54 protein-coding genes, 1 tRNA gene and 3 pseudogenes are annotated in these 53,924 nt (G+C 57.5%); 29 read left to right on the forward strand and 29 right to left on the reverse strand.

Annotation, left to right across the window (positions count from 1 at the left end; translation table 11 throughout):
* The first annotated feature begins 83 nt into the window (after nucleotides 1-83).
* Both C8024_RS02665 and C8024_RS02670 read left to right on the forward strand, forming a co-directional pair.
* A complete protein-coding gene (locus tag C8024_RS02665) occupies nucleotides 84-494 on the forward strand; it encodes a hypothetical protein (RefSeq protein ID WP_173202849.1) in 411 nt (136 codons plus the stop codon).
* 32 nt (nucleotides 495-526) lie between these two features.
* The gene (locus tag C8024_RS02670) at nucleotides 527-1,819 is read left to right on the forward strand and encodes an ABC transporter ATP-binding protein (RefSeq protein ID WP_254305491.1); all 1,293 of its coding nucleotides are present in this window, start codon (nucleotides 527-529) and stop codon (nucleotides 1,817-1,819) included.
* 45 nt (nucleotides 1,820-1,864) lie between these two features.
* Here C8024_RS02670 and C8024_RS20780 read toward each other — a convergent pair whose 3' ends face one another.
* The 10 genes and pseudogenes from C8024_RS20780 to C8024_RS02720 form a co-directional block, all read right to left on the reverse strand.
* Nucleotides 1,865-2,926, reverse strand: a complete 1,062-nt coding sequence (locus tag C8024_RS20780; RefSeq protein WP_367947110.1) for a carbon-nitrogen hydrolase family protein — start codon at nucleotides 2,924-2,926, stop codon at nucleotides 1,865-1,867.
* Nucleotides 2,896-3,405: a GNAT family N-acetyltransferase gene (locus tag C8024_RS20785; RefSeq protein ID WP_254305485.1), complete on the reverse strand. Its 510-nt coding sequence runs from the start codon at nucleotides 3,403-3,405 to the stop codon at nucleotides 2,896-2,898. The genes C8024_RS20780 and C8024_RS20785 overlap by 31 nt, the downstream gene beginning before the upstream one ends.
* Nucleotides 3,406-3,484: 79 nt before the next feature.
* On the reverse strand, nucleotides 3,485-4,258 hold the full coding sequence (locus tag C8024_RS02680; protein ID WP_173202851.1) for an SDR family oxidoreductase: 774 nt from the start codon (nucleotides 4,256-4,258) through the stop codon (nucleotides 3,485-3,487).
* A gap of 197 nt (nucleotides 4,259-4,455) precedes the next feature.
* On the reverse strand, nucleotides 4,456-5,067 hold the full coding sequence (locus C8024_RS02685; protein WP_173202852.1) for a phage tail protein: 612 nt from the start codon (nucleotides 5,065-5,067) through the stop codon (nucleotides 4,456-4,458).
* 54 nt (nucleotides 5,068-5,121) lie between these two features.
* Nucleotides 5,122-5,733 (reverse strand): phage tail protein, encoded by a 612-nt coding sequence (locus C8024_RS02690; protein ID WP_173202853.1) that lies wholly within the window; start codon nucleotides 5,731-5,733, stop codon nucleotides 5,122-5,124.
* Between the two features lie 353 nt (nucleotides 5,734-6,086).
* Nucleotides 6,087-6,611 (reverse strand): hypothetical protein, encoded by a 525-nt coding sequence (locus C8024_RS02695; protein ID WP_173202854.1) that lies wholly within the window; start codon nucleotides 6,609-6,611, stop codon nucleotides 6,087-6,089.
* A 325-nt stretch (nucleotides 6,612-6,936) separates the two neighbouring features.
* Nucleotides 6,937-7,494 (reverse strand): response regulator, encoded by a 558-nt coding sequence (locus tag C8024_RS20790; RefSeq protein WP_367947117.1) that lies wholly within the window; start codon nucleotides 7,492-7,494, stop codon nucleotides 6,937-6,939.
* Nucleotides 7,486-7,688, reverse strand: a pseudogene (locus tag C8024_RS02710) (ATP-binding protein); the annotation flags it as partial. The pseudogene C8024_RS02710 and the gene C8024_RS20790, both read right to left, overlap by 9 nt.
* 288 nt (nucleotides 7,689-7,976) lie before the next feature.
* The gene (locus C8024_RS02715) at nucleotides 7,977-9,410 is read right to left on the reverse strand and encodes an MASE1 domain-containing protein (RefSeq protein WP_173202856.1); all 1,434 of its coding nucleotides are present in this window, start codon (nucleotides 9,408-9,410) and stop codon (nucleotides 7,977-7,979) included.
* 285 nt (nucleotides 9,411-9,695) lie between these two features.
* Nucleotides 9,696-10,139 (reverse strand): biopolymer transporter ExbD, encoded by a 444-nt coding sequence (locus tag C8024_RS02720; protein WP_173202857.1) that lies wholly within the window; start codon nucleotides 10,137-10,139, stop codon nucleotides 9,696-9,698.
* A 125-nt stretch (nucleotides 10,140-10,264) separates the two neighbouring features.
* Here C8024_RS02720 and C8024_RS02725 point away from each other — a divergent pair, with 125 nt between their 5' ends.
* From C8024_RS02725 to C8024_RS02730, 3 genes are read left to right on the forward strand one after another with little or no spacing between them, the layout of a single operon-like run.
* Nucleotides 10,265-11,431, forward strand: coding sequence for a DUF3667 domain-containing protein (locus C8024_RS02725; RefSeq protein WP_254305496.1), 1,167 nt, complete (start codon nucleotides 10,265-10,267; stop codon nucleotides 11,429-11,431).
* Between the two features lie 4 nt (nucleotides 11,432-11,435).
* Entirely contained in the window at nucleotides 11,436-11,921 is a 486-nt protein-coding gene (locus tag C8024_RS22765; protein WP_367947111.1) for a PhoD-like phosphatase N-terminal domain-containing protein, read from the forward strand.
* Nucleotides 11,861-13,069, forward strand: coding sequence for an alkaline phosphatase D family protein (locus C8024_RS02730; protein ID WP_367947112.1), 1,209 nt, complete (start codon nucleotides 11,861-11,863; stop codon nucleotides 13,067-13,069). The genes C8024_RS22765 and C8024_RS02730 overlap by 61 nt, the downstream gene beginning before the upstream one ends.
* 8 nt (nucleotides 13,070-13,077) lie before the next feature.
* Here C8024_RS02730 and C8024_RS02735 read toward each other — a convergent pair whose 3' ends face one another.
* The gene (locus C8024_RS02735; RefSeq protein ID WP_173202859.1) at nucleotides 13,078-13,839 is read right to left on the reverse strand and encodes a prolyl oligopeptidase family serine peptidase; all 762 of its coding nucleotides are present in this window, start codon (nucleotides 13,837-13,839) and stop codon (nucleotides 13,078-13,080) included.
* 211 nt (nucleotides 13,840-14,050) lie between these two features.
* On the opposite strand from C8024_RS02735, the gene C8024_RS02740 reads away from it, so the two are divergent.
* Complete coding sequence (locus C8024_RS02740) at nucleotides 14,051-14,455, forward strand: hypothetical protein (protein ID WP_173202860.1); 405 nt, start codon at nucleotides 14,051-14,053, stop codon at nucleotides 14,453-14,455.
* A gap of 182 nt (nucleotides 14,456-14,637) precedes the next feature.
* Here C8024_RS02740 and C8024_RS02745 read toward each other — a convergent pair whose 3' ends face one another.
* Nucleotides 14,638-14,937 (reverse strand): hypothetical protein, encoded by a 300-nt coding sequence (locus tag C8024_RS02745; RefSeq protein WP_173202861.1) that lies wholly within the window; start codon nucleotides 14,935-14,937, stop codon nucleotides 14,638-14,640.
* Nucleotides 14,938-15,326: 389 nt separating this feature from the next.
* Here C8024_RS02745 and C8024_RS02750 point away from each other — a divergent pair, with 389 nt between their 5' ends.
* The 4 genes from C8024_RS02750 (at nucleotide 15,327) to C8024_RS02765 (ending at nucleotide 18,939) form a co-directional block, all read left to right on the forward strand.
* On the forward strand, nucleotides 15,327-16,538 hold the full coding sequence (locus tag C8024_RS02750; protein ID WP_100093917.1) for an LL-diaminopimelate aminotransferase: 1,212 nt from the start codon (nucleotides 15,327-15,329) through the stop codon (nucleotides 16,536-16,538).
* Between the two features lie 49 nt (nucleotides 16,539-16,587).
* Nucleotides 16,588-17,277 (forward strand): glutathione binding-like protein, encoded by a 690-nt coding sequence (locus tag C8024_RS02755; protein ID WP_173202862.1) that lies wholly within the window; start codon nucleotides 16,588-16,590, stop codon nucleotides 17,275-17,277.
* A 107-nt stretch (nucleotides 17,278-17,384) separates the two neighbouring features.
* Entirely contained in the window at nucleotides 17,385-18,008 is a 624-nt protein-coding gene (locus C8024_RS02760; protein ID WP_173202863.1) for a 2-hydroxychromene-2-carboxylate isomerase, read from the forward strand.
* Nucleotides 18,009-18,114: 106 nt separating this feature from the next.
* Complete coding sequence (locus C8024_RS02765; RefSeq protein WP_173202864.1) at nucleotides 18,115-18,939, forward strand: crotonase/enoyl-CoA hydratase family protein; 825 nt, start codon at nucleotides 18,115-18,117, stop codon at nucleotides 18,937-18,939.
* A gap of 99 nt (nucleotides 18,940-19,038) precedes the next feature.
* On the opposite strand, the gene C8024_RS02770 is transcribed toward C8024_RS02765, so the two are convergent.
* Genes C8024_RS02770 through C8024_RS02785 form a run of 4 tightly spaced genes read right to left on the reverse strand, consistent with a single transcriptional unit; the run spans nucleotide 19,039 to nucleotide 20,950 of the window.
* On the reverse strand, nucleotides 19,039-19,473 hold the full coding sequence (locus C8024_RS02770; protein WP_173202865.1) for a thioesterase family protein: 435 nt from the start codon (nucleotides 19,471-19,473) through the stop codon (nucleotides 19,039-19,041).
* Nucleotides 19,474-19,479: 6 nt separating this feature from the next.
* Complete coding sequence (locus tag C8024_RS02775; protein WP_173202866.1) at nucleotides 19,480-20,244, reverse strand: MFS transporter; 765 nt, start codon at nucleotides 20,242-20,244, stop codon at nucleotides 19,480-19,482.
* Nucleotides 20,184-20,672 (reverse strand): MFS transporter, encoded by a 489-nt coding sequence (locus C8024_RS02780; protein WP_173202867.1) that lies wholly within the window; start codon nucleotides 20,670-20,672, stop codon nucleotides 20,184-20,186. The genes C8024_RS02775 and C8024_RS02780 overlap by 61 nt, the downstream gene beginning before the upstream one ends.
* 11 nt (nucleotides 20,673-20,683) lie before the next feature.
* On the reverse strand, nucleotides 20,684-20,950 hold the full coding sequence (locus C8024_RS02785) for a hypothetical protein (protein ID WP_173202868.1): 267 nt from the start codon (nucleotides 20,948-20,950) through the stop codon (nucleotides 20,684-20,686).
* Between the two features lie 289 nt (nucleotides 20,951-21,239).
* Here C8024_RS02785 and C8024_RS20795 point away from each other — a divergent pair, with 289 nt between their 5' ends.
* The 8 genes and pseudogenes from C8024_RS20795 (at nucleotide 21,240) to C8024_RS02825 (ending at nucleotide 29,511) form a co-directional block, all read left to right on the forward strand.
* A complete protein-coding gene (locus tag C8024_RS20795; protein ID WP_254305486.1) occupies nucleotides 21,240-21,788 on the forward strand; it encodes a helix-turn-helix transcriptional regulator in 549 nt (182 codons plus the stop codon).
* Nucleotides 21,789-21,837: 49 nt separating this feature from the next.
* Nucleotides 21,838-22,200, forward strand: coding sequence for a hypothetical protein (locus tag C8024_RS02795; RefSeq protein WP_217271952.1), 363 nt, complete (start codon nucleotides 21,838-21,840; stop codon nucleotides 22,198-22,200).
* A 62-nt stretch (nucleotides 22,201-22,262) separates the two neighbouring features.
* Nucleotides 22,263-22,706, forward strand: coding sequence for a hypothetical protein (locus C8024_RS02800; RefSeq protein WP_173202869.1), 444 nt, complete (start codon nucleotides 22,263-22,265; stop codon nucleotides 22,704-22,706).
* Between the two features lie 89 nt (nucleotides 22,707-22,795).
* Entirely contained in the window at nucleotides 22,796-25,348 is a 2,553-nt protein-coding gene (locus tag C8024_RS02805; protein ID WP_173202870.1) for a glycosyl transferase family protein, read from the forward strand.
* Between the two features lie 103 nt (nucleotides 25,349-25,451).
* Nucleotides 25,452-26,366: a sulfite exporter TauE/SafE family protein gene (locus tag C8024_RS02810; RefSeq protein WP_173202871.1), complete on the forward strand. Its 915-nt coding sequence runs from the start codon at nucleotides 25,452-25,454 to the stop codon at nucleotides 26,364-26,366.
* A 198-nt stretch (nucleotides 26,367-26,564) separates the two neighbouring features.
* Nucleotides 26,565-27,134: a TIGR02186 family protein gene (locus C8024_RS02815; protein WP_367947113.1), complete on the forward strand. Its 570-nt coding sequence runs from the start codon at nucleotides 26,565-26,567 to the stop codon at nucleotides 27,132-27,134.
* Nucleotides 27,135-27,246: 112 nt separating this feature from the next.
* Nucleotides 27,247-28,949: pseudogene (locus C8024_RS02820) on the forward strand (ATP-binding protein).
* A gap of 169 nt (nucleotides 28,950-29,118) precedes the next feature.
* Nucleotides 29,119-29,511, forward strand: coding sequence for a hypothetical protein (locus C8024_RS02825; RefSeq protein ID WP_173202872.1), 393 nt, complete (start codon nucleotides 29,119-29,121; stop codon nucleotides 29,509-29,511).
* Nucleotides 29,512-29,613: 102 nt separating this feature from the next.
* Here C8024_RS02825 and C8024_RS02830 read toward each other — a convergent pair.
* The 6 genes and pseudogenes from C8024_RS02830 to C8024_RS02855 form a co-directional block, all read right to left on the reverse strand.
* Nucleotides 29,614-32,333: pseudogene (locus tag C8024_RS02830) on the reverse strand (valine--tRNA ligase).
* A gap of 135 nt (nucleotides 32,334-32,468) precedes the next feature.
* Nucleotides 32,469-33,140 (reverse strand): enoyl-CoA hydratase/isomerase family protein, encoded by a 672-nt coding sequence (locus C8024_RS02835; RefSeq protein ID WP_173202873.1) that lies wholly within the window; start codon nucleotides 33,138-33,140, stop codon nucleotides 32,469-32,471.
* A complete protein-coding gene (locus C8024_RS02840) occupies nucleotides 33,137-35,167 on the reverse strand; it encodes a S9 family peptidase (RefSeq protein ID WP_173202874.1) in 2,031 nt (676 codons plus the stop codon). The genes C8024_RS02835 and C8024_RS02840 overlap by 4 nt, the downstream gene beginning before the upstream one ends.
* 117 nt (nucleotides 35,168-35,284) lie before the next feature.
* Nucleotides 35,285-35,770, reverse strand: coding sequence for a DUF2497 domain-containing protein (locus C8024_RS02845; RefSeq protein ID WP_173202875.1), 486 nt, complete (start codon nucleotides 35,768-35,770; stop codon nucleotides 35,285-35,287).
* An 87-nt stretch (nucleotides 35,771-35,857) separates the two neighbouring features.
* The gene (locus C8024_RS02850) at nucleotides 35,858-37,288 is read right to left on the reverse strand and encodes a TolC family outer membrane protein (RefSeq protein ID WP_173202876.1); all 1,431 of its coding nucleotides are present in this window, start codon (nucleotides 37,286-37,288) and stop codon (nucleotides 35,858-35,860) included.
* Nucleotides 37,289-37,309: 21 nt separating this feature from the next.
* Nucleotides 37,310-37,963: a protein-L-isoaspartate O-methyltransferase gene (locus C8024_RS02855; protein ID WP_254305487.1), complete on the reverse strand. Its 654-nt coding sequence runs from the start codon at nucleotides 37,961-37,963 to the stop codon at nucleotides 37,310-37,312.
* 252 nt (nucleotides 37,964-38,215) lie between these two features.
* On the opposite strand from C8024_RS02855, the gene C8024_RS02860 reads away from it, so the two are divergent.
* The 11 genes from C8024_RS02860 (at nucleotide 38,216) to C8024_RS02895 (ending at nucleotide 48,088) form a co-directional block, all read left to right on the forward strand.
* Nucleotides 38,216-38,289 (forward strand) — tRNA-Cys (locus tag C8024_RS02860).
* A gap of 277 nt (nucleotides 38,290-38,566) precedes the next feature.
* Nucleotides 38,567-38,902: a tetratricopeptide repeat protein gene (locus C8024_RS02865; protein ID WP_173202877.1), complete on the forward strand. Its 336-nt coding sequence runs from the start codon at nucleotides 38,567-38,569 to the stop codon at nucleotides 38,900-38,902.
* Between the two features lie 312 nt (nucleotides 38,903-39,214).
* Nucleotides 39,215-40,492, forward strand: a complete 1,278-nt coding sequence (locus tag C8024_RS02870; protein WP_254305488.1) for a hypothetical protein — start codon at nucleotides 39,215-39,217, stop codon at nucleotides 40,490-40,492.
* Entirely contained in the window at nucleotides 40,489-40,743 is a 255-nt protein-coding gene (locus C8024_RS20800; RefSeq protein WP_254305489.1) for a hypothetical protein, read from the forward strand. Before C8024_RS02870 ends, C8024_RS20800 begins: the two co-directional genes overlap by 4 nt.
* Before the next feature lie 136 nt (nucleotides 40,744-40,879).
* Complete coding sequence (locus tag C8024_RS22770) at nucleotides 40,880-41,335, forward strand: TonB-dependent receptor plug domain-containing protein (RefSeq protein WP_367947114.1); 456 nt, start codon at nucleotides 40,880-40,882, stop codon at nucleotides 41,333-41,335.
* Nucleotides 41,284-43,008 carry a TonB-dependent receptor gene (locus tag C8024_RS22775; protein WP_367947115.1) on the forward strand — a complete coding sequence of 575 codons (1,725 nt, stop codon included), beginning with the start codon at nucleotides 41,284-41,286 and terminating at the stop codon, nucleotides 43,006-43,008. Before C8024_RS22770 ends, C8024_RS22775 begins: the two co-directional genes overlap by 52 nt.
* A gap of 97 nt (nucleotides 43,009-43,105) precedes the next feature.
* Complete coding sequence (locus C8024_RS22780; RefSeq protein WP_367947116.1) at nucleotides 43,106-43,537, forward strand: hypothetical protein; 432 nt, start codon at nucleotides 43,106-43,108, stop codon at nucleotides 43,535-43,537.
* A 184-nt stretch (nucleotides 43,538-43,721) separates the two neighbouring features.
* Entirely contained in the window at nucleotides 43,722-45,278 is a 1,557-nt protein-coding gene (gene gspE / locus C8024_RS02880) for a type II secretion system ATPase GspE (protein ID WP_173202878.1), read from the forward strand.
* Nucleotides 45,279-45,343: 65 nt separating this feature from the next.
* Nucleotides 45,344-46,141, forward strand: a complete 798-nt coding sequence (locus C8024_RS02885) for a tryptophan 2,3-dioxygenase (protein ID WP_173202879.1) — start codon at nucleotides 45,344-45,346, stop codon at nucleotides 46,139-46,141.
* Nucleotides 46,138-47,259, forward strand: coding sequence for a class V aminotransferase (locus C8024_RS02890; RefSeq protein ID WP_173202880.1), 1,122 nt, complete (start codon nucleotides 46,138-46,140; stop codon nucleotides 47,257-47,259). The genes C8024_RS02885 and C8024_RS02890 overlap by 4 nt, the downstream gene beginning before the upstream one ends.
* Before the next feature lie 142 nt (nucleotides 47,260-47,401).
* Complete coding sequence (locus C8024_RS02895) at nucleotides 47,402-48,088, forward strand: crotonase/enoyl-CoA hydratase family protein (protein ID WP_173202881.1); 687 nt, start codon at nucleotides 47,402-47,404, stop codon at nucleotides 48,086-48,088.
* A 17-nt stretch (nucleotides 48,089-48,105) separates the two neighbouring features.
* Here C8024_RS02895 and C8024_RS02900 read toward each other — a convergent pair whose 3' ends face one another.
* From C8024_RS02900 to C8024_RS02925, 7 genes are all read right to left on the reverse strand, one after another.
* Nucleotides 48,106-48,474 carry a VOC family protein gene (locus C8024_RS02900; protein WP_100093942.1) on the reverse strand — a complete coding sequence of 123 codons (369 nt, stop codon included), beginning with the start codon at nucleotides 48,472-48,474 and terminating at the stop codon, nucleotides 48,106-48,108.
* Nucleotides 48,475-48,587: 113 nt separating this feature from the next.
* Nucleotides 48,588-49,025 (reverse strand): DUF4199 domain-containing protein, encoded by a 438-nt coding sequence (locus tag C8024_RS02905; RefSeq protein WP_173202882.1) that lies wholly within the window; start codon nucleotides 49,023-49,025, stop codon nucleotides 48,588-48,590.
* A gap of 93 nt (nucleotides 49,026-49,118) precedes the next feature.
* Nucleotides 49,119-49,544: a response regulator transcription factor gene (locus C8024_RS02910; protein ID WP_217271955.1), complete on the reverse strand. Its 426-nt coding sequence runs from the start codon at nucleotides 49,542-49,544 to the stop codon at nucleotides 49,119-49,121.
* Between the two features lie 2 nt (nucleotides 49,545-49,546).
* Nucleotides 49,547-51,652: a DUF2339 domain-containing protein gene (locus C8024_RS02915; RefSeq protein WP_173202883.1), complete on the reverse strand. Its 2,106-nt coding sequence runs from the start codon at nucleotides 51,650-51,652 to the stop codon at nucleotides 49,547-49,549.
* Nucleotides 51,598-51,837: a DUF2339 domain-containing protein gene (locus C8024_RS22785; protein ID WP_367947118.1), complete on the reverse strand. Its 240-nt coding sequence runs from the start codon at nucleotides 51,835-51,837 to the stop codon at nucleotides 51,598-51,600. Before C8024_RS22785 ends, C8024_RS02915 begins: the two co-directional genes overlap by 55 nt.
* Nucleotides 51,750-52,235, reverse strand: coding sequence for a hypothetical protein (locus C8024_RS20805; protein ID WP_254305490.1), 486 nt, complete (start codon nucleotides 52,233-52,235; stop codon nucleotides 51,750-51,752). The genes C8024_RS22785 and C8024_RS20805 overlap by 88 nt, the downstream gene beginning before the upstream one ends.
* A gap of 6 nt (nucleotides 52,236-52,241) precedes the next feature.
* On the reverse strand, nucleotides 52,242-53,924 hold a 1,683-nt coding region (locus C8024_RS02925), incomplete at its 5' end, for a prolyl oligopeptidase family serine peptidase (RefSeq protein WP_173202884.1).

Consider the following 53,924-nt stretch of genomic DNA (forward strand, 5'->3'; position numbering starts at 1 on the left):
TTAACGGGCAGCGATCACCAAAGCCGACAAGGCGGGAGACGCCTTTCGATTGATTAGTTTAGGACATCTACTAAACGATCAATATGCTGATTCTGACCTATCTGAAAATGATGTGGCGATTTTCGCCAGCCCGCTCGCTGCTCTTTGCCACTTTATTGTTATTGTCGAGCGTGACCCAGGGCATCGGGCTGGTCCTTCTTGTCCCCCTTTTGGCGGCGCTGCAGAAATCCCAGACCGAGACGTCCGGTGTCGTCGCCATGATCGTCGAGGGGCTGAGCTTTGTCGGCGTTCCGATCACGCTCGTCGGACTTCTGAGTACCTTTCTGGCGCTGAACATTTTGCGCGCATTCATAAGTTACAGCCAGACAATTGTGTCCGAGCGCTTTCGACTGGAACTGCTGGACGACCTGCGCACGCAAAGTTTCAATGCGATGCTTGAAGCACGCTGGGAATGGCTGACCACCCAGAAAAATCCGACATGTCGAATTTGCTGATAACCGAGATCAATCGGATGGGAACCGCCTTGATGTTTTCCGTTCGCTTCATTGTCTCTGCCTTTTCGATCACGGCCTATATCATTGTTGCTGTCAGCCTTTCCCTGCCGCTCACGCTGGCTGCGATGATCTTGGGTGGATGCCTGTTCTTTGCCATGCGGCGCCAGCACAAGCTTGCCCATGATCAGGGAAAGCTGCTGAGCGTTGCCAACCGGCGGGTCCAGCAAACGGTCGAGGAAGGTCTGTCCGGAATCAAGCTGATCAAGATTCTCAGGAGCGAGAGCCGTCAGAGTCAGCTGATGCTGGAAATACGCACCCTGTTGCGCAAACGGTCCTTGCAATTCACCCATTTGAACGCAGCGATGACCGTCATCTTCCAGATATTGGTCGCGCTGGCCATGGTGTTGCTGCTCTATGTCGGAGTTACGTCGTTCGAACTAAGCTTGCCCACGCTGCTCATTCTGGTTCTGATATTTTCGCGGCTCTCTCCGCAGATTCGGGAGATACAAAACCAGATCAACAACATCCTGCATTCCGATTCCGTATTGTCCAACTACACGAATTTGATGCGCGACGCCGGTGCGGCGCACGAAGAAACGCTATCGGAAAATCTGGGCGACAAAATCAAGTTCACCAGGTCCATCAAATTGTCCGGTGTGTCCTTCAGTTACCGCACTCGCGGGATACCGTCGCTGCGTGACATCGACATCGAGATTCCATGCCGGAAAACCACTGCGATAATGGGGACGTCGGGATCGGGCAAATCGACGCTGGCCGATCTGATCATGGGGCTCCTGACTCCCGACGCGGGGACGATCGAAATCGACGGTGTTCTGCTCGATGAAGAAAACCGGCTGAACTGGCGTAAATCCATCGCCTACATGCCGCAGGATGTTTTTCTGTTTCATGACACGATCCGCAACAATCTTCTGTGGGCTGACGAGAATGCCACGGACCAGGAACTGGAAATGGCTTTGAAATTTGCATCCGCGGAGTTCGTTTTCAATCTGCCCGACAAACTCGATACCGTGGTTGGCGATGCCGGGCAGCGCCTGTCAGGTGGTGAAAAACAAAGAATTGCCCTGGCGAGGGCGATCATCCAGAAGCCGGAACTGATCATATTGGACGAGGCCACCAGCGCTCTCGACCTGGAAAATGAAGCCCGTATCCGTGATACGATCGACAAGCTGCATGACGATATCACGGTGATTGTAATCGGTCACCGCCTGCCGACGCTGGAAAATTCCGACCAGTTGATCGTATTGGAAGACGGGCGCGTCAAGGAGTCCGGAAAATGGTCCGAGATCATGGACAGCAGCGGCTAGAAGTCAGGCGAAAATTGCACCGGTGAACTGCGCTTCGGAAGGATATTATCCCTTCCACAACACCCGATAGAGATCGAAGCGCCGGTCCTTGAGATTCTGTACCGCGCCGGATTGCCGGCTGGTCAGCAGGCTGGTCATCGACAGATCGGCAATCGCGATGGTCTCGGTGTTCGGCGCCGTATCTGCCGCGACGCCGTCCCGCGCGAACGGAAAGTCGGATGGCGTCAGGATCGCGCTTTCGGCATAATGAATGTCCATATTCTCGACATTGGGCAGATTGCCGACCACGCCCGACATCACGACATAGCACTGGTTTTCCACCGCGCGCGCCTGACAGCAGTAACGCACGCGCAAATAGCCGCGCCGTTCGTCGGTGCAGAAGGGCACGAACAGGATCATCGCGCCCTGGTCGACCAAATGGCGGGCCAGTTCCGGAAATTCGCTGTCATAGCAAATCATCACGCCGATCGGGCCGCAGTCGGTGGGAATGGCTTCGGCGCCATAGCCGCCCTTGATGTTCCACCAGCGCACTTCGCTGGGCGTCGGATGGAGCTTGTCCTGCGTGTAGACCGCGCCGTTGCGCAGAAACACGTAAGAGATATTGCGGATATCGCCATTTTCCATGCGCGTCGGGTGCGAGCCGCCGATGATGTTGATATGATAGGAAACCGCCAGCTTCTCCATCACTTCCTTGAACCGCTCGGTATATTCGGCGATCTTCTCGATCGCTTGTGCTGGCTCCAGTTTTTCGCCTTCGAGGGAAAGCAATTGCAGCGTGAACAATTCGGGGAATGTCACAAAGTCCGCGCCATAATCGGCGGCGACATCGACGAAATATTCAACCTGCTCTTCAAAATCGGTCTGCGAGGCAATCTTGCGCATCTGGAACTGGACGGTCGCTACGCGCACCGACTGGGGCAGGCGGTCATGCGGGGTCTGAGTCACCAGCTTGGCCTCGGCGGCCAGCGGATTTTCCCAGAACATATGCACCGCGTTGCCGGCGGATGCCTTGTCGCTCGGCATATAGTCCTTCAATATCCCCAGCGGAACAAAGCCCTGATTAAGCTGGAAATTGATCACCGGATCGCGGAACTGTTTGTCAACCACGGCCGCCAGATAGTCCGCCGGATCGGGATATTTGCGTTTGCGCCGCGCATAGCCGGGCAGCGTCCGCCAAAGATGATGCCCTTCAGCCCCAAATGCTGGCAGAGTTCCCGGCGCACCTTGTAGAAGCGCAGTCCGATGCGCAGCCGCCGGTAATCCGGGTCGACGCTGACCTCCATGCCGTAGAGGATCTCGCCATTCGGATCATGCCGGGCAGCAAAACCGCCGCCGGTAATTTCCGCCCAGCTATGCGCTGCACGCGCTGTCTTTTCGGAAATCTGGAATGTCGCGCAATGGCCGACAATCTTGCCTTCATATTCCGCGACCAGCTGGCCGTCGGCGAAATTGTTGATCTGGCCGCGGACTTCCTCGGCGGTGTAGCCTTCGCCCTTGCCGTAAACCTTGCGGGACAGGGCAGAGATCTTGCGGGCATCTTCCAGTTCCGCCATGCGGATGATGAGCTTGGGTTTTTCTGCGGTCATCAGCGCCCATTAGCGGGCTTTTAAATGTTGGGAAACAACTGTTGTACGGGTCTCGCTGAATAGTGCGGTGCGGCGGGCCTCAAAAACCTTGAACCGATCCACCGTCGACCTGAATAGCGGTTCCGGTCATATAGCTTGACGCTTCAGATCCCAGAAAGACCGCCAGATTGGCGATCTCTTCAGGCCGTCCAATCCGCTGCATGGGAATTTGCGCAGCGAGGGCTGCGGAAATTTCCTCTATGCTCTTGCCGGACGCTGCGGATTGCTGTTCGAAAATCTGCGCGATGCGATCCGTCTGGGTGAAGCCCGGGCAAACGGTGTTGACCAGCACATTGTCGGCTGCAACCTGGTTTGCGAGCGTCTTGGCCCAGCCCAATACGGCCATACGAATGCTGTTGGACAGAGTGAGTCCCGGAACAGGCTGCTTCACTCCGGTCGATGAGATATTGATGATCCGCCCCCACTTCTGTGCCTGCATATGGGGCAGCACCAGCCGGGTTGCGCGGATCACGGATTTCAGCGTCAGCTCGACGGCCTTGTCCCAGTCCTCGTCACCCAGATCGACAAACAGTCCGGGCGGTGGGCCACCGGCATTGTTCACCAATATATCGATGCCGCCGAATTCTTGCGTTGCTGCGGCAACGACCCGCTCGATATCGTCCGCTCTGGAGACATCCCCGGTTAGCGTCAGGCAGCCCGGCATCTTTGTCGCAGCAGCGTCGAGCGCTTCCTGTGATCTCCCGCAAATGGTTACATTTGCGCCGCATTTGTGAAATCCGGACGCGGTCGCCAGTCCAATTCCCTTGCTGCCGGCCGTAACCAGCACATTCTTGTTGTCGAGGTTCAGTTCCATGGCAGGAAAGGTGCCGGAAAGAGATGCCGCTGTATACTATCATTGCAGCTAAAGAGGTTGGGCTATCGCGCTCTCGCCAATCGCGATTAGCCGGCCCCGGCACCAGGGCATGCCCTTTTGGTGCTTGCCAGAATTCGCTTCAATCAGGTGTGAAGTGAATTCTGGCATCATCATGGTTGTCTTGACGTTGAGCCAAGCTAGTTGCGCGACGGATATATCCCGACCGTTGCGATGCACCAGCGGATCACCTGGTAGGGTGACTGCTTCTGAACCGTTTGATTTCCTCCCGCATTATTGGTGATAACGGTTCCGGTATCCATGTTCACCGCTGGAGCGCCGGTATGATATATTGTCGCGCTCCCCGTCGTTGCCAGACTGTTGCTGTTGGGGTTCGCGGTGTCGCCCGGCAAATTGCTGGCTCTCATCGTGCCGATATGGTTGTGACTGGGCAAGTTGCCGACATTCAGCGTAAACGTGGTAGCGCCTGCACGACTTCCGAGGGGATAGGTACCGAGCCCTGGCGCATTGCCGTCGCTGATTGGACGTCTTCCGCGCAGATCGGGCAACGCAAATGTTGTTCTTCCATCGCCCCCATAGATGGTGCCCAACAGCGAAAACAGGGCGGTATGTTGGCTGATAGGCAGCAAAGTGCCATTCGCTCCCAGCCAGCCTCGCGGACAAAAATTTCCGGCAAAAGCCGATACCTGTGCAATATATTGGGTGCCAGCCTGAGCGTGAGCCGGCGCGGCGGTTGCCAACGAAATGCCGCCCAGTGCGAACGTGATTGAAATGGTTCTAGTCAATTTCATGAGGAATTTCCTTTCACTCGATAACTGTAAATGAGGGTGTAAAAACCCTCTCTATTAGTTGCGTGAAGGGAATGTGCCTTGCATGGCTACGCACCAGCGCATGACCAGATAGGGAGACACCTTGTTAACCGGGAGACTGCCTCCGCTATTATTGATAACAACGGTTCCGGTGTCCATGTTTACCGCTGGAGCGCCGGTGTGATAGATTGTCGCACTCCCCGTCGTCGCCAGACTATTGTCGTTAGGATTTGCAGTATCGCCTGGCAAATTGCTGGCTCTCATCATGCCGACATGATTGTGGCTCGGCATGGTTGCTGTTGTCAGAGTGAATTGGGTGGAGCCACCTTTTGCACCCTGCACGGGATAGGGTGGCAACCCTGGTCCGTCTCCGAGACTGATCGGTGCGCGGCCACGCAGATCGGGCAACGCGAATGTGGTTCGTCCATCGCCACCATACATCGTGCCCAGTAATGAGAATAATGCAGAATATTGGCTGATGGCAAGCAAAGTGCCGGACGCTTCTCCCCAACCGCGTGGACAGAAATTTCCGCCAAAAAGCATCATTTGGCCGAGTAATGGATCCGCTTGTGCTTGAGCCGGTGTCGAAATTGTAAATGTGGCTGCAATGGCGGCTGCGCTTGCTGCAAATAGTTTCAATCTTTTCATGATTAACCCCTCCGATAGTCTGTTGACAACTGCGCGACCCCCTTTGATGTCACTATAGTAAGTCGGAAGATTCTCCAAATATAGGACATGTATATTTACACTGTGATATATCAGTTTACATAGATATCCAGGAGGTAGCAGAAAAATTTTACTGATTTTTGCGATGTAAATGAGTGTAAATAAAGGGGCTATACTGGGGTGTGTGATTGCCTGAGCGTAAAGGCCTGACGATGATATCCGATTTCCGGTAAACGCGCCCAACAGTGGGCACGCTGACCCCCGCCTGGTGCGTTGCGCGGACAGGATTGAATCAAGGGACGCCGTGTCATCCGGCCATTCACGGCCGGCAATATTTACTCGGTCGCCGCGCTCAACTGACCGCTAAAATAAGTGGCCGCGCTGATGAAATTGCGAACTTCTGCCGCCAGATTGCCCTGGGCCAGACCTTGGTCGGCAATGATGATCCTGGTCAGATAGGGTCGCCCGTCTTCCAGTATTCCACTATTCACGAAGAGATGAGAGCGCTGAAACGGCGGCACAATATTCTGCAAGTCGACCTTCTGGCCATCCAGACTCCAGCTGGTTAGCAATTGCAACGCCCTGCACTGCAAGGGTTCCTGTTGGTCACATTGACGAAAGTGCAGGGTGAACTGCAGGCCATTTGGCGCAAAGGCAGTGATGATCATCTCGCCCGTGGGCGTTATGCTGGCCATATGATTGCCGGTGACGGTTTTCAGCGTAGGATCAATCGTATCCGCATTGAAATGAGGGATGATTTTCGCGGGATCGATGGTTTCGTCCGGCAACGGTTGTGCGGCTAGCGGGCTCATATTGGCAATGCCGAATGCCAATATTGTCGAAATAAGGATTTTCCGCATGCAAATTTCCATTCTTCCTTGCCAACCGATATAGTGGTTCAAGGCGGATCCTAGTGCGTCGATCGCACGAAGGGAATAGGGCTGGTGAACTGTTTCCAGTTGCCGGAAGGGATCTACTATAGGGCCCTATAATATATGTTGGCTGGAGTGGGCGTCGGGGCAGCTATATTGCCAATATATAAATGTTTCACAAAACAGGCCGCGCTTGTGCCTGAAAAAGGGCGTTGCGCACCATGGCCGGCGCAGCGGAGACGGCAGTCTTTGTCTTCAGACACCGCAGTTGTTTGTGCCGATCAAGCCAAGTCGCCGGTTCCGGTTGAAGTGCTCAACCGGTCAGGGTCCAGTCGCGCAGTGAAGATTTTAGAGTGTCGAACATGACCGGCTTGGCGATATGGCCCTGCATGCCGGCCTGCATGCAGCGTGCGATATCTTCAGGATATGCGTTTGCCGTTATCGCCAAAATCGGCAATTCCTCTTTCGGATAGCCTTTCTGGCGAATGGATTCGGTTGCTTCATATCCGTCCATAACGGGCATTTGCACATCCATGAGCACGAGATTAAATGGCCTGTTTTCTTCTGCGGCGGCTTCCACCTTCGCTATGGCATCCGCGCCATTGACCGCCAGCACCGGCTGATATCCGAGCTTCTTGATCATTTCTGCGATCAGGATCTGGTTGATATCATGGTCTTCGGCGATGAGAATCTTTCCGTTGCCAACTGGAGCAACGGGGGAGTCGTCCGGATCATTTGTAGCGGTCATCGGTTGTTTTCCTTTTGATTTTCCCGTCCCGGCAGAGGAGGCTGCCTCTGTTCCCGCGGGAAACTGGACGGTAAAGGTCGTGCCTGCTCCTTCGTTACTGTCGACAGTAATCGTGCCCCCCATGATCGAAGCCAATTGTCTGCTGATCGTCAGGCCTAGGCCGCTCCCGCCAAATATCGACGATGTTTGAGGAGACGCCTGTTCGAACGGCGAGAAATAGCCTCGAGGCGATTGGATGGGATACCGATTCCGGTATCCCTGACCATGACCTGCATTTCCATCTTGTCGGCGGCGGCCTGTTTGGCCGTGGCGGACACCGAGACCGAACCGCTGCTGGTGAATTTGACGGCGTTGCGAGAATATTCAATATGATCTGACGCAAATGATTGGCGTCCGCCAACACCATTTCCGGTACATGATCATCAATTTCCAGCTTGAGATCGAGCTTCTTCTGGTCGGCAATCGGGGCCATCAGATGGACACAGCTCTGCAGCACATGCTGTGTCGACATTGGCGCAATATTGCTTTTTCCCGACCAGCCTCGACTTTCGAGATGTCGAGAATATCATTCAGCAGCCGCATCATGGCGTTGCCGGAATCCAAGATCATCTGCGCGTGATTTTTTCTTCTTCAGGGAGGTCGGCGTCGAGCAGCAGCTGGGTAAATCCCAGGACACCATTCATCGGGGTCCGGATTTCGTGGCTCATATTGGCAAGAAAGCGGGTTTTGGCATCGGCCGCTTCCTCGGCACCGACACGGGCGGCGATCAGTTTCTGTTCCATCTGCTTGCGAGCGGTTATGTCCCGGATGCTTCCGACGATGCCAAGGAAGCTGCCATCCTTTTCAGCCAGCCTGGAAAAGCTCAACTCTACGGCCAGGACGTCGCCGCTTGCATTGGCGATGGAGCCTTCGAAGCGGGCTCGCTGGATAGCTCCGCACCGGACCGGCCCGAGCTGCGTTTTCAAAGCCTCGAAATCCTCGGCTGCGAAGATCTCTCCCATGTCCCGTCCCAGACACTCTTCGGTCGGCAGACCCGTCAGCTTCTGCCACGCGGGATTGAGAAACAGCCATTGCAGGTCGCTGTTCGTCCGGAAAAGAACCTCGTTCATATTTTCCAGCATGGAATTGGAAACTTCGCGGTGGATACTGAGCGAGCGTCGGATGGACGCCTTCTCGGTCAGCATCGCCGCCGTGGGCATGCCAACTGCAAAGCAGCTCAGCAGAAAAAATTGCAGGATGAACAGTTTTGCGGTCAGGGAAAGATCGACCGAGTAAAAGGGGCCGGTCTCGAACGCCGCACCGATCACCACCACGATGGCGATCAGGACTATGGAAACCGAGGTGCCGGGTGTCCCCAGTCTGAAGGCATTGAGCAGTACCAGCGGCGCGACAAGAAAAAAGACGGGAAAACTGAGAACCCAGAAAATCGTCGCTGCGGCAATCAATGTGAATGACTGAATTGCGAGCCACTCCCATCGGTTGGCGCTGAACACCCAAATGTTTCGCGAACCATTGGACCGGTCCGCTCGCTTGAACGCGTCTATGGCCACCATGATCGCCGGGCTAAGCAAGATCATGCCGAGACCGTCGGTCGTGGTCCATTGGAGCCAGGACATAAGAAAACTTTGCCAAGTTCCCGAGGCAAACATCAGCCCGGCAAGGAAGCCGGAGGCGAGCGGGGCGACAAGTCCGCCAATCAGGCAGAATTTGCCCAGATCCCAGATCCGTTGCATGTTCGGTCTGGTCGCCCCCAGCTTTTGCATGAGAAACCAGATCAGGATGATTTCGAACTGGTTGATCGCGGCCAGTGCTGTTGCGTTCAAAACTGTATCGCCGGCTAGCAGATTGGCTGCAATATTCGCCAGAAACGCGCCCGCGAGATAATAGGGAACATGCCGTTTTGCCGACCGCAATATGACGGCTACCAGAACGGCATTGGCCAGCCAGACGACCGCAATGCGGCCTTCGTCCTGTGTCAGCATGATGCCACCCCAGGCCAGAAGACCGAACATCGCCGAGACCAGGATGATCGTTGCCACTGACGGGAAGCGTCGGAGTTGGGCTAGCCGGCCTGTCATCGGCAGCCGCGAGATATTTGTTTGTCCATCTTTGCGTAAACGGAGCAAAACCCGATTAACTAAGAAAAAACTCGAAGGTGGCCCGAATTCTTGCTCTGCCAGCCGTGAAGGCGAGGTCTCTAGAGCATGGGCCGGCCGTTATGGGCGAGGTCGACTCACCTGTCTGTCCCGTCGCCGCGCTGACGGATGGGTGGGGGTGATCCGTTCGATGGCTGTCTTCGCGAGATCATCCCGCAGCCTCCAGATTTAGCGGTTGTCCCAGTTTGCGAATTGCTGATTGCCGACAAAAGCGACTTCCTGAACACCGGCTCGCTTGATCATGGCCACCAGCTGGTCAAACCGTTCGTACCGGGCCCGGGCATCACTTTCGAAATGTAGCTGCGGCCCTGCCGGATTCTTTGCCATCATTTCCAGCCGGCCGCGCAACCGGTCACTGTCCATCGGTATGCCGTTCCATATGGCCGTGCCGGCAGAGTCGAGAAATAATTTGTTGGCCTCGGAAGTGCTGGATCCCGCAGTCCCGCCCGGCAAGTCTACAGCTACATGGTGGGTGACTGCCGGGATTGATAGCATCATCATCACCAGTAAAACGAGCAATACATCGATCAACGGCGTGATGTTGAGCTCGGCGAACGGCCTGTCCGCAGCGGTGGCTGATTTTTGGCGAAGAAAGTGCTTCCTGCTGCTCATTAGTTCTCTCCTGATTAATGATACGATATAACATATAGCATAACGTCGGGCAGATTTCAAAAAGCCGCTTGCCTTATTGGCCGAATGGGCCAAAAATGGCCAGCATGTCAGGGGAATTGGAAGCCATGGGAACCGCCATCGAAGGCGGCTTGATCGCCAAGGCGGTGGAGGATGAAAAAACCGGTGCATCGGGGGGCAAGGGCGGAACATGCCTTAACTGCAACGCGCTTGTAACCAGTCATTATTGCCCGGATTGTGGCCAGCCCCTGCATGTCCACCGTTCGATCGGTGCCTTTTGGCACGATATATTGCACGGCGTGCTGCATTTTGAGGGGAAATTCTGGCGGACATTGCCGTTGCTGGTCTGGAAGCCGGGTGATCTGACGCGTCGCTACGTACAAGGCGAACGCGCCAAATTCATCTCTCCGATGGCCCTGTTCCTCTTTTCCGTTTTCATGATGTTTGCGGTGTTTTCATTTATAGAAAATCCATTTTCCACTGAAGGCGATGGTAGCGAGAATGTCGGATTCAACAGTACGGTTACTGCCGAGTCTCAAGAACTTGAAGAGCGTTTGCAGGACAAGATCAAAGAGCTGGAAACGACAGCAGAAGAAGACAAGGCTGAAGTGCGGGAACAAATTCTCGACTTGAAACGCGACCGCAATGTCCTGGCGACCATGACGATGAGCGAGCTTCCCTATCCGGAAGCCGGAATGGGTGAGAATGGCGTGGGGATCGGTAATTTTGGCCTCGACGATGCACCAGTTGCAGACAGCCAAGCCGGTGCGGATGGAGAGGACATGGCTAGCGGCAATGGCAACCAGGTTGAGATCTGGGACGATTTCAAGGATAGTTCGATTGGCAAGATGCTGAAGGGAGGTCTCGAACGTGCTACCGAAAACCCCTCCCTGCTTCTCTACAAACTGAAAGCCAATGGCTATAAATTTGCCTGGCTCCTAATTCCGATTTCAATCCCTTTCGTGTGGCTGACACTGATCGGACGACGCGGTCTTCACTTTTATGACCACGCGGTTTTCGCGACCTATTCCATCGCCTTCATGTCTCTGTTGTTCGTGACCTGCGCCATATTGGCCGCCATCGGGGCTCCCGCGTCCGTCTGGGGGACCTTGCTGATATTCTATCCGCCTTTCCACATCTATCGGCAACTCAGGCATGCGTACAAGATGTCCCGCCCTGAAGCTCTGTTCCGGGTGTCGTTCCTGCTGATTTTCACTGTCATCAGTCTGACGCTATTTTTCGTTATTTTGCTGGCTCTAGGCATTTTGGGATAAAATCATGACCATGAATATCGATCGCCGCCAGTTGATGGCGCTGGGAACTTTTGGCCTTGGGGCGCTCAGCGTGCCGGCCTCGGCATCGCTGATAGGCGGAAAGGGATTTACACATGGCGTCGCCAGCGGTGAACCGGGACAGGATTCCGTGCTGCTATGGACGCGCTATGTCGGCAACGGAGACGCAAGGCTGACCGCGGAGATATCCGACAATGCCGATTTCACCGGCGCAAAAATGGTCGGCGAAGTGCAGGCAAAAGCCGAAAGGGACTTTACCGCCAAGATCACGGTGCAGGGATTGACCCCCGATAAATGGTATTTTTCCGCTTCGTCGGGCCGGACGGCTCCAAATCGGTCATCGGCCGGACCCGCACCTTGCCGCAGGGACCGGTCAAGAATTTCAATTTCGGCGTTGTCGGATGTTCCAACATGCCGTTCGGCTATTTCAACGCCTATGCCCATGCCGCGCAAAATAAAGATCTCGACCTGATCATTCACACCGGCGATTATCTTTACGAATATCCGATCGGCACCTATCCTTCCACGGAGGAGGCGCTGGCCGGCCGGAAAATCGATCCCGCCCACGAGATGGTCCAGCTCGCCGATTACCGGCTCCGCTATGCCGCCTATCGCAGCGATCCCGACCTGCAGCGCATCCATCAGGTTTTGCCGATGATACCGTCATGGGATGACCATGAATTTGCCAACGACGCCTATAAGGATGGCGCGCAGAACCATGATCCGAGCGAAGGGGACTGGGAAGTACGCAAGCGCGTTGCCGAGCGAGTCTATCGGGAGTGGATGCCGGTTCGAGATATGGAGTTCGGTAGCCCTCGCTGGCGCGAATATCAGATCGGCGATCTGGCGACCCTGTTCTTTACAGAGAGCCGGATTGGCGGACGCGACGAGCCGGTGGACCTGGCCGAAGCAATCAAGGGGCAGAAAGATGTCGCCGCGGCGCTCAAGGCGTTTCGCGACGATGTCTGGCAGGACCCGGACCGCTCGATGCTGGGCGATGTCCAAGAACAATGGTTCGCGGATGCGCTGCTAAAATCCAAGGCCTCTGGTACGAAGTGGCAAGTCTGGTCGCAGCAATGCGTCATGGGCGAACTGGTGCTGCCGCAAGATGCCAAAAACTGGGTGCCGGAAGATGCGCCGCCGATCGCGCAGGCACGCGTCGCGGTGGGCGCACTAGCCGCCCAGATTGGACTGCCGATCAATTTCGACAGCTGGGACGGCTATCCGCAGGCCCGCACCCGCTCGTTGGTCGCCGCGCAACAGGCCGATGCCGACTTGATCGTCCTGTCGGGCGACAGTCACAATGCCTGGGCTTTTGACCTGGGGACACAAGATGGCGCTGCGGGCGTGGAATTCGCCGGACATAGTGTCAGTTCACCGGGCTTCGAAGCCTATACCAAAGGCGTCAATCCTGACCTGGTGGCCAAGGCTGTGGTGGGGGCAAACAAGCAGCTGCAATGGGCCGACACCGAGCATCGCGGCTATATGAGCGTGGCGCTCACCCCCGACAAAGCAACTTCGACCTGGCATTTCCTCGATACGATCCGGAAGAAGTCCATCGCGCTGAGGGGAAGCAGAAGCCAGACGGTGCTCCGCGGGGCTCGCACGATAGCGTCCTGAAGCCCGTTCTAGTAGGCCGGATTGTGCCGGTTCAGAAATGCTTCGAGCTTATCCAGCCAATCCTTCTCGTTTTCGGAATCCGAAAAGCCGTGTCCTTCGCTTTCGTAAATAATATATTCTGCGTCCTTTCCGGCCTTCTCGAGTTCTGACCGGTAAAATTTGAACTGGCTGAAAGGGACGGTACTGTCTTTCTTTCCGTGGGCGAGCAGGATCGGGCGCTCCAGTTGCGCAGCAAGCCGGGCAGGGGAAACCGTGTCGAGATCAAATTCTTCATCTCCCCGTATTTCGTCTTGCCATTCCCTTTTATACCGGCTTCTCAAAAAGCGACCGTCATAACTGAGCTGTTTGTCCCAGTCAGTAACCCCGGCGAAGCTGGCAGCGCAGCGATAGCGCTCGGGATTTCGTGTGACGCCCCATATGGCCGCGTAACCGCCATAGGAGCCCCCGACGATGCAGACCCGGTCCGGATCAACAATGCCGCGGCCAACCAGCCAATCCATCCCGTCGTCGAGATCGTCCTGCATCGCGCGGCCGATTTCCCCCGAGCCTTTTTTGTAGAAAGCCTCCCCATAGCTGTCGGAACCCCGATAATTGGGTTGCAACACGGCATATCCGCGATTGGCAAGAAACTGTACTTCGGTGTTGTAGTCCAGCGTGTCCCGAACGCGAAAGGACCACCGTGCGGAAGGATGACGAGCGGCAAATTTTCGGCGGGACGGTTTTGGGCAGCGTGAGATAGGCCGGAATCGTGGTGCCGTCACGGGCATCATATTTTACATATTCCGTTCTGGACAGTTTCTCGGTGTCCAGCTTGTCGTTCAGGCTGGCAAACCATGCGAGTTTTTTGAGCTCGGGTTCGTAGAGATAATAGCTGCCCGGATCGGTAGAGGACGTCACATAGACGATCATGCGTTTGCCGTCGCGGCTTTTGGACTGGATCCACGCTTCCTGTCCCGGCAGGGCGGCATCCAGCTTCTGCTGATGTTCTGCAAGTTCGTCGTCAAACCATTTTACCCGGTCCCGGGAATCGGTAAAATAGACCGATTCCAGTGCGGTCCCGCTATCGTTGAGGTTGAACCCGGTAATGTCATTCTCGTCATGGCCAAATACCATTTCTCCAACTTCGCGGGTCAGATAGTTGAACTTGTAAAGCGCGAAGCGTCCCGTTTTCTCGTTGGACAGGATGTAACCTTCATCGGCTTCGGAAACGATATCTGTGATATCCAGCAGGGCTTCTTCCAGATCGTCCTTTTCCCTTATTTTCCCGATTTGCCTGAATTTCTCTCCGGCCGTCTTGCGATAGTAGATTTTCAAGGTGCCGCCGATCTGGCTCAGCCCCATTCTCACAACGCCGCTATTGTCGGCAATCCAGGTCCAAATCTGTGATTGCCTGCGGACCACACGCGTGGTTTCATTATTGGCGAGTTCGACACGATATACGGCGGGATAATCGAAAATGGACCGCTGCATGGAAAGCAGGATATATGTGCCGGTGGGATCGACATAGAGAACATTGTCCCCATCATATCCCTGCGTTTTCCGGCCCAGTGTAATGGAAACGCCGCTGCTCACATCCGTGACATACAGCCCCGTGTGCCTGCGCTGGCACGTGACGTGTCGACGACGGCAGACACGCCGAACAATATCTTGTTGTTGCCGGCCCACCGATACCAGCGAAGATCGACATTTTCGGGAATGGCTATGCGTTTCTTGGCATCACCATATAATACCGCAACGGTGAGATAGGATTTGCCGCCCAGTTGCTGCCGGTATACGACGCGCTCGCCGTCAGGAGATATTTTTGGATTACCGAAATGGCCCGGTTTCGCGAAAATTTTTGTCTCGATAATATCGGCGGATTGGGGCATTTTATTCGCCTGGTCTACAGTGGCAGTATCGTCCCGAGCCTGGGCCGCTGTAGTAAAAAGGCTGAAAATTACGATTGCTCTGACCACCTTAACAATAGGCAGTCCAGTTACACCCATTCTATTCATTCATCCCCCGCCCCGCAATATTCTCTGGCTCTCTTGAATAATCACCGGGGGCGCAGAAATAAACCCGCAAACTGAAAGTCTTGATGGATAAACAATTGTTGGGAACCTGGGTGGGGAGGGATGCTCCATTCCCGTGACGCGATTTTGTCTTTATCCAACGCCATGTCCGTTGCGCACAATTCCCACCGACTAGCACTCGACATTCGCGTGAAAATTACGCAAAGCGGGGGCCCTGTAATATTTAACGCAAGAAACGATCAATAATGTCCGAAGAGTTTTACCGCATCAAGCGACTGCCACCCTATGTGATTGCCGAAGTCAATAACATGCGGGCAGCGGCGCGAGCGGCCGGTGAGGATATTATCGATCTCGGCATGGGCAATCCCGACCTGCCGCCACCGCAGCATGTCATCGACAAGCTTTGCGAAGTTGCGCAAAAGCCCGACGCGCACGGCTATTCGGCCTCGAAGGGTATTCCGGGTTTGCGCAAGGCACAGGCCAATTATTATGGCCGCCGCTTTGGCGTGGATCTCGATCCCGAAACCGAAGTCGTGGTGACGCTGGGGTCGAAGGAGGGCCTGGCCAGTCTGGCAACGGCGATAACCGCGCCGGGCGACTGTATCCTTGCTCCCAACCCGAGCTACCCGATCCATACATTCGGCTTTATCATCGCCGGTGCGACCATTCGCAGCGTGCCGACCACGCCCGACGAACATTATTGGGAATCGCTGGAACGGGCGATGGCCTTTACCGTGCCACGGCCCACTTTGCTGGTGGTCAATTATCCTTCCAATCCGACCGCGGAAGTCGTTGATCTCGCGTTCTACGAGCGGCTGGTGGCCTGGGCGAAGGAAAACAAGGTTTGGCTTCTCTCCGACCTGGCCTATTCCGAACTTTATTATGATGGCAACCCGACGCCTTCGATATTGCAGGTGCCGGGCGCGAAAGATGTCGCGGTGGAATTCACCTCGCTCAGCAAGACCTATTCGATGGCCGGCTGGCGGGTCGGTTTCGCGGTCGGGAACCAGACACTGATCAGTGCGCTAAGCCGGGTCAAAAGCTATATAGACTATGGCAGTTTCACGCCGATCCAGGCGGCGGCTTGCGCGGCGCTCAACGGTCCTCAGGATCAGGTCGCGCAAAATCGCGAACTCTATCACAAGCGTCGCGATGTGCTGGTGGAAAGCTTTGGCCGGGCGGGCTGGGAGATTCCGCCACCCGCCGCTTCGATGTTCGCCTGGGCTCCCTTGCCGCCGCAACTGGCGCATATGGGCAGCCTCGAATTTTCCAAGCAGCTGCTGACCGAAGCCGGTGTCGCGGTAGCGCCCGGCGTCGGCTATGGCGAGGATGGCGAGGGGTTTGTCCGTATCGCGATGGTCGAAAACGAGCAGCGCATTCGTCAGGCCGCGCGCAATGTGAAGAAATATTTGCAGAAAATGGGTGTCAATACGCCGGGGCAAAGCGAAGCGATTTGATGGCGCATCCGGCGACTGGCAGGCGTGAATTTGCGCTGGGAATGATCTTGTGATCGACCTCTATTTTGCGCCAACACCCAATGGCTGGAAGATTTCGGTCATGCTCGAGGAGGCCGGACTCGACTATAATCTCAAATGGGTGAATATCGGGGCAGGCGAGCAATTCGAACCGGATTTTCTCGCGATCAGTCCGAACAACCGGATTCCCGCGATCGTCGATCATGATCCGGCGGATGGCGGCGAACCCGTGAGCGTTTTCGAGACCGGTGCGATCCTGCTTTATCTGGCGGACAAGGCGGAAGATTTTCTGCCGCATGATCTGCGCGGACAGATTGCTGCGACCGAATGGCTGATGTGGCAGATGGGTGGGCTGGGGCCGATGATGGGCCAGCATGGCCATTTCAAACTCTATGCACCGGAACGGATCGAATATGCGACCGAGCGCTATCGCAACGAAGTGCTGCGACTGTTTGGCGTGATGGACCGGCGTCTGGCGGACCATGACTATCTCGCGGGCGAAGATTACAGCATCGCCGACATGTCCTGCTTCCCCTGGGTGCAGACTTACAAGCGTCAGGAAATCAACCTCGATGACTTCGCTCATGTGAAGCGCTGGTATGAGACGCTCAAACAGCGCGAAGGTCTGCGCCGCGGGATGGCGGTCGGCCGGGACAAGATCAATCGCAATCCGCAGGATGATGCGCAGACGCGCAAAACCTTGTTCGGGCTGGAGGAATAGGTCGATCGCGCTGTGCTCCGCACCTGATGCGGAGCTCTCGATGCAATGCGCTGGCCGTCAAGGTTCCGCGTGAAGTGCGGAACACGAGTGATAAAAGGAACTGATATATGAAAACAGTCGATTTCTATTTCGATCTTTCCTCGCCATGGACATGCCTCGCCTTCCACAATATTCAACCGATCATCAATGAGAATGGCGCATCAATTGTCTGGAAACCGTTTCTTGTCGGTGGCGTGTTCAATGCGGTCAATCAGGACGTCTATGCCGCACGGGAAAACCCCGACAATCGCAAATTCGTCCACAGTTTTCGAGTGCTCAAGGACTGGGCAAAGCTGGCCGGACTGCCAATGAATTTTCCGAGCGAGCACCATCCGGTCAAGTCGGTCCATGCCATGCGGCTCTGTTGTGCGCTGGAGGAGGACCAGGCGGCGCTGCACAAGTTCGCGACCGCCGCATTCAACGCTTATTATGGTGACCAGCGCAATCTCGATGATCCGGCAGTGTTGATCGCGATCGCCGACGAGGCCGGCCTGGACGGTGCTGCACTGGCGGCGCGGACGCAAGAGCAGGAGATCAAGGACCGGCTGCGCGCCAATACCGAAGAGGCCATTGCCCGTGGCGCTTATGGTTCGCCGAGCATTTTCGTGCCTTTTGGCGAGGGCGAAAGAATGTATTTTGGCAATGACCAGTTGCCGCTGATTAATTGGGCGATTAAACAGGGCTCAATATAGCAACGAGTCTTGATTTCCATTCGTGTCGAGCGCAGTCGAGACACGATGGGAATATCAGGCTGCCCGACTTCGCTCCAAGCGATCGGGGAAGAGCAAAGGATGAAATATGTCAGAACGCGTCACCATCACCGTCAAAGATCATATCGCCGATGTCCGGTTCAACCGCCCCGACAAGATGAACGCGCTCGATGCGGCACAGATCGATGCGATCGTCGAAGCCGGTGAAAAGCTGGCGGCGATGGACGGCATAAGAGCCATTGTCCTGTCCGGCGAAGGCAAGGCCTTTTGCGCGGGCCTCGATATGGGTAGTTTTGCCGCATCCGCGGCCTCGGCTTCGGAAGAGAAGAGCGACGGTGAAAAATCGCCCCTCGCCAACACGCTGACCGACCGAACCTTCGGCAATGCCAATAAATATCAGCATATCGTGCTGCTCTGGCGGCGGCTGAAAGCGCCGGTTATTGCCGCGATCCATGGGCCGTGCATTGGCGGCGGGCTGCAATTTGCCAGCGCTGCCGACATCCGCGTGGTCGCACCGGACGCGAAAATGTCGATCATGGAAATGCGCTGGGGGCTGATCCCGGATATGGGCAGCTACACGACCTGGCGCAGCTTTGTGCGCGACGATATCCTGCGCGAGCTGACCTATACCAACCGCATCTTTACCGGCGAGGAAGGAAAGGAACTGGGCTTTGTCACCCATCTGTCGGATGACCCGCACGCCAAGGCCATGGAAATTGCCGCCGAGATCGCCAGCAAGCATCCGCAGGCCGTACAGATTGCCAAAGACCTGATCAACAAGCTGCCCGATATGAACGAGGACGAGATATTGATGGCGGAATCCGTCGGGCAGGACAAGGTCGCCCGTACGCCCAATCAGGTGGAAGCGGTTATGGCCTTCATGCAGAAACGCGCGGCGAATTTCACCGACTGATTTGCATGTTGCCGTTCGTCCTGAGCCTGTCGAAGGATCTCTCAAGAGTACATCGGCAGTTCGACGAGCTTGGTGCAAACGTCCCGTACCGGGAAGATACTAACCGGTGGTTCGCATTTTCTCCAGTTCCGCGACGACCTCTGCCCGCAGCGGCCGGCCCTCGCCGTCGGTGCGGCAGACGATGACGGACTCGCAGGTGGCGATGCACTGGCCGTTCTGGAACATCGCCTGCGCGATGACATAGCTAGAACGCCCGATCTTGCTGACGCCCGAACTGATCTCGACATCGTCGGGGAACTGCCCTTCGCGGAGATAGTTGATCGTCACGGCCGCGACCATGCTCCGCTCGTTCCTCGGCCGGTCCGCCCAGGGGCGCAAGGACCGGTTGAACCGCACACGGGCATTTTCGAACATGGTTGCAAAGGCGACATTGTTGAGGTGCCGGTTGGGGTCGATATCCTGAAAGCGGGTCTGGGTAACCAGCGACACGGGATAGTTGGCAGGATCAAGCTGCCAGGGCTGAGGTCGGGTCATAACGGCTTAGCTCATTTTCGCGACAAGGTCTTTTTGCAGCGTTTTGCAGACATGAATATACAGGGCGCCAGCGACGAAGAATATACCGACGATATAGATCATCGACCAGCGCAGTCCTTCCGCGCTGGCGGTCAGGCATGCGTCAGCCTTGGCGGCACCGAGGGTGGCGATCAGTTCTTCCGGTTTGCCCTTGCATATCTGTCCGGTCAACTCGGCAGCAAACTGCGATGCCGCAAGATCGGCATTCATCAGCAGGTCGCTGGCGATGCCCATGACGAGTGGGCCGCAGCCATAGCCGATAAGATTGACGATGAAGAGGAACAGGGCAACGGCGGTTGCTCTGGATTGCGGGCTCGCGACGCCCTGGCAGATGGTATATTGCGCGCCGAGATAGCCATAATGAAGGACCGCAGCAAACAGCAACGCTGTCAGCGCGAAGGGCACGCTTCCGGTGGTGAAGCCGATCCAGTATAGCGGAACGCAGATGATCAGCATGACACCCGGCAACCATGCCACGACATTGGGATAGCGACCGCTCAGCTTCTCGGTCAGATAACCGGTGAAAAAGGCGCCGAAGGATGCGGCGAGCCCCAACGGGACGGCTATCTGCAGGGTTACTTCCGAAATCGACATTTCATGCACGCGCTGGAAGAAAGCGACCTGGAAGTTGCTGACCCCATAGCCAACAAAAGCGACAAGGGCAGCCGCGATCATATTGATCCAGAAGCTGCGTTTGCCCGATAGCTCCTGTACCGTCTCGGTGATGCCCATTTTTGGGGTTTGGTTGCGGTCGGCGGATCGGCATAGCCGCGCGGTGGCTCCTCTACGGTAAACAGGAAAATCAGGCCGAAAAGGACGCCTGGTACACCGAGCGCCAGAAACGCCTCGCGCCAGGAAAATAATTCGGTGATCGGTCCGCCGAAGGCATTGGCCAGAACGCCGCCCAATGTAATACCCATGGTGTAGATCGCGATTGCCCGCGCGCGGCTGCGCGGCGGAAAATAGTCGGAGATGATCGAGTTGGCGGCAGGCGTCAGACCTGCTTCCCCGATGCCGACGCCGATACGGAATACAAGCAGGGCGATGAAACTACCCGCAATCCCGCACAATGCGGTCATCAACGACCAGAGGATCACACTGGCGGCGATGATCTTGACGCGGTTCATTCGCTCGGCAAGCCGGGCAATCGGTATCCCCATGACCGTGTACATCAGGCAAAGCCGAAGCCGGATAGCAAACCGAATTGCCAGTCCTGCAATTTAAATTCTTCGATGATCGGCTGAGCGACGACACCGATCAATATGCGATCGATAAAGTTCAGCGTGTAGAGGAGCATCAACGAGATGATAACATAATTGCGATATCCGTCGGATCGATATGCCAGCCCGGTATTCGTCAGGGGCGCTGCCTGTGTAGCGTTCATGCTCTCTCCATCGTTTTTTGTTTGATGGCCTGAACCCGTGGTCAAGTCCAGCATAGTTTGGACTTCAAAGGCAGTTCCGCGAAGTCGGAAGTCTCTCCGGACTCGAGCGTCTGGGTGGCATTCCAATAATAATTCAAAATTATCGAACTATCTGGTAATGGTCATTCAGAAAACCATGGAGCTAATTGAAAAATTAGGGGGCCTCAATGGCAATTGGGTGGTCATTTTCGACTTTATCTGAACAAGATCGATCGGGTTCTAATTCCGATATGAAAGTTCCCGCTATCCCGCATTACCGATTCGACAGGTTCTCCTTGCAATGGGGTTAAGCAATATTGACCGGTTGAACGACGGGCAGCGCGACTGCTTGCGACTGGTGCTGGCACATCTCAATTCGAAGGAAATTGCACGCGAACTGGGCGTGTCCCCGCATACGGTGGATCAGAGATTGCGCACGGCCATGCGAATTTTGAACGTGCAGTCGCGTTTCGAGGCGGCGCGGAAATTCGCAGCCGAAAATCAGCAACAGTCGTATCAACCATTGATATATCAATCGTCGACCGTTGAGCTCGCCGGTCAAACCAGCGAACAGGGATCGTCATCCGGGAGACCCAAGGACAGAAAACCGGCGGAACGGATGATGGTGCGAATGCGGATAGCGGCAGCGCCATCGTGGCTTTGGAGCAAGCCGAAATCCCGCGCCGGCCGCTTCCCCTTCCACGTTTCCGTGGTGAGAAAAACCGACTTGCTACGGTCGAGCGGTTGGGATGGATATTGGCCATTGCGATTGGATCCGCCTTATCTTTTGGCGGTTTGGTCGCAGGACTGGAAGCGCTTTCCCGGCTCAACGGATAAGCGGCACCCCCCTCCGGCCAACGCATTCGCCCGATGACGATTTCGCACGAATACACGTGTGATCTTGCAGCCTGAGGAAAGGAACGATGATGCTAAAACAACGACGAGACGCAGCCGAGAATTTGGCGAAAAGACTCTTTGCAGCGGAACAGGCCATCGACGACGCAATATGCAGAGTGTCTGATCTGGCCGGATATATGCCGGTTGCACGGACGAACGCCGGTCTCTCGGCTGTTGTCGGACAGAATGCAATAGCCCAGGCGGCGGAAAGCCTGTCTGCACTGGTTGCGGCGAGAGATCATCTGGTGTCGACCCACAACCATCTGGCCGAAACGCGAGACCAGATCGGCCTGCGAACGATGGCTATGGGGAGCACCGGCGCAAAGCCAACAGAACTTGCTCGGACAAAGGACGAGAACATCGTCAACATGGCAGACCATGCAGCCTAGCCTCTCACTAATTAGGTTGTCTCAATTGAAGATAGGCTTGGTCAAGAACTAGATATGACACAGTGATCTTCAACACGATCTGGGCCTACCTTTATTATATGTTTCTGTTCGCTTGTTGCGGATATGCAATATTGCGCGGCGCGCGTTCGGAATATCTCGGAGCGACGATTATGATATTTGGATCATTATCTACCCTGGCGGTTGCTCGCTCTTTCGGAAGTTCGTGGGCTAAATTGGAAGTTGGAATATTTGTCGTTGATGTCGTGGCGCTCTTTGCGCTGATTTGGCTGTCACTTAAATCAAGTCGTTTCTGGCCGCTGTGGGCAACAGCCTTTCACCTGCTTGCCGTGACAACTCATACAGCGATGACTGTGGCGCCACAAATAACTCCCCGAGCATTGGGGACGGGAGCTGTCTTCTGGGCTTATCCGATGCTGCTCGCGCTGGCGATCGGATCCCGTGAGAACAAACCTTCGCTGAGGGGGTGCACGATCAGGTCCGGTTAGGCTGGACAAACAGTAGACCAGTGAAATCTTGATCATTTTGGAGATTATCTCGCAGAGGCACCGCTTTTGCGAACACCCGGAGTATGTCCATGGCAAGCGATCAATTTCTGCCGTTTCTCGATGTCCTGCAGAAGGAATTGCTGCTGTTCGCCAGCATGTCCTTCCTGATCGGTGCGGTCGACGATCTTCTGTTTGATGGCCTGTGGCTCTTTCACAGATTGAAACGCAGACTGTTCGTCTATTCGCGCCACCAACGGGTGACCGTCGAAAATCTCGAAAATCCGTCCCCCGATTGCCGTATGGCGATCTTTGTACCGGCCTGGAAAGAGGCCGCGGTCATCGGTCCGATGCTGCGCCGCTGTCTGGAACGATGGACTGAAAGCGACTACCGGATTTACGTGGGATGCTATCCCAATGATGCCGAAACGGTCGCAGCCGTGGCAGCGGCATCCCGGGGGTGCGAAAAGGTCAGGCTGGTCGTCTGCCGGCGGAACGGACCGACCACCAAGGCCGATTGCCTCAATCATCTCTGGGATGTCCTCTGCCGCGACGAGATTGAGGAAAACAGCAATTATGCCGCGATCATTCTGCATGATGCGGAAGATATCGTGCACTCCGAAGCATTGAAACTGTTCAGGCATCTGATTGGACGCGCTGTATTGATCCAGTTGCCCGTCATCCCCCGACGGGCCAAGAGATCGCGCTGGGTCGCCGGCCACTATGGCGATGAGTTTGCCGAATTGCACGGCAAGCAAATGGTGCTGCGGGAGGCGCTCGGCGCGTCCATACCTTCCGCCGGTGTCGGCTGCGCCTTTGCCAGGGAAGGGCTGCAGAAACTGTCGGTGAGAACCCGGGGCAAACCCTTTGATGCGGGCAGCCTGACCGAAGATTACGAACTGGGGCTGCATCTGACCGGTGGAGAGGCCCGGGGCATTTTTGCCCGGTTGCGCGACCGGAACGGGCAGCTGGTCGCCACCCAGGAATTCTTCCCGGAAAAGCTGGAAGACGCCATACGCCAGAAAAGCCGCTGGATGGCCGGCATTTCCCTGTCCGGATGGGACCGGCTGGGCTGGCAGAACAGCTGGCGGGAAAACTGGATGCGCCTGCGCGATCGCAAGGCCAGCTTTGCTGCCATAATCGTCGCCATTGCCTATATCGCCATCATCCTGATGGGCCTGTTGCAGCTCGCCGGGATGATCGGAATCTACCAGCCCCGGCCCGTGTCCGCTACTCTGGAGACATTGCTGTTTCTCAATTTCGGCTTTCTGCTGTGGCGTCTGCTGATGAAATTCTGTTTTGTCTTTTCGCTATATGGGTTGCGCGAGGCATTTTTGTCGATACCGCGGACGGTCGTGGCCAATCTGATCAATATCATGGCGGTGTGGCGCGCGCTCAGTCAATATATCAGCCAGCTGGCCGGCCAGCCCGCCCATTGGGAAAAACCAGCCATTTCTATCCCGACGCCCGTGATGTCCAGCAACTCCGACCGCAAACCACCGCGGGCGGTCGAGGCTGAGCTTTTGCCGGCGACCACCGCCGGGGCGCCTTTGCGGGCAATGGCCAGTCTGGCGGCGATCTGGATAGTGGTACGTCTGTTCGCATGGCAGGGTCCGGCTAATATCGCTTCGAAGCCTTTGGAGCCGGCAGGCAACAATGCAGCGCAACAAATTGCGAAAAGCTGGCGTCAGCCGGGTCCCGCACGGTCATCGGCCTTACCGATCGAGAGCCGGCGCGACGGCGAAGGCCATTCCGATCACGACAATCTCTCCATCGCGCGGAGTGATGCAGGCGAGTTTCCGGTGACAGAGGCGCGGGCGCCAGTCCTGCCGGCTCGCTCACTCTGGCGGTGGCAGGACCCAGAGGAAGTCCGCGGTTTCTTCCTGCCTGCCGCATTCACCCCGAATGAAGCGGCGTCCCGTGATCGCGTCGGTACGGGGCCGCCTTTTTCGCACCCGCCCGACCTTCATCGAGACACCCGCTTCGCCGCCTATTTCTGGATTTTCGCGCGGCAAAATTCGCACGCGGAGGAGGGGCTGCCAATGCATGTCGGGCAATCGCCGGCCAATGGTCAATATGGTGGCAGTCAGGCCGGCGCGATCTTATCCTATCGGCTATTGGACCGGCCGTTGCCGGAACTGTCGGTCTATGGCCGGTTCTCCGCTGCGCTAAATCCGTGGAGCCAGAAGGAGATCGCGCTGGGCACCCGCCTCCGGCCGGTCCGGGACTTGCCCATCGCCCTGCAGGCTGAGCAACGTTTTGATGCCGGGCAGGGGAACTCTTCGGGGACCGCTTTTCTTGTGACAGGCGGCAGTGGTCCGGATCATATCGCGGAAAAATTTGTGCTCGAGACCTATGCCCAGGGTGGCTATATTCTGGGCCGGAATGAAAGCTATTTCTTTGACGGGGCAGCGACTCTGCAACGACCGATAGCGGAACGCGGAGCGGCGAGACTTTCCCTTGGTCCCGGCGCCTGGGCCGGTGGTCAACGCGATATCCACCGTGTCGACGTCGGCCCCCGCCTCGGTCTGGCCCTCCCCGTCGGCCCGATATCCGCGCGCCTCGCTATTGACTGGCGGGTGCGGGTGGCGGGGAATGCCAGGCCCGGCAACGGAGCGGCCCTGACGGTCTCGTCGGGCTTTTGATCCGGCGGCGATGCATTCCAGACCGGCGATCGGATTTAATTCGCATCCGCAAGGCAGCAACGCCCTTTATCCCGTAACAAAAAGAGATTAGTCCAGTGGTTATATGGACATATATCTGCCAATCGCCAATTTATCGGTTAATGCGTTCGTCATCATCCTTCTCGGCGGGCTGGTGGGCATATTATCCGGCATGTTCGGCGTTGGCGGCGGATTTCTTACCACGCCGCTGCTGATCTTTTACGGAATTCCGCCAACGGTCGCCGCCGCGTCTGCCTCTACCCAGGTCACCGGTGCCAGCATTTCGGGTGTTGCCGCACATATGCGCCGCAAGGGCGTCGATTTCCGGATGGGCGCGATATTGGTGGCCGGCGGCATCGTCGGCACGATCGTGGGAACAGGGCTGTTCCAGATTCTGCAGACCTGGGGCCAGATCGATACCGTCATCAATGTCCTCTACGTCCTGATGCTGTCCAGTATCGGTGGTCTGATGTTCAAGGAATCCCTGCAGAGCGTCCGCGCCTTTCGTGCCGGCAAGCCGCTGCCAGCCCGTAAGCGACGTCATCACCCGCTTGTGGCCAATCTTCCCTTTCGCTGGCGCTTCTACCGGTCCGGTCTGTATATTTCGCCAATCGCCCCCTTCGTGCTTGGCCTGCTCACCGGCATATTGACCATGTTGCTGGGTGTCGGTGGCGGTTTCATCATGGTACCGGCGATGCTTTACCTGCTCGGCATGGGCGCACAGGTCGTGGTGGGGACCTCGCTGTTCCAGATCCTGTTTGTCACCATCGCTTCGACGATGATGCACAGCATGACCACGCGAGCGGTGGATATCGTGCTGGCCGCGCTGTTGCTGCTCGGCAGCGTGACGGGCGCACAACTCGGTGCAAAATTCGCCCAGCGGATGCGCCCCGAATATCTGCGTCTGGCTCTGGCATCCATGGTGCTGCTGGTTGCAATACGGATGGCATTGGGTCTGGGGTTCCAGCCGGCCGAAATCTACACGGTCCAGATCCTGTGAACCAAAGCCGGCGCCTTTTGCCCCGCTTGCTTGCGCTTTTCGGCATCGCCCTGCTGACCGTCGGCGCGACGCCGGTGCTGGTTCCCGAAGTGTCGCAAGACCGGATCAGCATCAAGGGCGATTTCAACGGGGCACAATTGCTGCTTTTGGTGCCATTACCTACCCGCCGGTACCCGCAACACCGATCGGGCCGATATCGTGGTCGTGCTCAAGGGGCCGGTCGAATCGATCGTCGTGCGCGAAAAGCAGCAGATCGCCGGGATCTGGATTAACGCGGCGAGCAGCGAGTTTCGGTCTGCCCCCGGCTTTTACGCGGTAGCATCCTCCAAGCCGCTCGACGAGATTGTCGATGGCAAGACCGCAGATATTTATGAATTAGGCCTGCACCATTTGCAGCTTTCTCCGGCCGGAGCGATCGACAGCCGCGAGCTGGACCGCTTTGTCGACGGGCTGGTCGACCTGAATTCGCGGGGCAATTTGTTCAAGAACCTGCCGAACAGCGTCAAGATCACCAACAGCGTACTATATCAGGCGCGGATCAACCTGCCGGCGAGCGTACCGGTGGGAGATTATACGGCGGAAACCTTTCTCGTCATCGATGGTCGGGTGGAGGCGGCCGAGGTCAAAGAGATCACCATCGAAAAGACGGGGATGGGGCGTTTCATCACCAATATGGCCCAGAATTACGGCTTTCTCTACGGACTTATCGCCGTGCTCATTTCGGTCGTACTCGGCTGGTCAGCGGGCTATTTGTTCCGCAAGATGTAATGCTCGCTCGATCGCGGGTACCGCTGGGCAGCCTTTCTGGTGCTCCAGTAAATCTTCTTTAACCATGATCGACTAGTCCGGTGTCCTGACCAGCAAAACAGGAAAAACACCAATGTCCGATATGGGTTCTCATAATTTTCCCGCCGCAAGGCCTCTTGCGGATTCCGAAGTCGAACCGATAGAGGATGAGAATCAGGGGGCCATCTCGCAGCGCAGCGAAAGCCACAAGATTGGCGAAGTCATCGAAATCGCCGGATCGGGTTCCAAAATTATCATGGACACCGCCGTGCTCGCGGGACTTATGGACCATAGCGATCCGACCGTGAAAATGGCGGGGCAAGTCGGTAGTCAGGTCAAGATCCGTGTCGGCCAGACATGGCTGCTCGCCAATATCCGCACCCAGAGGCTGTTTGAAGGCCAGACCGGGCTTGTGGTGGCCGAGATCGATTTTCTCGGCGAGGGCGACGAGGAAAAACTGACCGGCCAGATTTATAATTTCCGCCGCGGTGTGACCCGCTACCCGACCCCGGCTTCGGTGGTCTATGCCGTGACGACAGCCGATCTCAAGCAGATCTATGCCTCTGACGGTCGCGCCAATGTCGAGGTTGGCACCGTCTACCCGACAGACGATATCCGCGGCGCACTCTACGTTGACGCCATGCTCGGCAAGCATTTCGCGCTTCTCGGTTCGACGGTACCGGTAAATCGACAGCAGCAGCGCTGATTCTCCATAAAATCTGCGATCTTGCGCCCGAAGGCCATATCCTGATGATCGATCCGCACGGTGAATATTCGGCGGCCTTCAAGGATAACGGCAAATTGTTCGACGTGAACAATCTGAATCTTCCCTATTGGTTGATGAATTTCCGCGAACATTGCGAAGTGTTCGTCCAGTCCAGGGGTGACGCCAAGCAGATGGACTGTGATATTCTGGCCAAATGTCTGCTGGCGGCAAAGGCCAAGAACCAGGGGGCCGCCAATATCACCAAGCTGACCGTAGATTCACCGGTTCCCTATCTGTTGTCCGATCTGACAACGATCCTGCAGAATGAAATGGGCAAGCTCGACAAGGCTACCAACAGCGCGCCCTATCAGCGGTTGAAATCGAAAATCGACGAAATCAAGGCCGATCCGCGGTACAGCTTCATGTTCTCCGGCATGCTCGTCGGCGATACAATGGCGGCGTTTCTCGCCAAGATTTTCCGGCTGCCTTCCGAGGGCAAACCGATTTCGATCATCGATGTCTCGGCGATGCCGTCCGAGATCACGCCGACGGTGGTTTCCGTTCTCAGCCGGCTGGTGTTCGACTATGCGATCTGGGCCCGTAATGAGGCACAGCGGCCGATGCTTCTGGTCTGCGAGGAAGCGCATCGCTACATCCCCAATGATGATGTTGCAGAGGAAAGCAGCGTCCGCGACATCCTAAGCCGGATCGCCAAGGAAGGCCGGAAATACGGGGTTTCTCTGGGTTTGATCACCCAGCGTCCGTCAGATCTGGCCGAAGGGGTGCTCTCGCAATGCGGCACCATCCTGTCGATGCGTCTCAACAATGACCGCGATCAGGCCTTCGTAAAGGCCGCAATGCCGGAAGGCGCGCGCGGATTTCTCGACTCCATTCCCGCCTTGCGCAACCGCGAAGTGATCTGCTGTGGCGAAGGCGTCGCCATACCGATCCGCGTTGCGCTGGATACGCTCATCGAAGAGCGTCGTCCGGCCTCGGAAGATCCCATATTCTCCGACCTGTGGCGCGAACATGGCGGCGAGGAAGAGATCATCCAGCGGGTTATCAAGCGCTGGAGAGCGCAGGGCCGGTAATCCCTGGCCGGCAGTTTGTCCATTTTCCTCGGCTGTTGATCGATAGCGGCTGTCAAAATTCCAGGTATCGATTACGTCTGTAGTCATTGACTGTGTATCGGGCACAGCAGAATGATATGGAGAAACCGATGGTTGATAAACGCTTTTTCCAGTGATTGCCGGACTGGGCTTGGTCGCAGTGTCGATAGTGCCGGCAATGGCCATTCATGCGCGTGATGCTGATCAGGAACGCGACAAGACGTGGAGTGAAACGCTCGCCCGGGATATCAAGGCACAGGTGAAGGCCAGTATGACCGAGGGCGCCGATGGTATGGAAAAAGGCGCGGAGGAGATGCTGCGAGGCGCGGATCAGATGGAAGCCTATGCAGACCGGCTGGAGAGTGATGCGGAATTCCGCAAACGCGAAGCTGCCAGACAGAATGCACACGGAGACCGGAAAATTACGGCCCAGAAACTACTGGAAAGCGCGCCGAAGATGCGCCGCGGCGCGGAAAAGATGCGCAAGGGAGCGGAGCGGATGCGCGCTGCCGCCGAAAAGATGCGGCGCGGCGAGAGCGGTTAAGCGAAGTCCCGCAAGCGGATGATTCCGCCCCTGCGGGCATCCGGTTCCGGATCATCAGTAGAGGCTGGCCTGCGCAGACCTTCGCTTTCTGCTCAGGAGATATCAGCCCAGCCGATCGATAGCTGCCTGCAGGCGTCCGGCTTCCGCTTCCTTGTCGGCCAGATCGGCACGGGCTTTCTCGACCGCTTCCGGTTTGGCCTTTTCGACAAAATTGGGATTACCGAGACGTCCGCCGAGTGATTTGGCTTCTTTCTGCGCGGCTTCCAGCGCCTTGTTCAGACGGGCCTTTTCTGCATCAATATCGATGGCACCGGCCAGCGGCAGCACATAGGTTGCGCCGTCGACTACGATCTGCGCGGATGGGCCATCCGGGGCCGGATCGAAGGAAATGGTCTCAAGACGTCCGACCCGGTCGAGTGCGGCATGCTGGCGTGTGACCTTGGCCTGCAGATGGTCGTCACCATCGCGGACATGGGCTGACATTTTGGTGCCGGGCGGAATGTTGAGCTCGACCTTTGTGGAGCGCACTTCCGAAATCAGCTTTATCAGCCAGTCGACTTCCGATTTGGCGTCTGCGTCCACAGCCGCTTTCGGCGCCGGCCATTGCGCGACGATCAGATCATATTTCCTGTCGCCCATCGCATGCCACAATTCTTCGGTGATGAAGGGCATGAACGGGTGGAGCATGACGATGATCTGGTCGAGCACCCAGCCGGCGACGATACGGGTTTCGTCGGCCGTTCCGGCATCCTCACCCTGCAGAACCGGCTTGATCAGTTCGAGATACCAGTCGCAGAACCGGTCCCAGGTGAAATGATAGATGGTGTTGGCCGCCGCATCGAAACGCAGGTCGGTCAGAGCCTTGTCGAGCGCCTGTTGCGTTTCGACAACTTCACTGATGATCCAGCGGTTGACGGGCAATATGGCTTCGGGGGCAGCAAGCGTCTTGCTCGCGCCGATCCCGTTGGCCTCGCAGAAGCGCGAGGCATTCCACAATTTGGTGGCGAAATTGCGATAGCCCTCGACGCGCTTGTCATCCATCTTGATGTCGCGGCCTTGGCTTTCCATCGCCGCCATGAAGAAACGCAGAGCATCGGCGCCATATTGATCGATCAGGCCGAGCGGATCGACGACATTGCCCTTGGACTTGGACATCTTGGAGCCATCTTCGGCCCGCACCAGTCCGTGCAGATAGAGCCGCTTCCACGGCACTTCCTTCATGAACTGGATGCCCTGCATCGCCATCCGCGCATCCCAGAAGAACAGGATGTCAAAGCCGGAGATCAGCAGATCGTTGGGGTAATGGCGTTCGAGGTCTTTGGTCTGTTCCGGCCAGCCGAGCGTGCCAAAAGGCCAGAGAGCGGAAGAGAACCATGTGTCGAGAACATCGGGGTCGCGAGCGAGCGTGACGTCCGGGCCTGCCTGCGATTGTGCCTCCTCTTCGCTCATCGCGACATAGATTTTGCCATTTTCGTCAAACCATGCCGGAATCTGATGCCCCCACCATAATTGCCGCGAGACGCACCAGGGCTGGATATTTTCCATCCAGTTGAAATAGGTCTTTTCCCAACTTTTCGGCACGATTTCGATATCGCCATCGCGCACGGCCTTGATCGCCGGCTGGGCCAGCGTTTCCGCATCGACATACCATTGGTCGGTTAGCCAGGGCTCGATCACCACGCCGCCGCGGTCCCCAAAAGGTGTCGCGATAGTGCGCGGTTCGGCGTCATGCTCGACTTGTTCGCCGTCCTTGTTTTCGAAACATGCGGGATCAGGAAGCCCTGTTCCTTCAGCTGCAGCACGACCCGTTCGCGGGCACCGTCGACGCCGTCTTTCCGGAACCGGTGCAGGCCGATATATTCTTCCGGCACCAGCCCGTCGGCGGTCTGGCAGACATTGGCCTCGCCATCGAGCATATTGAGCATCTCGCTGGCGGCAAAGCCGGCGCGCTTGCCGACCTCGAAATCGTTGAAATCATGGCCCGGCGTGATTTTCACCGCGCCCGAACCCAGTTCTGGATCGGCATGTTCGTCGGCAACAATCTTGAACCGGCGCCCGGTGATTGGCTGCTCGATTTCCTTGCCGATCACGCTCTTGTAGCGCTCGTCCGATGGATGCACCGCAACCGCCATATCGGCCAGCATCGTTTCCGGCCGGGTCGTCGCGACCTCGATATAATCCTGCCCATTGTCCAGCGTGACGCCATCGGCCAACGGATATTTGAAATGCCAGAAGCTGCCTTTGGTGTCGACGGTTTCGACTTCCAAATCGGAGATCGCGGTCTTTAGCGCCGGGTCCCAGTTCACCAAGCGCTTGTCGCGATAGATCAGACCATCATTATAAAGATCGACAAAGACCTTGAGCACGGCTTCGTTCATGCCCTCGTCCATAGTGAAGCGTTCGTTGGACCAGTCCATCGAACAGCCCAGCCGGCGCAGCTGCTTGGTGATCGCGCCGCCGCTTTCCTCTTTCCACTCCCAGACTTTCTCGACAAATTCCTCGCGCGTGAAGTCGGTGCGCTTCTGCTGGCGCTCGTTCATCTGCCGCTCGACCACCATCTGGGTGGCGATACCGGCGTGATCCATGCCAACAACCCAGAGCGCATCCTTGCCCTTCAACCGCTCGTGCCGGATGATGATGTCCTGCAGCGTATTGTCCAGCGCATGACCGATATGCAGCGACCCAGTGACATTGGGGGGCGGGTTCACAATCGAGAACGGCTCCCGATCATCGCGTTCCGGCCGGAACAGGCCCTTGTTTTCCCAATGTTCATACCAGCGCGTTTCGATGGCGGCGGGGTCGAAATTTTTATCTAATGTCATGGCTGGGTCTTTGGCATTGCTTTTGGCGGGAGACAACAGTGTTGTGCTCCGCACTTGATGCGGAGCCCTATAAAGGGAAGTGCGATCTTGGCCTCCCGGAACTCCGCATCAAGTGCGGAGCACAGGGCCCCGGACTCAACCGTTCAAAATCGCATCGATCTCGGCATTGGCCTTGGCGCGCAATTGCCGTTTGCAGGACTTGAATCCAGGCTGAGCCGCCAGTTCCCGTGCGGTCGCAACCGCCTGATCGAGCAGTTGCCCGGGGCTTGCCAGCTCGTCAGCCAGGCCAGCGCTGAGGGCTTCGACAGGGTTTAGCAAATGCGAAGACAGAGCCAAGCGGCGCCGCCAGACGGGATTGAGCCAGTGGTCCAGTATCGCCTGCGGAACGGGAGGGAAGGGCAGGCCGGCCTTCGCTTCCGGCAGTCCGATTTTATAGTCGCCCTGTGCCGCGACAATCCAGTCCGCTGCCAGCGCCATGATCCCGCCCGCGCCAATCGTGTTGCCGTTGAGAGCCACTACAAAGGCACAGGGCAGGCGATGGAGTGAGGCCGCAAAAGCATCAATCGCGGCAGCGGCCTGTTTCTGGCCGGCCTTGTCCAGCGTCGCCGCGATTTTGGTGTCCATGCCGCAGGTAAAATGCTCGCCAGCCCCGGTCAGGACAACGCCATTTTCGGGAGGGTTGTCGGCCAGTGCCTGAAAGGCCGCAATGCCCTCTTCCAGCAGATCCGGGTGCAGCGTGTTGCGTTCGCCGTTGGTCAGCGTGACAATTGTGGTGCCGTCGCGATCCTCGGTGGGGAAAAAGCTCATTGGCCTTTGCTGTCCTGCATATCAGTAGCGGTCCATTTGCCCATCCAGTCAAACACCGTCCGGTACCATTGCACGCTGTTCTTGCCCTTGAGCACCCAGTGATTCTCATCCGGGTAGATCAGCAATTTGGACGGAATGTCCATTTCCTGCGCAACGGTGAAGGGCATGATGCTCTGGGTATAGGGGATCCGGAAATCCTTTTCGCCGTGAATGAACAGCGTTGGTGTTTTCCAGTTGGCGATTGTGTTCACCGGATTCCATTTTTCCGGATTGGGCCGCGACCACCAGTTGCCGCCGTGATCCCACTGGTCGAACCAGAGCTCTTCAGTGCTCAGCGCCATCGCGCGCAGGTCAAAAACACCGGCATGGTTGATCAGGCAGTCAAACCGGTCGGGCCAGTTGCCGGCAATCCAGTTCATCATATAGCCGCCGTAAGAACCGCCGAGAGCACAGGAGCGTTCACCGTCGATTTGCGGATCGGTTTCCAGTGCTGCTGCATAGCCCAGCTTCAGATCTTTGAGCGGCTTGCCACCCCAGTCCTGGTTGATGCTGTCGGTAAAGGCCTGCCCGTAACCGGCAGACCCATGGAAGTCGACCGTTACCGCTGCATAGCCTTGCGCCGCCATCACCTTCGGGTTCCAGCGGGTGGACCAGCTGTTGCCGAAACTGCTTTGGGGACCGCCGTGGACGAGAAAGGCCATCGGCAGTTTGCCGGTCGCGCCTTCCGGCTTGATAATCTGTCCCCAGACCGTGTCGCCATTGGCACCGGTAAAACTGAACCGCTCGATTTCGACCTTGTCGATTTCGCCCAGTTCGGAGCCGTTGATATTGGTCAGCTGCGTGACACTTCCGTCCGGTGCGCGGCGATACAGGTCCGTTGGAGCCTGCAGACTGTTCATCGTGAAGATCAGCGAGCCATCCTGCAAGGGTATCGTGGTGCCGACATTGCCTTCCGCCGTCAGACGCGTGACTTTGCCGGTTGCAACCTCCACTGCAAAGGCGGGATGATCGAGCACGTCCTGCGCGGTTACGATGAGATATTGATTATCCGGTGTCCAGACTATGGAGCCGACCGAACGGTCCCAGTCCTTGGTCAGGGCAATGGCTTCGTCTTCATCGCTGCCTTGCTTGCGAAGTTTTACAACGAGTCGATCGGCCTCATAGCCGGGCCGTTCCATCGCCGCCCAGGCCAGCCATTCTCCGTCGGAAGAGAAAGCGGGCAGCGTATCGGTGGCTTCATTGCTTTGCGTATAGTTGACGGTACCCGTACCGTCGGCCTTGGCACCATATATATCGATATTGGTCGACTTGGGTTCATTCCGGTCCGCGGTCCTGAGTGCGAAGAACAGGCCGTCTTCTCCGGGCACCCAGGCGATTTCCTCGCCGCCGCCAAAGGGTTTGGAGGGGCTGTCGCCGACCAGATCACCATCCAGCGCCGCGCCGTCTCCCGCGACTTTGCCATCCTTCAGATCAAAAGCGAATATGCGGCTGTAATTGCCTGGTGTTTCCCAGCTCGACCAGTGGCGGATGAAAAGCTCGTCATATTCGCGACCGGTCCCGGGACCAGGCTCGGCCCGGTTTCCGCTATGATCGCAACCGAAGGTCGGGCAGTCTCTGGCAATATCTCCCCAAAGCGCGATTTTCTCGCCGGTCGGTGACAGCTTGAAGCCGGCGATATCAGCTTTCAGGTCGCTCGCCTGAACCGGATTGCCGACTTGATCGCCTGCCGTGATACGCGCATGCCAGAGCTGTTCCGAACCGCTCGCATCGCTCAGATAAAAGAGGCTGCCATCGGTCGCAAAGGCAGGGCTGTGTTCGCTTTTTCCGGGAGCATCGACGATGCGAAGGGGGGCAGGATCGTCGCTATTCATATCCAGCAGATAAAGCGCGCTGGACCGGTCGTAGGTTTCCGGATCGGTTTCGGTAACGTCGAAAACCGCCCATTTCTCGTCCGGAGAAACCGCAACCGACCCCATGCGCTTCAACGTGGCGAGGTCTTCCGCCGTCAGGGGCCTTGCCGAGGCCATTGCAGGAAAAGCCGCTCCGGTGACGAGCAGCGCAGTGGTAAATGTTTTGAAAATCTTGTCATGGGCCGCAGTTTAGCACGGCTGTCCGACAAGGCAATTGCGATTAGATCGGCGTGCCTATTTCTCGCTCAGCCGCTGGATTTCGCGCGCTACCAGCTCCTCGACGAGATCGGGCAGATTGGCGTCCAGCCATTGCTTGATCATCGGCCGCATCAGATCGCGGGTGAGGTCTTCCAGCGAAGTGCCGCCGGCGGGTGGTGTTGCCGGTCTGCGTTCCATCGCTTCTTTTTCGACCAGAGCCGAGAGCGACTGGCGCATGCTGTCCAGCTTGTTGTCGTCGATCAGCCGTTCTTCCTTGCGGCGATCGCCGAACACGCCGCTGGCGGATGAGCTTTGCTGTCCCGGCAATTCTTCGGTCAGTTCCAATATTTCTTCATCCCGGTCTGCGGGTACTATGTCGGGGACGGCTTGCAGCGCCGGTTTCGCGGAAGTCTTGCGGCGTGGCAAGGGGCGATCCTCATCGATCGCCTTGTCTTCAGCGATGATGCGTTTGATCGACGAGAGGATTTCCTCCATCGATGATTCCCTGTTCTGTTCAGCCATGTGCGAAACCCCCAAGCTTATACTCTGTTGCCGGATCCGATCGACGCCATCCATACTATTGACGCGCCGGCGTCGCGGGCAATGGCTCTATCTCCGCTTTTGCGCTGGTGTGTCAACGGTTCTGGTCGCTTGCGGCTCCGGATCGGGGTCGCTCTGATAATCGTAGAACATGTCATCGACCCGTTCGTAATTGAGGTCGGGATCATAAAGCGGCCCGCCTTCTAGTCCCAGATCGCGCGCTTCTGCTCTGCCCATGGCGGCGAGCAGGGAGAAGCCCGCGACATAGCTGTTGCGGCGGGCGGTCACCAGCTGGACCTGCGCATTGAGCAGTTCCTGCTCGGCGTTCAAAATGTCCAAAATGGTCCGGTTGCCGACGGAATTTTCAGCCCGCACACCTTCCAGAGACAGGCTGGCTGCAGCCACCGCCCGCTCGGAAGACTGGATCACCCGTTCCGCGGCGCGCCAGCTGGAATAGGCCGCACGGGTCTGCGCGATGACATCGCGCTCGACGGCAATCAGCTGCTCATAGGCCTGGCCGGAACGCGCTTGTGCCTGGCGGATCTGGGCGGCCGGACGTCCTCCCTGATAGATGGGCATGCTGGCACGGACACCCACTTCGGCGGTAGATTGTTCCTGAATGAAAACGCTGCCGGGAACATTTCCGCCCAGCGTGCCGTGATAGTTCAGATAGCGCCCTTGCGCATAAGTGCTGACCTTTGGCTTGTTGCCTGCCCGCGCTGTCTTGATATCAAATTCGGCCGCATCGCTGCGTTCCTTTGCGGCCAGCAAGTCGGGGTTGTAGGACAGCGCCAGATCCACCGCCTGATCCGGTGTTTCCGGCATGTTCGGCAAAGGCGGGGGCGGTTCCAGATCGCCGGGTTCGTGCCCGACCAGAGCGATATAATTTTCCTTGCTGCGAATCAGGCTGGCCCGCACGGTTTCCAGGTCGCCCTTCGCCACTTCCAGCCGGGATTCCGATTGCGCCACATCGGTCCGCGTCAAATCCCCGATTTCGAATCGGTCGCTCGTCGCTTCCAGATTGACCGTTAGAACGCCGACATTGGCCCGGTTCAGCTTGACGATCGCGGTGTCGCGGATCACGTCCATATAAGTGGCGACCACATTGCTGAACAGGCTCGCTTCGGTTGCGCGGAGATCATATTGTCCGGCTTCCACTCTGGTGCGCGCCGCACGAATGGCGTTTTTGACCGCTCCTCCGGAATAGATCGGCACTTCTACCGAGCCACCCGCCGTGGACTGGCGCAGCGGGGCGGTGAAGCTATTGGCGCTGCGCAGGAAGTTTTCCTGAAAGCCGAAGTCCGTGGTGGCATTCGGCCGGCCATCGGCTTTGGCAATGGCAACGGTTTCATCGGTTGCCCGCTGTGCTGCGCGCGCGCCCGACAAGGTGGGGTTGGTCTGATAGGCGGCTTCCAGCGCATCGCGCAACGTATCGGCTTGCACGGGGGCAGACAGTAGCGCCACGATAGCTGTGCCAAGGAAAAGGCGGCGTCTACTCATAGTATCACTCTCCCGAACGCCTTAAAATTTGAAGCTTTTTGCTTTTTCAAAGCCGGGCAGGGCACAGGCCCCGCAATCGGCAAAATATTGATAGCCGACATGCCCCCCTGCCGTCCGGCCCAGCGCAAGGCGGGACACGCCATCGTTCATGACGGCACCAACAATGCGACCGTCCGGCGCAAGTTGATCGACCAGAGTCTGGGGAATTTCTTCCACCAGCCCGTCGATCACGATCACGGAATACGGCGCGGACTGAACCCAGCCATCGGCGTGATTGCCGGTCTCTATCCGAACATTGTCAAAATCGGCCAGATTTTTAACGGCGAGCGCTGCCAGCTTGGCATCCTGTTCCACCGCGACGACAGACCCTGCGAGTTGCGCCAGTACCGCCGCTGTATAGCCGCTGGCCGCGCCAATCAGCAGGACTTTGTCATCTTTCGTCGCATGCGCTACATTCAGCAAACGCCCGGTGGTTAGCGGTGGATTCAACGCCCGGCCGTCACCGATCTGCACCCCGCGATCGGCATAAGCGAAGCTGCGTTGTGCAGCGGGGACGAAATCTTCCCGGGCGATATGGCTCATGGCCGCGATAACCCGGGGATCGCTCACTTCGGTTGTGCGCAACTGGCTGACAACCATGGCTTTGCGCATTTGTTTGAAATTTTCCTGGCCCAAGCGTCGATCCTCGCAATGAATAGTGTGCGTCCATGCCATTTCTGTATTACGAATACAATACACTATGGCTGAGATTTTGTCGCTTCTAGCCCGCCTTGTCCCATGCGCCAAGATGGATTCCGGTGATTTTCTGCTGACTGCGTCTTTTACGCGACAAAGGAGCATTTTCGATCGATCTGCGGCAATGGGATTGGAGGACGCAACTTTGGGTTGACTTTCGCTGCAAAGCGAAGCAATTCGCGCCCTCTCTCTGGCCCGATGGCGGAGTGGTGACGCAGCGGATTGCAAATCCGCGCACCCCGGTTCGATTCCGGGTCGGGCCTCCAGAGACTATCCCCATCCTTTGTCATCGATTGAATCGCCAGCGATTCGTGCGTGCTTCACCCCCCGCATCGCGCCTGCACGGGAGTTGCCGTCCGATCTTCGATGCAGGCCTGTTCGAAGCTTGGAAAGCCGCTTCCCAAGGCCGCAAGAATGAATATTACAGTTTTGTTGCAGTTATATTGCATTTCTTGTCACATAAGTGTAACAAAGGTCTTCAGGTAGAGGAGAAGACATCATGATATCCGCAAAATTCTGGGTTCAGCCGCTGCTGCGTTTTTGATGGGAACCGCCGCTTCAGCCCAGCCCGCGGGCGAGATCGGTTACGAAACAGGCGCGCTCGGTTATGATGCGCTGGTTGCCGGAGATAACGCGCTGGCCTTGCAGCAGCTGGAAGCGTCCGAGCGGGAGCATGCAAAGGACCCCGCCCGACTGATCAATCTGGGCCAGACCTATGCCCGGCTGGGACGCACGGGCGATGCCGCGCGCATGTTCATGGCGGCCAGAGACAGCAGTCGCAATTTTGATCTGGTGCTGGCCAATGGCGATGTGATCAATTCCCGGGATGCCGCTGAACTGGCCCTGCGGAATCTCAACGAGCAGATCGCGCGCCGATAGACGCCAACAGTTTCGGGGAACCACTCCCGCAGTCTTTATATTTTGAAAGGTGGCCGTCTTTGCGGCCATCTTTTTTCTGCATAATTGGCAAAGCGCATGCATGTGATCTTCCCGGTAAGCGGTTCAAATCCGCTGGACCGGGGGCGCTGAAAAATATCCGTCACAATTGAGTCTCCGAACCGTCACGCAAACAGCATCGGCGGGTCATTTCCTGTCCCTAGTGCCCTTTCCCGAGGGCGATGGGGGCCGGTTGATTCGAACCGCATCGTTTGATTCGAAAGTATCAAATCAGTTTTTGCGGAGACCAATCCCATGTTGAATAAGCAATTTCGTTCTGTCCTGTTTGCAGGTGCAGCAGCTGTCGCGGTAACAGCTTGCGGTGCCGACGACGTAGCGTCACCGGGCGAAGGCAATATCGTCGTGCTGCCCGCACCGGCTCCGACACCGACTCCGACCCCCACGCCGACACCGACTCCGGGAACGCCGGCGGCCGATTGCCCGACGGGCTTCACCAATGCCGGTGTTCTGGCGAACAACCGGGTCTGCCAGATACCAAACAGCATCCAGACGGCACTCACAGTCCCGCAACGTGACGGCACCATCTATTCGATGAGCGGTCGGGTAGAGGTCGGCACCGACGTTGGCGGTGATGGCGCAGCGGCCGGCGGCGTGTCCAGCAGCCTCACCGTTGAGCCCGGGGTAGTGGTCTTTGCCCAGAGCGCGACGACCTTCCTGATCGTCAACCGCGGATCGACCTTTAACGCTCCGGGTACCGCAAGCGAACCGGTGATTTTCACCTCGCGCCAGAATATCGAAGGCACGACCACCGATGCCGACTCGAACCAGTGGGGTGGAATTCTGGTTCTCGGTCGCGCGCCGATCAGTAACTGCATCGGCGCCGTTGCCGGTGGCACTGCCGGATGTCAGCAACTGGCAGAGGGAGCAGGCCCGTCCGATTTCTACGGCGGAGACCAAGCGGCGGACAATAGCGGCACTATCAGTTACCTGCAGGTTCGTTATACCGGTCGGGCTGCATCGGCCAACCAGGAACTTCAGGGCTTGACCTTGGGTGGCGTCGGTTCGGGTACCGATATCTCTTACGTCCAGATCCATAATAGCGGTGATGACGGTGTCGAAATCTTTGGTGGCACGGTCAATCTGGACCACCTGATTATCACCGGTGCGGACGATGACTCGCTAGACACCGATGTCGGCTACAAGGGGGCCATCCAGTTTGTTATCGGCGTTCAGAACACCACCGGTGGCGACACATTGTGGGAAGTCGACTCCGATGATGACAGCGGCTTCGATTTCACCCCGCGTCAGGATGTCAAGCTGGCCAATTTCACCTTCATCCAACGCAAGACAGGCGACAAGGTCATTCACCTTCGTGGCGGACCGGATGCAGCGATCCTTAACGGCATTCTGGTCGGACCGGGAACCTGCCTGGATATCGATCAGGCCGAAACGGTTCAGGCAGCCAATGCCGCGCTTGACGAGCTCGGCCCCCACGGATCCAGTCAGTGGTTGGCAGCTGTGCCACGGGCGACTTTGATGCGGATGCCGATACGTTTGAAGCCACTGCGGTGAATGCTGCGGGCAATGCGAATAACGACTTCAACTTCGTATCCAGCCTGATTTCCCTGTTCATCAATGGTTCGAACGAAACGGCAGTGACTCCGGTCGCCAATATCACGAGCTTCAGCCCGGACTTCTTGCAGGTAGATTATATCGGTGCCGTCCGCGACATCAACGATCTCTGGTACCAGAGCTGGTCTTGCAACGCGAGCTACGCCGATTTCGGTTCTCTCCAGACTTGCGCAGCTTCGCCAGTCTCCTGATCGCTACAGCCAGTTCAGGAGGTGGCGGCCCGTGTCGCCACCTCCCTTTCTTTTTATCCGAGGGATCATCAATGTCGAAACCTGCCCCACTCGCGAGCATACTCCTTTTTCCACAGCACTCAGCCCTCTGCCGGCTTTGGCGCAAGCGAGCCCGGCTGAAGTCGTTGAGCCTTCTGAAGCTGAACCAGCTGAAGAAACGCAATCCGGCGATGATGTCGACATTTCTGCTCCTGGCGGCGGCTTCAGTGGCGAGATTATCGTTCGCGGCCGCTATATCCCCAATTCCATACGCAATAATTCGAGCGTGATTTCCGTCCTTTCGACAGAAGATATTGCCCGATCGGGCGATGGCGATATTGCCGGTGCTCTGGAACGGGTCACCGGGCTTTCGGTTGATAGCGGCGGTTTTGTCTATGTTCGTGGTCTCGGCGACCGTTATTCGCAGGCTTTGCTGAACGGCACGCTTATCCCCTCGCCGGAGCCGCTAAAGCGGGTTGTGCCGCTTGATATTTTCCTGCCTCGGTGCTTGCCAGTGCCACGGTGCAGAAGAGCTATTCGGTCAATTATCCCGGTGAATTTGGCGGCGGTCTAATCAATCTGACGACGGCTGCCATTCCCGATGAAAGCTATTTCGAATTCGGAATGGGCATGGGCATGAATAGCGAAACAACCGGGAAGCTCGGCTATACCCATTTCGGCAGCGACAGTGACTGGACCGGTTTTGACGACGGTACCCGCGACGTGCCGGCCGGACTGGCTGCAGCATTTAACGCCGGGTCCCGGATCGAACTGGGTCCTGATTTCACCCAGGAGCAATTGCAGGATTTTACCGCCAGCCTGGTTAACGCGCCGACCACATTGGTTCAGCGCAATAACGATATTCCGGTCAACTGGAGCGCCGATATGAGCGCTGGTCTGGCCAAGGATATTGGCGCCAGCCGTCTTGGCGTGATCTTCAATGCCTCGTACAGCAACAAGTTCTTCACCCGCGATTCCATTGAACAGGGGGGCACCACCAGCATCATTGCCGATGACGGTCGCAACGTGCGTACCGATCACAATATCGTGGTTAGCGGACTTCTCGGCCTGGGTCTTGAGGTGGACGAGCATGTAATCCGCTGGACCAATCTCTACATTCGGGATTCTCTGAAACAGACAAGCCTCAAAGCCGCGGACAATATCAATACCGGCGAAATCGACCCCACCACGCCGGCGGATGAAATGCGTCAGCAGACCAACTGGATCGAACGTCAGTTGATAGACACAGTTCTGGTTGGCGAATTCAAATTCGGCGATATATCGCTTGATGTTCGCGGTGGTTACGCGAATTCGCAGCGCGAAGCTCCCTATGAGCGCTCCTTTACCTATTTCTATGACCCGGTTGCCGAGGATTATGTAAATAACCTGCTGACCAACCCGCAGTCGGCCACCATCGCATTCAGCGATCTGAACGAAGATGTGTGGAATGGTGGTATAGACTTTGCCTATGCTCTGCCAACTTCGCGCAACATAACTTTGTCGACCGGCTACAGCTATGTGAACACCAGCCGGAACGCATCCCGACGCGACTTCCGTTACTTCCCGACCAGCAGCCTGCCGTTCGGGGTGAGCCAGGAGCGCCCAGATTATCTCATCTCCGACTTCAATGTCTACGGCGGCTACACAGAAGGCATTACAACCGACGGTATTTTCATTCAGGAAGACCAGACCAATGCAGGATCTCAGGCCTATGATGCAGAGCTGACTGTTCACGGCGCCTATGTCAAAGCGGATGTGGAACTGCTTGACTTCGTTCAGGCCGAATTGGGTGTCCGCTACGAAACGGCTGATCAGTCGATAACCGCGCTGGATATCTACAATGACGGCACGCTGGTGCAGACAGCGCCGCTCGAAAATGACTATTGGCTGCCTGCCGGCACGCTGACATGGAATTTTGCGGAGGATATGCAATTTCGTGCCAGCGCTTCCAAAACCATCGCTCGTCCGCAATTTCGCGAACTGGCCCGGCCGCAATATCTCGACCCGGACTCCGGCCGGGTATTCTCGGGCAACCCCTTTCTCGAAGATAGCGAACTGTTCAACGCCGAAGCCCGTCTAGAATATTATTTTGGCGATGGTGAACGGGTGCTGCTGGCCGGCTTCTACAAGAAGATCGACAATCCGATCGAACCCGTTGCATTCATTCCTGCCGGCAGTTCGGATTTCCAGACCACCTTTGCCAACGCTCCGGAAGCCAGCTATATGGTGCGGAAATCGAGCTGTTGAAATATTTCCCTATGGATGGGCTGGGGAATTCAGATTTTTTGCGGATAGAAGGTTCGTTGCGATTGCCAACTATACCTATACCGACTCCGAGCTGAAAGTGGGCGCCAATGATACGACCATCCTGGACGATACGCTGGGCGTGCGTTCGGCCGATCAGGTGTTCATTGACGGTTCGCCTTTGACTGGACAATCGAAACATTTGGCAAATTTTCAATTCGGTATCGAAAATACCGAACGGCTTTCTCAATATACGTTCCTGCTCAGCTATGCGAGTGACCGGGTCACGACGCGCGGCCCGATCACGGGCGGCCAGCCCGATCCGGATCTGGTGCAGGACGCAAGCCTGAAGCTGGATTTTGTTGCGAGAGAAGCGGTCACCATTGCCGGTCAGGAACTGGAAATTAAGTTTGAAGCCCGCAATCTGACCAACGAGAATTTCCGGGAAACCCAGTCCGGCAATGTTCTGATCATTAACCAGCAATATGATCTCGGCCGGAGTTTCTCCATCGGGGTCAAGGCGAAATTCTGAACCCCTGCGCGAGCGTAACCTATCTGTCACCTAAGTGTCGCGGAGGCGTCACCATAGCGATCTAGCCAGTGTAATGGGCAAGACAGGACAGGGACGTCGTGATAACCGGATTTCTGACAACAGACTGCAAGAATAGGGTCGGATCGGCCGGGCAGGCCGTCCGATCCAATGACGGGTTGCTGCCATGAACATGCCCGCTCCGGTCGAAAAATCACCCGGCGGGAACATATCCCGGCCCATTTCTGACAGCGAAGCGCCGCTGCTAGACCTTCCCTACAGCTATGCCCGCGATCAGGGCGTGATAATCTGTTCGATGGAGGACGAGCGGGCATCGATAGCAATGCGCGAGGGTGCGGACCCGTCCGCCTTGCTGGAAGTGCGGCGCTATCTGGCTCTGCCCTTTGATGTGGAACTGGTCGATGGTCCGGCGTTCGAGAAGCTGCTCAGCGCCCATTATGCAATGGACGGATCGGCTGCCGCCATGGCCGGTGATATGGCGCTGGCGGGCGAGGGACTGGACGATATTGCCGGGGACATTCCGAGCGCAGAGGATCTGCTCGACAGCGCCGATGATGCGCCGACGATCCGGCTGATTAACGGGATCATCGCCGAGGCGGCAAGGCAGGGCGCTTCGGACATTCATATCGAACCTTATGAGACGGGGCTGGTCGTGCGGATGCGGGTCGACGGCGTGCTGACCGAGAAACTGCGCATGCCGCCGCATGTCGCCGGCGTGATCGTTAACCGGATCAAGGTAATGGCACGGCTCGATATTGCCGAAAGAAGAATTCCGCAGGATGGCCGGATCAGCCTGACGCTGGGCGGGAAATTGCTCGACGTGCGCGTTTCGACCTTGCCCAACCGGGCGAGCGAACGGGTGGTGATGCGGATTCTCGACAAGGAGAGTGCCGGCATCTCCCTCGACTTGCTAGGCATGTCGCCGAGCACCCACGCGATCCTGACCGATGCGCTCTCGGAACCCAATGGGATTATCCTTGTGACGGGCCCCACAGGTTCAGGCAAGACGACCACGCTTTATGCAGGGCTCAAACAGCTTAACGACGGCAGCCGCAATATCCTGACGGTCGAGGATCCGGTGGAATATGCGATCGAGGGGATCGGCCAGACTCAGGTGAACGCCAAAGTCGGCCTGACTTTTGCTGCGGGGCTTAGAGCGATCCTTCGGCAAGATCCCGACGTGGTCATGATCGGTGAGATACGCGACCGGGAGACGGCAGAAATTGCGGTGCAGGCCAGTCTCACCGGCCATCTGGTGCTCTCGACCGTCCACACCAATGACGCGGTGGGAGCGATCACCAGGATGCGCGATATGAAAGTGGAGCCGTTTCTGCTGGCTTCGACATTACGCGCAGTCGTTGCCCAGCGTCTGGTTCGAAAACTCTGCGAACATTGCCGCACGCCGATCCAGGCGGACGGCTCGCTCGCCTCTTTGCTTGGTTTTGACAATGGCACGGTGGTCTATCGCGAGACCGGCTGCGACCATTGCAACCAGACCGGTTTTCAGGGCCGGATCGGCGTGTTCGAGGCGATCCGTATTGATGACACGTTGCGCAAATTGATCAATGATGGCGGCGACGAGGCGCGCATTGCATCGCATGCATTTCTCAAACAGCCCAATCTCGGCTCCGCGGCCCGGGCGCTCGTCCGCGAAGGCCTAACCACTGCCGAAGAAGGAATCCGGATATCCCGCCGCGAAAGCGAGACCATATTGATTGGATGAGATGATTTCATCGGATATCAGTCCGCTTCTCTTCCCATGAAGCGATAGCGGCGTTACACTTCCGCATGACCGATACATCCACCATGACCTACGCGCGCTATCTGGCGCTGGACACATTGCTCGACGCGCAGCATCCCCGGTCCGATCTGGACGACGAGATGCTGTTCATCATCATCCACCAGACCAAGGAACTGTGGCTCAAGCAGATCATCCGCGAGATGCGCTTCGCCAAGCAGCAGATCAGGACCGATGCGCTGGTGCCGGCCTATAAGGCGCTGGCGCGGGTCAGCCGGATTCAGGCTGTCATGACGCTGAGCTGGGACGTATTGTCGACCATGACGCCGAGCGATTATACGCGCTTCCGTCATGTTCTAGGACCCAGCTCGGGTTTCCAGTCCGACCAGTTCCGGACCGTCGAATATATGCTCGGCCTCAAGGACAAGGGCTTCCTGAAATATCAGGAGGATCGTCCGGAAGCGCAGTCGGCGATGCAGGCCGCGCTGGACCAGCCGAGCATCTGGGATGATGCGATCGCGGCGCTCGCGCGGGCCGGTTTCGATATTGATCCGGAGCTGCTGCACCGCGATTTTTCGCAATCCCATCAACCGTCCGAACAGGTCGAGTCGGCGTTTCTGGAAGTCTATCGCAAGCCCGAGCAATATTGGGAACTCTATCAGCTGGCGGAAAAGCTGGTCGATCTGGATGATGCGATGGCGACCTGGCGCCACAAGCATGTGCTGACGGTCGAGCGGATCATCGGCGGCAAATTGGGCACCGGCGGGACGGCGGGCGCTTCCTACCTGCAGAGCACATTGGGCAAACGCGCTTTTCCCGAACTATGGTCACTGCGTACCCAGTTATGAGCTGGAAACATCTGTTCTCCCGCTCTCTGTCGGCCAATCCGGAGCGGCTGCATTTTGCTGCTCACAGCCACCATCTCTGGCCCGATGCCAGCCACGACGGCCATATGACTGCTTGGCAGGATGCAGCGGCGTTGGCGGATCACAAATGGGACAAGATCATGGGGCCGGTCTGGACCGCAGCGCAGCAGCATGTTGCGAATGAACTGAACCTGCCCGATCCTGCCACCCTGTGCTTCGCGCCGAACACGCATGATTTCATCGTGCGCCTGTTGTCGACCATCCCGAAGCGGCCGGTCCGGGTGCTCGCAACCGATGGCGAGTTTCACAGTTTTCGTCGGCAGATGACCCGCTGGGTGGAGGCAGGGGAGGTCGTCCTGCAAACCGCTTCGCCGGACAGCTTGCTGGAGACGGCCCGATCCGGGCATTTCGACCTGATATTTGTGAGCCATGTGCTGTTCAATTCCGGCGCCATTGTCTCCGTGCTGGAAGAGCTTACGGCGCTGGCGCGTCCCGAGGGACCTTGGGTTGTGATCGATGGCTACCATGGCTTCATGGCGATCGAGACCGACCTGTCGGACATCGCCGACGGGGTATTTTATCTCTCGGGCGGGTACAAATATGCGATGGCCGGGGAAGGGGCCTGCTTCCTGCATGCGCCTCCGGGCTATGCCGGACGGCCTGTGGTGACCGGCTGGTATGCCGCCTTTGACGATCTTGCCTCGCCGCCGGGAGATGTCGGCTATGCGCCGGACGGGCGGCGCTTTCTGGGCAGCACTTTTGATCCCTCCGGCCTTTACCGCTTCAACGCGGTGCAGAAAATGCTGACTAGTGAAGGCCTGACAACGGCGGTAATTTCGGACTATGTCGCTGGCCTTCAGACGCAGTTTCTGGAGGACGCACCGCTGGCAGATTTCGAACTGCTCAACCCGCTTGGCGACCGGGCGCACGCCCGTTTTCTCGCCTTTCGCGGTGACACAGCCTCCGCGCTCCATGACCGGCTGGCCGCGCGCAATGTCGTGACCGATGTGCGCGGCGATGTCCTGCGGATCGGCTTCGGTCTTTATCATGACCGCGACGATGTGGCGCGCTTGCTAAAAATAATAGGTGAGCCGGGCTGAGCAATTTGCCGCTACGGCCTGACAGCCCTGGCCCGTCACTCAGCGGCTTTCGAGATTTTGGCCGCACATTTTTCCATTGACCTGAGCAAATTCAGCCATAGGCTTAACCGATCAATTAAAGCCGCGTTGAAAAGGACAGACCATGAGCATTTCCGTCGATATCCAGAATGATGTGGCTCTTATCACCCTCGATGACGGCAAGGCCAATGCCGTCAATTTCGACCTGATGATTGCGCTCAACGAAGCGCTGGACAAGGCTGAGGCGGACGCCAAGGCGGTCGTGCTGGCAGGCCGTGAAGGCCGTTTTTCCGGCGGTTTTGATCTTGGCATGATGGGCGGCTTCACCCGCGAGGATTCCGTTCGTCTGCTCGACCGTGCTTCGGAGCTGGTGCTGCGGCTCTATGGTGGACCGCTTCCTGTGGTTGGTGCCTGCACCGGCCATGCGATTGCCATGGGCGTCTTCCTCCTCATGTCCTGCGACACGCGGGTGGGAGCCGCCGGCGAATTCAAGCTGGGCGCGAATGAATCGATCACCGGAATGACGCTGCCGGTATTCGCGGTCGAGCTCGCGCGCGACCGGCTCAGCCCGCTCCACCAGACCCGCGCGATGATACAGGCTTTCATCTATGATCCGAAAGGCGCGGTCGAGGCGGGATATCTGGATATGCTGGTGGAACCGGATAAGGTGGTCGGACAGGCAACAGCGATAGCGGAGCAACTCGCCAAGCTGCCGGGCCATGCCTATGCCTATCAGAAATCGGCGATGCGCAAGCCGGCGCTGGACGCGATCCGCGCGAGCATTGGCAATCATCCGAATTTGCGGAGCTAGGGTCTGGCCCTCAGTCTCTAGCGATGCTGGTCGATCAGGATCGGATTGCCGTCGGGATCGGTGAGCATGATGTTGGCCGGGCCTTCCCCGTCATCAGCCTGACTATCGAGCTGCACGCCCGCCGCCAGCAATGATTTCTGGATATCGCGGACATCATCGAAATCATCGAGATTCTGGCCATCCTGATCCCATCCGGGATTGAACGTCAGCATATTTTGGGGAAACATGCCCTCGAACAGGCCGATCAGCGTCTCGCCATTTTTCAGGATCAGCCATTTCTGGTCCTGATCGCCGCCGAATTGACCAAAGCCGAGCTTTTCGTAAAAGGCTCTGGAAGCGGCAATATCCTTCACCGCCAAGCTGATCGAAAAGGCTCCGAGTTTCATATTCATTCTCCTTGTGCGGGTTCATTGCCGTACGGGCAGGATTTTCGGATTTTGCAGAAGCGCAGCCGACAGGATCGATATGATCAGGCCGACCGGAAATATCTCCAGAAAGGTCATCGGCATGCGGATATAGATTTTTCCGTAGTCGGTTCGCATTTTTCCAGACCGGCGATTTCCTCCGCCAGTTTCTCCGCGGGCAGCCCGGCGGCCTTTCTGGCCTCGATCGCGCTGTTCACATAGCTGTCGATGAAAGCATAGCCGTTGCTCATCGAATAGAGTTCCCAGACCAATGTATAGATGATTCCGGCGATCACCGCGATGGCGAGCCCTATGGCAAAAGCGGGAAGAAAGCGGATCACCCCGCCCAGTTCCTGGTCGCGGTAGCGTTTGATGCCGATGAATATCATCGAAAGTGCAACCAGCATCGTCAGATAGCCGAACAGTTCGGATGACAGGAAACTACCGCCGTCGCTGACCACCAGGCCCAGGATCAGGGTGACGATAGTGATCGTTCCGGACAGCACTCCGTAAGTCAGGGCGATTTTCCGCATGGTCGTTCCTCCGCTTGAGCGGCGGTTATGGCACCTGCACCCACATTTGGAAATCACCCGGTTGGGTGATCTGGGGCCAATCACCCCGATATATTAGGGAATCAGATGCAGGGACCGCGCCTGTTCGATCGCCCTGACGCGGCCGCTGACCTGCAGTTTTTCGTAAAGTCTCGCGATATGGGTCTTCACGGTGTTGGGCGAAATATCGAGCGTCCGCGCGATCTCCTTGTTCGACTGTCCCGCCGCCAGCGCCACGAGTACTTCGAGTTCCCGGTCCGAAATGCCCAGCGATTTCAGCGCCGCCCTGTTCTGTTGAAACGGACCGCGCGCTTTTTTCGCGGTCAGCCTGTGCCCCACCCAGACGCCCAGCGCGGCAAAGACCAATGCGATCAGAACGACATAGATTTCCACCGAATAGACCTTGGTGAAATATTGATATTGCAGCCACTCCAGAGCGAAAACAGCGGCGGCGAGGGCTATGGCATAGAGGATGACAATCCGGACCACCGAACGGGACATGGTCACCCGCCGCTATTTTCTGCCGCGCCCGGAATTTCCCGCTTCATCAGCTTGCCGTATATCCAGCCGATGCCGATCAGCGCAAAGCCGAGGCCGAGGAAGGACAGGATTCTCAACAGGCCGTCCAGTTGCGCATCGATCAGGAAGACCTTGAACGTCACCAGGGTAAGCAGCAGCAATCCGCCGATCCGCAGCAGGGCGTTGGTCGTCTGGATGCCCCGCGCAAGCCAGGCAATGGCGAGCAGCAACAGACTGGCGCTGTACAGATATGTCTCCGTGGTCGTATATCCCGGTCCGCTGCTCATTACCGGGCCGCCTGGCCCGCTGGTGACATTCGTCGACAAAGCGATAATCGAGCCGTGAACGGCTTGCCGGACCGTCACCATGACCGCCGCGACGGTGGCGATCATGCTGCCGATTTCAAGCGAACGGATCCATTGATCCGCGCCTTCCTGCGCCGCTCTGGTTCTGGCAAACAACCACAGCCAGAGCGCCACGGCACCATAATGCAACGTCCCCAGATTGGCGAACGGAGCAGGTCCCATCATCTGTCGCACATTGGTGGGACTGAGCAGCAGCAGATCAAAATAGACAAAGCGGAACAGCGCGATTGCGGCCAGTGTCCAACCCAGCATCCTTATTGTAAATATCCATTCGCCAGGCCATGGGCGGCGCAGCAACAGCCAGCCGGCCGCCGCGAACAAATGGGTGAATATCGCCCGTTCGGCAAAGCCATATTGGACGAACTGCTCTATCGATCCGATCGCGAGAATCTGCTTGAGCAGCAGATAGGCGAAGGCACCCGAGCCGATGAGCCCGACAATGGCCAGGATCGCCGCCAGATGCCGCTCCAATATCCCGCGGAAGACATAGGCCAGCGCCAGAAGCGCGAGACACGGGATCAGGAGTTCGGGCAACAGCAACCATGGGTCCGGCAGATAGTCGTAAAGGCCGGTTTCGCCGCTGAGTGAAGCGAATAAGGTGAGGGCAAGCCCGCTCGAGGAAATCGCGGCCATCACGCCGCCCGTGATGGCGCCTGCAAAGGCCTCCCGGGCCACGGCCTTGCTGTTGCAATATCGTGCCCAGGCCGCGAGGCCAGCCGCAACCAGGATGATAAGGATCGCTGCGAACCTGTCCGGCGTCCACAACCACAAGGCGGCTGTCAGAAATATCGCTGTGAGCGCGCTTGCCACTGCCAAAACGATCAAGCCGCTTTGCAACCGGCTACGCCAGGCCATGATGCCGGTGCTGATGCCGACAAGGAAGCAGGCGGCTCCCCAGCCATTGTTTGTCCATTCCAGTCGGCCAAGAATCGCTGCCACAACCAGCATTCCGGTCGGCGCCGCCAGTCCGATGAACGCCCAGATGCTACCGTCCTTTTCGCGCAGCGCGAAGACATGCCCGGCGAGACCGAAAAGCACTGCAAAGCCGATGGCGGGGAGCAGGTCGCCCTGATCCGGTCCATAGTCCGAAAAGGCAGCGGCGACCATCGCAAGTGTCAAACCCAGAGCGCCCGCAGCGGCTGGTGTCATTTCCGCGTCTCGCCAGCTCAGCGCGATCGCAAATATGGCGAGCACCGCGAAGAACAGCCAGCTGGCGGGCGAATATTCTATCAGTGGCGCGAGGATGATCAGCTGGACCAGTCCGGCGGCGAGCGGAATGCTCCGCATGGCCACCTTGGGGACACCAAAAATCCGGTCGGTGCGGGACAGGGTCAGCACACCGCCGATCGCGAGCAGGATGATGAAAATGCTGACCAGGGAACTGTCGCCGGATATGTCCATGAACAGCAGGGCCGTGGTCCAGATCACGCTACCGCCAGTGGCGAGCAGCGCCAGCCAGGCCCAGCCGCGATGGATCGCGAGACCGAACAGTCCCGCTGTGAAAATACCGAGATAAATGACCAGGGGCGCGATCGATTCAGGCCCAACCCCGGCGACATAGGGCGCAGCGAAACCGCCAATCAGGCCCATGATAGCCGTCGGTGGTCCGTGCTTTTGCGACAACAGGAAGGCAAGGATGGTGATCGCGACAACCCCGGTCAGGGCGCTGGTCAGGCCGAGCAGGCCATAAAGTTCGCTGGCCATGTACAGTGTTGCGTAAAGCACGGCGACCCCCGCGCTGCGACGCTGTGGCCGATCCGCAAGTCGTCCGTGAAAATCCTGCCCAGGCGCGGGATACGATGACCGAATTCGGCTGCTCCGATCAGCAATAGTCCGAACAGGGCTGCGGTTGCGCAGCGTGCGGCCGGACCGAACAGACCGGCTTCGATCGAGAAACGGACGAGAAAAATCCGGCGAACACCAGCGCAATGCCGCCAATCCAGATCGGCAATTTGCCACCGATCAGATCTTCAAACCGCTTGCCGGCACTGGCGGGAGCCTCTTCTTCGACGGGCTCAAAATGTTCGGACACTTCTGCAGCCTGTTCCACACTCGCCGTTGCCTCAGCTTCTTCGGTCAGGCGGGGACTGTCCGGAACGCGTTTCGGGCGCGCTCTCCGCAACGGTTCTGCACCGGGAACGGGCTCGGCGTTGCGAACGGGCGCGGAAATTTTCTCGACCGCGCTGTTCAGCTCGCTCAGGCCATATTCCAGTTCTTCGATGCGGGCGCGAAGATATTTGATGGTTTTCCGGCTGTCGAAAACCACAAAGAAAAGGACGACCAGCCCGACGAAGATCAGAAATGTCATACGCTGCTATTCCTCATTCAACAGATATTTTTGCCAGAAGAGCAGGCTCGCCCAGAATTGATAATCGGCATTGGCTTTCTTGCGGAAACCGTGCCCCTCGTTCTCGGCCAGCAGATGCCAGGCGGGACGGTCATTGGCGCGGACCGCGGCGACGATCTGGTCGGCTTCGCTGGCCGGGACGCGCGGATCATTGGCGCCCGTCACCACCATCAGCGGAATATCGATTTCGCTAGCGCGGAGCAGGGGGCTGATTTCCTCGAGTTTCGCGCGCTGTTCGGGAATGCGCTCGTCGCCATATTCCACCCGCCGCAAATCGCGGCGATAGGCCTGGGTGTTTTCCAGGAACGTGACGAAATTCGAGATGCCGACAACCTCCAGCCCGGCCTTCAGCTTCTTGCCGTAGCGCAGCATCGACGCGAGCGTCATATAGCCGCCATAGCTGCCGCCGGTCACAGCGATGCGCTTGCGGTCGACGTGCCGGTCGTTGCGCAGATGGTCGAGAAACGCTCCGATATCCAGCACGCTGTCCTCGCGCCGCCACGGACCATTGTCCAGCGCGACAAATCTTTTGCCAAAGCCGGTCGACCCCCGGACATTGGGATAGAATATCGCGATGCCCAGTTCGTTGATCAGATAATTGCTGCGCCCCAGAAAGCGGGGTGTGGCCTGGCCTTCCGGCCCACCGTGGATGTTGATGATCAGCGGCCGCTTGCCCTTGTGCCGGGCGGGGTCGGGCCGGTAGAGAAAGCCGGAAATTTTCTCGCCGTCGAAACTTTCTATCTCGACCAGTTCAGGCGCGACATTGTCGGCGCTGTCCAGCCCGCCGGTCTCGCTTCTGGTCCAGCGGGTGATCGCGAGCGTCTCCGGATTGACGCTATAGGCGTCGGTGCCGGTGCGGTTGCTGTTCAGCGTGATGCCCAGCTCTCCCCAGGGCGCGAACTGGACGCCGCTGATCACGCCGTCGGACAGGCCCTCGACGACGCGGATTTCTCCGCTTTCCATGTCATAGAATTTGAGTACGGAACGGCCGGCATGGTTGACTTCAAAGGCAATCCAGCGTCCGTCTTCGCTGATATCGAAGTCGGTGATATCCCGGATTTTCTCGTCTATTACCGGCTCGAACCGGCCGGTTTCCAGATTGACGATGCCGAGCCTTTTGACATCGCTGCCGTCGTCCGACGCTGCCCAGAGGCGGCCGTCGGGCGCGAATTTCAGCCCGTCATAGGCAACCGGCCGTTCGCTGTCGGTCAGCTTGCGCGACGTTCCCTGCGCGATGTCGATCAGATAGAGCTGGTTGTCGGTGACCGAGACATAGTTGAACACCAGCAACTGCTTGTCATCCGGCGAAAAATCGATCGGAAACCAGCCGCCACCGGTCGAGGCGACCAGCATTTTCGCGCTTTCCGGGCGGGCCGGGTTCATCAGATAGATGTCGTTATACAGTCCGGTGCGCTTGTTCGAGCCGAAGGCGACCAATGTGCCGCTGCTCGACCAGGGGCCCAGACTGTTGCGGCTTTCGCCGTCGGTGAGCATCTTCGGCTGGCCCTTTTCCAGCGCGAAAATCTGGTTCACCTCGTTGCCGCCGCTGTCCTTCTGGAACAGCAGAGCCGAGCCGTCGGGCGCATAGCGGGCGGAATAGACCGGTTCGCCGGCGAAGGTCAGTTGCTCGCGCTGGCCCATCGGGGTGGC

Origin of the sequence: Sphingopyxis sp. BSNA05, from assembly GCF_013265645.1 — a bacterium.
Classification (GTDB): domain Bacteria; phylum Pseudomonadota; class Alphaproteobacteria; order Sphingomonadales; family Sphingomonadaceae; genus Parasphingorhabdus.

Bases quoted from the DNA above. Each gene is read 5' to 3' on its own strand.
- C8024_RS02665 (WP_173202849.1), top strand. From the start codon at position 84: ATGCTGATTCTGACCTATCTGAAAATGATGTGGCGATTTTCGCCAGCC.
- C8024_RS02910 (WP_217271955.1), bottom strand. From the start codon at position 49,544: ATGTCCCGTTCGGTGGTCCGGATTGTCATCCTCTATGCCATAGCCCTC.
- C8024_RS02750 (WP_100093917.1), top strand. From the start codon at position 15,327: ATGTCCGAAGAGTTTTACCGCATCAAGCGACTGCCACCCTATGTGATT.
- C8024_RS02780 (WP_173202867.1), bottom strand. From the start codon at position 20,672: ATGGGGATACCGATTGCCCGGCTTGCCGAGCGAATGAACCGCGTCAAG.
- C8024_RS02670 (WP_254305491.1), top strand. From the start codon at position 527: ATGTTTTCCGTTCGCTTCATTGTCTCTGCCTTTTCGATCACGGCCTAT.
- C8024_RS20785 (WP_254305485.1), bottom strand. From the start codon at position 3,405: ATGACCGCAGAAAAACCCAAGCTCATCATCCGCATGGCGGAACTGGAA.
- C8024_RS02695 (WP_173202854.1), bottom strand. From the start codon at position 6,611: ATGCGGAAAATCCTTATTTCGACAATATTGGCATTCGGCATTGCCAAT.
- C8024_RS02740 (WP_173202860.1), top strand. From the start codon at position 14,051: ATGTTCTGCAAGTTCGTCGTCAAACCATTTTACCCGGTCCCGGGAATC.
- C8024_RS02850 (WP_173202876.1), bottom strand. From the start codon at position 37,288: ATGAGTAGACGCCGCCTTTTCCTTGGCACAGCTATCGTGGCGCTACTG.
- C8024_RS02730 (WP_367947112.1), top strand. From the start codon at position 11,861: ATGCCGTTCGGCTATTTCAACGCCTATGCCCATGCCGCGCAAAATAAA.
- C8024_RS20790 (WP_367947117.1), bottom strand. From the start codon at position 7,494: ATGGGGGGCACGATTACTGTCGACAGTAACGAAGGAGCAGGCACGACC.
- C8024_RS22765 (WP_367947111.1), top strand. From the start codon at position 11,436: ATGACCATGAATATCGATCGCCGCCAGTTGATGGCGCTGGGAACTTTT.
- C8024_RS02735 (WP_173202859.1), bottom strand. From the start codon at position 13,839: ATGATGCCCGTGACGGCACCACGATTCCGGCCTATCTCACGCTGCCCA.
- gspE (WP_173202878.1), top strand. From the start codon at position 43,722: ATGAACATGCCCGCTCCGGTCGAAAAATCACCCGGCGGGAACATATCC.
- C8024_RS02745 (WP_173202861.1), bottom strand. From the start codon at position 14,937: ATGCCCCAATCCGCCGATATTATCGAGACAAAAATTTTCGCGAAACCG.
- C8024_RS02720 (WP_173202857.1), bottom strand. From the start codon at position 10,139: ATGAGCAGCAGGAAGCACTTTCTTCGCCAAAAATCAGCCACCGCTGCG.
- C8024_RS02760 (WP_173202863.1), top strand. From the start codon at position 17,385: ATGAAAACAGTCGATTTCTATTTCGATCTTTCCTCGCCATGGACATGC.
- C8024_RS02805 (WP_173202870.1), top strand. From the start codon at position 22,796: ATGGCAAGCGATCAATTTCTGCCGTTTCTCGATGTCCTGCAGAAGGAA.
- C8024_RS02795 (WP_217271952.1), top strand. From the start codon at position 21,838: ATGATGCTAAAACAACGACGAGACGCAGCCGAGAATTTGGCGAAAAGA.
- C8024_RS02835 (WP_173202873.1), bottom strand. From the start codon at position 33,140: ATGAGCTTTTTCCCCACCGAGGATCGCGACGGCACCACAATTGTCACG.
- C8024_RS20805 (WP_254305490.1), bottom strand. From the start codon at position 52,235: ATGACATTTCTGATCTTCGTCGGGCTGGTCGTCCTTTTCTTTGTGGTT.
- C8024_RS02870 (WP_254305488.1), top strand. From the start codon at position 39,215: ATGTTGAATAAGCAATTTCGTTCTGTCCTGTTTGCAGGTGCAGCAGCT.
- C8024_RS02895 (WP_173202881.1), top strand. From the start codon at position 47,402: ATGAGCATTTCCGTCGATATCCAGAATGATGTGGCTCTTATCACCCTC.
- C8024_RS02845 (WP_173202875.1), bottom strand. From the start codon at position 35,770: ATGGCTGAACAGAACAGGGAATCATCGATGGAGGAAATCCTCTCGTCG.
- C8024_RS02785 (WP_173202868.1), bottom strand. From the start codon at position 20,950: ATGCTGGACTTGACCACGGGTTCAGGCCATCAAACAAAAAACGATGGA.
- C8024_RS02885 (WP_173202879.1), top strand. From the start codon at position 45,344: ATGACCGATACATCCACCATGACCTACGCGCGCTATCTGGCGCTGGAC.
- C8024_RS02680 (WP_173202851.1), bottom strand. From the start codon at position 4,258: ATGGAACTGAACCTCGACAACAAGAATGTGCTGGTTACGGCCGGCAGC.
- C8024_RS02725 (WP_254305496.1), top strand. From the start codon at position 10,265: ATGGGAACCGCCATCGAAGGCGGCTTGATCGCCAAGGCGGTGGAGGAT.
- C8024_RS02685 (WP_173202852.1), bottom strand. From the start codon at position 5,067: ATGAAATTGACTAGAACCATTTCAATCACGTTCGCACTGGGCGGCATT.
- C8024_RS02810 (WP_173202871.1), top strand. From the start codon at position 25,452: ATGGACATATATCTGCCAATCGCCAATTTATCGGTTAATGCGTTCGTC.
- C8024_RS02770 (WP_173202865.1), bottom strand. From the start codon at position 19,473: ATGACCCGACCTCAGCCCTGGCAGCTTGATCCTGCCAACTATCCCGTG.
- C8024_RS02765 (WP_173202864.1), top strand. From the start codon at position 18,115: ATGTCAGAACGCGTCACCATCACCGTCAAAGATCATATCGCCGATGTC.
- C8024_RS02905 (WP_173202882.1), bottom strand. From the start codon at position 49,025: ATGCGGAAAATCGCCCTGACTTACGGAGTGCTGTCCGGAACGATCACT.
- C8024_RS02865 (WP_173202877.1), top strand. From the start codon at position 38,567: ATGGGAACCGCCGCTTCAGCCCAGCCCGCGGGCGAGATCGGTTACGAA.
- C8024_RS02775 (WP_173202866.1), bottom strand. From the start codon at position 20,244: ATGGGCATCACCGAGACGGTACAGGAGCTATCGGGCAAACGCAGCTTC.
- C8024_RS02890 (WP_173202880.1), top strand. From the start codon at position 46,138: ATGAGCTGGAAACATCTGTTCTCCCGCTCTCTGTCGGCCAATCCGGAG.
- C8024_RS02900 (WP_100093942.1), bottom strand. From the start codon at position 48,474: ATGAAACTCGGAGCCTTTTCGATCAGCTTGGCGGTGAAGGATATTGCC.
- C8024_RS02690 (WP_173202853.1), bottom strand. From the start codon at position 5,733: ATGAAAAGATTGAAACTATTTGCAGCAAGCGCAGCCGCCATTGCAGCC.
- C8024_RS02840 (WP_173202874.1), bottom strand. From the start codon at position 35,167: ATGGCCTCGGCAAGGCCCCTGACGGCGGAAGACCTCGCCACGTTGAAG.